Annotated in this window: 52 protein-coding genes, 1 tRNA gene and 1 pseudogene (1 of these 54 running past the window's edge); 14 read left to right on the top strand and 40 right to left on the bottom strand. The window is 68.2% G+C overall.

The features are described 5' to 3' along the window. The 13 genes from KVT44_RS39370 to KVT44_RS39310 all read right to left on the bottom strand — a co-directional run. Positions 1 to 1,028, bottom strand: the 5' portion of a protein-coding gene (locus KVT44_RS39370; RefSeq protein ID WP_217572517.1) for a hypothetical protein. Its footprint begins 85 nt before the window's first position; only the first 1,028 of its 1,113 coding nucleotides appear in the window; the start codon lies at positions 1,026 to 1,028; the stop codon falls past the left edge of the window. A 1-nt stretch (position 1,029) separates the two neighbouring features. After that, the gene (gene fxlM, locus KVT44_RS39365; RefSeq protein WP_217572516.1) at positions 1,030 to 3,144 is read right to left on the bottom strand and encodes a methyltransferase, FxLD system; all 2,115 of its coding nucleotides are present in this window, start codon (positions 3,142 to 3,144) and stop codon (positions 1,030 to 1,032) included. Between the two features lie 30 nt (positions 3,145 to 3,174). Further along, the gene (locus tag KVT44_RS39360) at positions 3,175 to 4,437 is read right to left on the bottom strand and encodes a lanthionine synthetase C family protein (RefSeq protein WP_217572662.1); all 1,263 of its coding nucleotides are present in this window, start codon (positions 4,435 to 4,437) and stop codon (positions 3,175 to 3,177) included. Positions 4,438 to 4,439: 2 nt separating this feature from the next. After that, positions 4,440 to 7,541, bottom strand: coding sequence for a lantibiotic dehydratase (locus KVT44_RS39355; protein ID WP_217572515.1), 3,102 nt, complete (start codon positions 7,539 to 7,541; stop codon positions 4,440 to 4,442). A 93-nt stretch (positions 7,542 to 7,634) separates the two neighbouring features. Further along, positions 7,635 to 7,766, bottom strand: a complete 132-nt coding sequence (locus tag KVT44_RS39350; protein WP_217572510.1) for an FxLD family lanthipeptide — start codon at positions 7,764 to 7,766, stop codon at positions 7,635 to 7,637. Between the two features lie 123 nt (positions 7,767 to 7,889). Then, complete coding sequence (locus KVT44_RS39345; RefSeq protein WP_217572508.1) at positions 7,890 to 8,060, bottom strand: FxLD family lanthipeptide; 171 nt, start codon at positions 8,058 to 8,060, stop codon at positions 7,890 to 7,892. 428 nt (positions 8,061 to 8,488) lie between these two features. Then, positions 8,489 to 9,739: an acyl-CoA dehydrogenase family protein gene (locus tag KVT44_RS39340; RefSeq protein ID WP_217572506.1), complete on the bottom strand. Its 1,251-nt coding sequence runs from the start codon at positions 9,737 to 9,739 to the stop codon at positions 8,489 to 8,491. Positions 9,740 to 9,824: 85 nt separating this feature from the next. After that, complete coding sequence (locus KVT44_RS39335) at positions 9,825 to 10,481, bottom strand: GAF domain-containing protein (RefSeq protein ID WP_217572504.1); 657 nt, start codon at positions 10,479 to 10,481, stop codon at positions 9,825 to 9,827. Next, a complete protein-coding gene (locus KVT44_RS39330; protein WP_217572501.1) occupies positions 10,481 to 11,137 on the bottom strand; it encodes an ATP/GTP-binding protein in 657 nt (218 codons plus the stop codon). Before KVT44_RS39330 ends, KVT44_RS39335 begins: the two co-directional genes overlap by 1 nt. Then, the gene (locus KVT44_RS39325; protein ID WP_217572499.1) at positions 11,109 to 11,528 is read right to left on the bottom strand and encodes a DUF742 domain-containing protein; all 420 of its coding nucleotides are present in this window, start codon (positions 11,526 to 11,528) and stop codon (positions 11,109 to 11,111) included. The genes KVT44_RS39330 and KVT44_RS39325 overlap by 29 nt, the downstream gene beginning before the upstream one ends. Further along, complete coding sequence (locus KVT44_RS39320; protein WP_217572497.1) at positions 11,528 to 12,034, bottom strand: roadblock/LC7 domain-containing protein; 507 nt, start codon at positions 12,032 to 12,034, stop codon at positions 11,528 to 11,530. The genes KVT44_RS39325 and KVT44_RS39320 overlap by 1 nt, the downstream gene beginning before the upstream one ends. A gap of 75 nt (positions 12,035 to 12,109) precedes the next feature. Then, positions 12,110 to 13,537: a sensor histidine kinase KdpD gene (locus tag KVT44_RS39315; protein WP_217572495.1), complete on the bottom strand. Its 1,428-nt coding sequence runs from the start codon at positions 13,535 to 13,537 to the stop codon at positions 12,110 to 12,112. Between the two features lie 185 nt (positions 13,538 to 13,722). After that, on the bottom strand, positions 13,723 to 14,145 hold the full coding sequence (locus KVT44_RS39310; protein WP_254650537.1) for a hypothetical protein: 423 nt from the start codon (positions 14,143 to 14,145) through the stop codon (positions 13,723 to 13,725). A gap of 577 nt (positions 14,146 to 14,722) precedes the next feature. On the opposite strand from KVT44_RS39310, the gene KVT44_RS39305 reads away from it, so the two are divergent. From KVT44_RS39305 to KVT44_RS39290, 4 genes and pseudogenes are all read left to right on the top strand, one after another. Further along, the gene (locus KVT44_RS39305) at positions 14,723 to 16,195 is read left to right on the top strand and encodes an XRE family transcriptional regulator (RefSeq protein ID WP_254650536.1); all 1,473 of its coding nucleotides are present in this window, start codon (positions 14,723 to 14,725) and stop codon (positions 16,193 to 16,195) included. Between the two features lie 14 nt (positions 16,196 to 16,209). Then, positions 16,210 to 16,833, top strand: coding sequence for a 2'-5' RNA ligase family protein (locus tag KVT44_RS39300; protein ID WP_254650535.1), 624 nt, complete (start codon positions 16,210 to 16,212; stop codon positions 16,831 to 16,833). Positions 16,834 to 17,094: 261 nt separating this feature from the next. Next, positions 17,095 to 17,367: pseudogene (locus KVT44_RS39295) on the top strand (hypothetical protein); the annotation flags it as partial. 78 nt (positions 17,368 to 17,445) lie between these two features. After that, positions 17,446 to 17,997 carry a hypothetical protein gene (locus KVT44_RS39290; RefSeq protein ID WP_217572491.1) on the top strand — a complete coding sequence of 184 codons (552 nt, stop codon included), beginning with the start codon at positions 17,446 to 17,448 and terminating at the stop codon, positions 17,995 to 17,997. Between the two features lie 33 nt (positions 17,998 to 18,030). Here KVT44_RS39290 and KVT44_RS39285 read toward each other — a convergent pair whose 3' ends face one another. The 8 genes from KVT44_RS39285 to KVT44_RS39250 all read right to left on the bottom strand — a co-directional run bounded on the left by KVT44_RS39285 (position 18,031) and on the right by KVT44_RS39250 (position 25,002). Then, positions 18,031 to 18,849, bottom strand: coding sequence for a hypothetical protein (locus tag KVT44_RS39285; protein WP_217572489.1), 819 nt, complete (start codon positions 18,847 to 18,849; stop codon positions 18,031 to 18,033). Then, positions 18,849 to 19,181 carry a hypothetical protein gene (locus KVT44_RS39280; protein ID WP_217572487.1) on the bottom strand — a complete coding sequence of 111 codons (333 nt, stop codon included), beginning with the start codon at positions 19,179 to 19,181 and terminating at the stop codon, positions 18,849 to 18,851. Before KVT44_RS39280 ends, KVT44_RS39285 begins: the two co-directional genes overlap by 1 nt. Before the next feature lie 72 nt (positions 19,182 to 19,253). Continuing rightward, on the bottom strand, positions 19,254 to 19,538 hold the full coding sequence (locus KVT44_RS39275; protein WP_217572485.1) for a hypothetical protein: 285 nt from the start codon (positions 19,536 to 19,538) through the stop codon (positions 19,254 to 19,256). Between the two features lie 12 nt (positions 19,539 to 19,550). After that, on the bottom strand, positions 19,551 to 20,594 hold the full coding sequence (locus KVT44_RS39270) for a major capsid protein (protein WP_217572483.1): 1,044 nt from the start codon (positions 20,592 to 20,594) through the stop codon (positions 19,551 to 19,553). Between the two features lie 15 nt (positions 20,595 to 20,609). Beyond that, positions 20,610 to 21,023: a head decoration protein gene (locus KVT44_RS39265; RefSeq protein ID WP_308314230.1), complete on the bottom strand. Its 414-nt coding sequence runs from the start codon at positions 21,021 to 21,023 to the stop codon at positions 20,610 to 20,612. 187 nt (positions 21,024 to 21,210) lie between these two features. Continuing rightward, positions 21,211 to 21,966 (bottom strand): hypothetical protein, encoded by a 756-nt coding sequence (locus tag KVT44_RS39260; protein WP_217572481.1) that lies wholly within the window; start codon positions 21,964 to 21,966, stop codon positions 21,211 to 21,213. Between the two features lie 37 nt (positions 21,967 to 22,003). Continuing rightward, positions 22,004 to 22,822: a hypothetical protein gene (locus KVT44_RS39255; protein WP_217572479.1), complete on the bottom strand. Its 819-nt coding sequence runs from the start codon at positions 22,820 to 22,822 to the stop codon at positions 22,004 to 22,006. Between the two features lie 350 nt (positions 22,823 to 23,172). Next, the gene (locus KVT44_RS39250; protein WP_217572477.1) at positions 23,173 to 25,002 is read right to left on the bottom strand and encodes a hypothetical protein; all 1,830 of its coding nucleotides are present in this window, start codon (positions 25,000 to 25,002) and stop codon (positions 23,173 to 23,175) included. A gap of 155 nt (positions 25,003 to 25,157) precedes the next feature. Here KVT44_RS39250 and KVT44_RS39245 point away from each other — a divergent pair, with 155 nt between their 5' ends. Beyond that, positions 25,158 to 26,186, top strand: coding sequence for a hypothetical protein (locus KVT44_RS39245; protein ID WP_217572475.1), 1,029 nt, complete (start codon positions 25,158 to 25,160; stop codon positions 26,184 to 26,186). 264 nt (positions 26,187 to 26,450) lie between these two features. Here the strand turns inward: KVT44_RS39245 and KVT44_RS39240 are convergent, their stop codons facing one another. The 9 genes from KVT44_RS39240 to KVT44_RS39200 all read right to left on the bottom strand — a co-directional run bounded on the left by KVT44_RS39240 (position 26,451) and on the right by KVT44_RS39200 (position 34,042). Beyond that, entirely contained in the window at positions 26,451 to 26,618 is a 168-nt protein-coding gene (locus tag KVT44_RS39240; protein ID WP_217572473.1) for a hypothetical protein, read from the bottom strand. Next, complete coding sequence (locus tag KVT44_RS39235) at positions 26,618 to 27,208, bottom strand: hypothetical protein (protein ID WP_217572471.1); 591 nt, start codon at positions 27,206 to 27,208, stop codon at positions 26,618 to 26,620. Before KVT44_RS39235 ends, KVT44_RS39240 begins: the two co-directional genes overlap by 1 nt. Positions 27,209 to 27,269: 61 nt before the next feature. Further along, positions 27,270 to 27,410, bottom strand: a complete 141-nt coding sequence (locus tag KVT44_RS39230; protein ID WP_217572469.1) for a hypothetical protein — start codon at positions 27,408 to 27,410, stop codon at positions 27,270 to 27,272. Between the two features lie 45 nt (positions 27,411 to 27,455). Further along, positions 27,456 to 28,649 (bottom strand): TIGR02391 family protein, encoded by a 1,194-nt coding sequence (locus tag KVT44_RS60710; RefSeq protein ID WP_308314229.1) that lies wholly within the window; start codon positions 28,647 to 28,649, stop codon positions 27,456 to 27,458. Positions 28,650 to 29,088: 439 nt separating this feature from the next. Beyond that, the gene (locus KVT44_RS39220) at positions 29,089 to 30,642 is read right to left on the bottom strand and encodes a terminase family protein (protein ID WP_217572467.1); all 1,554 of its coding nucleotides are present in this window, start codon (positions 30,640 to 30,642) and stop codon (positions 29,089 to 29,091) included. After that, complete coding sequence (locus KVT44_RS39215) at positions 30,626 to 31,174, bottom strand: hypothetical protein (RefSeq protein WP_217572465.1); 549 nt, start codon at positions 31,172 to 31,174, stop codon at positions 30,626 to 30,628. Before KVT44_RS39215 ends, KVT44_RS39220 begins: the two co-directional genes overlap by 17 nt. 94 nt (positions 31,175 to 31,268) lie before the next feature. Continuing rightward, positions 31,269 to 31,787 (bottom strand): hypothetical protein, encoded by a 519-nt coding sequence (locus KVT44_RS39210; RefSeq protein WP_217572463.1) that lies wholly within the window; start codon positions 31,785 to 31,787, stop codon positions 31,269 to 31,271. 33 nt (positions 31,788 to 31,820) lie between these two features. Further along, complete coding sequence (locus KVT44_RS39205) at positions 31,821 to 33,299, bottom strand: ParB N-terminal domain-containing protein (RefSeq protein ID WP_217572461.1); 1,479 nt, start codon at positions 33,297 to 33,299, stop codon at positions 31,821 to 31,823. After that, positions 33,296 to 34,042, bottom strand: a complete 747-nt coding sequence (locus KVT44_RS39200) for a ParB N-terminal domain-containing protein (RefSeq protein WP_217572459.1) — start codon at positions 34,040 to 34,042, stop codon at positions 33,296 to 33,298. The genes KVT44_RS39205 and KVT44_RS39200 overlap by 4 nt, the downstream gene beginning before the upstream one ends. Positions 34,043 to 35,117: 1,075 nt before the next feature. Here KVT44_RS39200 and KVT44_RS61170 point away from each other — a divergent pair. The 6 genes from KVT44_RS61170 (at position 35,118) to KVT44_RS39170 (ending at position 41,732) form a co-directional block, all read left to right on the top strand. Continuing rightward, complete coding sequence (locus KVT44_RS61170; RefSeq protein WP_368857601.1) at positions 35,118 to 35,372, top strand: hypothetical protein; 255 nt, start codon at positions 35,118 to 35,120, stop codon at positions 35,370 to 35,372. 35 nt (positions 35,373 to 35,407) lie between these two features. After that, complete coding sequence (locus KVT44_RS39190; protein ID WP_217572455.1) at positions 35,408 to 36,022, top strand: tellurium resistance protein; 615 nt, start codon at positions 35,408 to 35,410, stop codon at positions 36,020 to 36,022. Between the two features lie 19 nt (positions 36,023 to 36,041). Beyond that, the gene (locus tag KVT44_RS39185) at positions 36,042 to 36,722 is read left to right on the top strand and encodes a VWA domain-containing protein (protein ID WP_217572453.1); all 681 of its coding nucleotides are present in this window, start codon (positions 36,042 to 36,044) and stop codon (positions 36,720 to 36,722) included. Beyond that, complete coding sequence (locus tag KVT44_RS39180; protein WP_217572451.1) at positions 36,694 to 37,710, top strand: protein phosphatase 2C domain-containing protein; 1,017 nt, start codon at positions 36,694 to 36,696, stop codon at positions 37,708 to 37,710. The genes KVT44_RS39185 and KVT44_RS39180 overlap by 29 nt, the downstream gene beginning before the upstream one ends. A 22-nt stretch (positions 37,711 to 37,732) precedes the next feature. Continuing rightward, positions 37,733 to 39,061 carry a protein kinase gene (locus tag KVT44_RS39175; RefSeq protein WP_217572449.1) on the top strand — a complete coding sequence of 443 codons (1,329 nt, stop codon included), beginning with the start codon at positions 37,733 to 37,735 and terminating at the stop codon, positions 39,059 to 39,061. 112 nt (positions 39,062 to 39,173) lie between these two features. Further along, positions 39,174 to 41,732 (top strand): right-handed parallel beta-helix repeat-containing protein, encoded by a 2,559-nt coding sequence (locus KVT44_RS39170; protein ID WP_217572447.1) that lies wholly within the window; start codon positions 39,174 to 39,176, stop codon positions 41,730 to 41,732. Positions 41,733 to 42,538: 806 nt separating this feature from the next. Here KVT44_RS39170 and KVT44_RS39165 read toward each other — a convergent pair. The 4 genes from KVT44_RS39165 to KVT44_RS39150 form a co-directional block, all read right to left on the bottom strand. Beyond that, on the bottom strand, positions 42,539 to 42,883 hold the full coding sequence (locus KVT44_RS39165; RefSeq protein WP_217572445.1) for a hypothetical protein: 345 nt from the start codon (positions 42,881 to 42,883) through the stop codon (positions 42,539 to 42,541). A 259-nt stretch (positions 42,884 to 43,142) separates the two neighbouring features. Beyond that, positions 43,143 to 43,514, bottom strand: a complete 372-nt coding sequence (locus KVT44_RS39160; RefSeq protein WP_217572443.1) for a hypothetical protein — start codon at positions 43,512 to 43,514, stop codon at positions 43,143 to 43,145. A gap of 65 nt (positions 43,515 to 43,579) precedes the next feature. Continuing rightward, positions 43,580 to 44,671: a ParB/RepB/Spo0J family partition protein gene (locus tag KVT44_RS39155; RefSeq protein ID WP_217572441.1), complete on the bottom strand. Its 1,092-nt coding sequence runs from the start codon at positions 44,669 to 44,671 to the stop codon at positions 43,580 to 43,582. A 522-nt stretch (positions 44,672 to 45,193) separates the two neighbouring features. After that, complete coding sequence (locus KVT44_RS39150; protein WP_217572439.1) at positions 45,194 to 45,391, bottom strand: hypothetical protein; 198 nt, start codon at positions 45,389 to 45,391, stop codon at positions 45,194 to 45,196. Positions 45,392 to 45,581: 190 nt separating this feature from the next. Here KVT44_RS39150 and KVT44_RS39145 point away from each other — a divergent pair, with 190 nt between their 5' ends. Next, positions 45,582 to 46,553: a hypothetical protein gene (locus tag KVT44_RS39145; protein WP_217572437.1), complete on the top strand. Its 972-nt coding sequence runs from the start codon at positions 45,582 to 45,584 to the stop codon at positions 46,551 to 46,553. 25 nt (positions 46,554 to 46,578) lie between these two features. Here the strand turns inward: KVT44_RS39145 and KVT44_RS39140 are convergent, their stop codons facing one another. Then, entirely contained in the window at positions 46,579 to 47,529 is a 951-nt protein-coding gene (locus KVT44_RS39140) for a recombinase family protein (protein WP_217572435.1), read from the bottom strand. A 15-nt stretch (positions 47,530 to 47,544) separates the two neighbouring features. Beyond that, positions 47,545 to 47,808, bottom strand: a complete 264-nt coding sequence (locus KVT44_RS39135) for a helix-turn-helix domain-containing protein (RefSeq protein ID WP_254650534.1) — start codon at positions 47,806 to 47,808, stop codon at positions 47,545 to 47,547. 134 nt (positions 47,809 to 47,942) lie between these two features. Between KVT44_RS39135 and KVT44_RS39130 the strand changes: the two genes are divergently transcribed. Then, positions 47,943 to 49,508, top strand: coding sequence for a site-specific integrase (locus KVT44_RS39130; RefSeq protein ID WP_217572433.1), 1,566 nt, complete (start codon positions 47,943 to 47,945; stop codon positions 49,506 to 49,508). A 97-nt stretch (positions 49,509 to 49,605) separates the two neighbouring features. Here KVT44_RS39130 and KVT44_RS39125 read toward each other — a convergent pair. Together KVT44_RS39125 and KVT44_RS39120 are read right to left on the bottom strand one after the other, a co-directional pair. Next, positions 49,606 to 49,678, bottom strand: a tRNA-Arg gene (locus tag KVT44_RS39125). A gap of 68 nt (positions 49,679 to 49,746) precedes the next feature. Further along, on the bottom strand, positions 49,747 to 50,496 hold the full coding sequence (locus tag KVT44_RS39120; RefSeq protein ID WP_217572431.1) for a TetR/AcrR family transcriptional regulator: 750 nt from the start codon (positions 50,494 to 50,496) through the stop codon (positions 49,747 to 49,749). Positions 50,497 to 50,670: 174 nt separating this feature from the next. Here KVT44_RS39120 and KVT44_RS39115 point away from each other — a divergent pair, with 174 nt between their 5' ends. Next, positions 50,671 to 52,266 (top strand): MFS transporter, encoded by a 1,596-nt coding sequence (locus KVT44_RS39115; protein WP_217572429.1) that lies wholly within the window; start codon positions 50,671 to 50,673, stop codon positions 52,264 to 52,266. A 116-nt stretch (positions 52,267 to 52,382) separates the two neighbouring features. On the opposite strand, the gene KVT44_RS39110 is transcribed toward KVT44_RS39115, so the two are convergent. Beyond that, complete coding sequence (locus KVT44_RS39110) at positions 52,383 to 54,275, bottom strand: IclR family transcriptional regulator C-terminal domain-containing protein (protein WP_217572427.1); 1,893 nt, start codon at positions 54,273 to 54,275, stop codon at positions 52,383 to 52,385. 150 nt (positions 54,276 to 54,425) lie between these two features. Then, positions 54,426 to 55,709 (bottom strand): M6 family metalloprotease domain-containing protein, encoded by a 1,284-nt coding sequence (locus KVT44_RS39105; RefSeq protein WP_099922176.1) that lies wholly within the window; start codon positions 55,707 to 55,709, stop codon positions 54,426 to 54,428. Positions 55,710 to 56,780 lie beyond the last annotated feature (1,071 nt).

Raw genomic sequence — 56,780 nt, 5'->3', positions numbered from 1 at the left:
TCTGCGGGAATGCCACCCCGGCCGAGCGCGCAGGCCTCCACCGCGTGACCGAGTTGTTGGGCTTGGCGACCTGTCAGGCGTGTGAAGCAGCCCGGGTGTGCTAGCACATCGCGTGCCGCGTATCCGTCTCCACTCGTCACTGTCTGATGAATGAGGTCCGCTGCGACGCGATGCGCAACCGACTGAACCACATCGTCGGCGACGTCGATGACGGAGAGCCCCAAACGGGTGTGGAAGAGGGCCAACTCTGCGGTGCGGTTGAGTTGCTGATAGGAGTCCAGCATCGCGTCGAGATTCCGATCGACCGGCAGGGCCGCCTGTCGTCGGGACATCACGGTCAGGCAGGCCGTCACGGCGTTCTCCCAGGGCTCACCGGGGGCGGTCTCATCCAGCAGGGGCGCGGCTTCGCCGATGTCACCTGCCATGATCTTGGCGATCACGGCGACTTGGCGGCCGTCGAGCATCCGCTTGCCGATTCCTTTGTGCCGCTGGAGCTGGGCGAACGCGTCCGTCCACCTGCCGGCGCTGGCTAGGGCGCGGGCGCCGTCGGCCAGCAGTACAGCCCAAAGCCACCGGTACAGCTCACGGTGGTCGTCGTCTGACCCGGTGATGTGCTGGAAGGACACGGTTCGCCCGTCGATCACGGTGTCCGACCGGGTCTTCACCGCTTGATACATCGAGTCGAGGAGGATGTATGCGGCTTCGCCATCGCCGGATCGGATCAGCAGCCGAGCGAGATTGACGAGGGGTTCCAGCCCGTACCGGGCGATCTGCGCACCCAGTGGCTGGATGCGCAGATACAGCTCGGAGTGTTGCCAGCACAGGGCGCGGGCCAGCTCGGGCAGGTCGCAGTCGCTGGCGAGCAGCGCGGCCTTGTTGAACGCCGCGGCAGCTGGCGCCAGGCGGCCGTCGCGTTCGGCGTTTCGCGCCAGGGCAGCGATCTCCCGGACCCGCTCGGCAAGGGGCGGGCACGCGGGGCGAGGGCGTGCGACCAGGGGGAACCGCCGAACTATCTGGCTGGCGTCCATCTCACTGCCACTCGATGACGATCCGGTTGATCGGGTTATCGAAGGCGAAGCGGCCCGGCTTGGGGTGGAGCGGGGCGGCGTCGAGGGGCTGGATCTCGAGGGCCACATCTCGGCTTCGGAAGCCGCGGTCCCAGATGCTCATCTCTTCGGCCACCCGGTCGGCAAGCTCCTTGCTCGCTGGGCCGTGGCCGACGGCTCCCGCCTCGTAGAGTTGGTTGCCGTCCTGGTCCAGGTCGGCTTTGCGCAGGTTCAGGTAGGCGACACTGTCCTGTTCCGCGGCCGCCATGGGACGGAACCCGTCCATGAGCTGGCTGGCTCCGAGGGCCTTGCGGTCGACTTCCATCCGGCTGAGGGCGTTGTCCAGGGTGCAGGACAGCCACAGCCACATGTACTCCGGAGACTCCTGTCCCCGGAACTTCACGCCCGACCACGCTTCAGTGCCGGGCTGTTCGAGCACTCCGCGCAGCGCCGCCTCGTCCGCCTGCTGCTCCTCGTTGAACTGGAGCACGACGGCGCCGTCGTCGGTCAGCGAGACGAGGCGGCGCGGATCGTCGGCCACTCCGGCTCGCAGCGGCATGAACGTGCACATCTCGCTGCGGACGCTTCGCCACCGGCCATCGTCGTCCCGCTCGAAGGCGACGGCTCGCGAGACGCTGCCGCGCAGGCGCATCGGCACGACGAGGCGGCCGTCGGGAGTGAGCTGGTCAAGCCACGCTTGGGGAATTCCGTGGGCACCGACGGTCGCCACGATCCGGTCGTACGGGCCACCGTCCGGGTGGCCGACCGCACCATCCCCGAGGATCACGGTCACGTTGCCGAAACCAGCCTCCTCGACGGCCGCTTGGGCGTTGTCGACGAGGTCTTGGTCTACGTCGAGTGTGAAGACGTGCCCCTCGTCCCCGACCAGATGACCGAGGGTCGACGCGAACAGGCCGCTACCGGCGCCGCCCTCCAGAATCCGCATGCCGCGCTTGGCCTGGGCGAGTTCGAGCATCAGCGCGTTGACGGAAGGCTGGGACACGGCGCTGATCGAAGTGCCCGAGCTGTCGAACTTGGTGTGGACTGGCGTGTCGGCGTAGGCCTCTTCGAGGGTGGCGGAGGGCTTCGACTGGCGGACGAACACGTGGCGGGGCACGGCTCGCAGCGCGGCTTCGATGTCCTCGCTGTGCACTCGTCCGTCAGTTTTGAGCTGGTCAACCAGCTTGTTGCGCAGGCTCTCGGCGGCACTGTTCTCGTTGATCGTGTCGGTATCCACCTTGGTGAGGCTAGCGTCGCCGCTGGCCTTGCCAGGCTCAGACGCGGTCGTTTCGCTCGTTCCCATTACTACCTCTTTCGCCAGTGTTGACAGGGCGCTTTGGTCCTCGCTGGGGAGGCCCAAGCGGTTCCAGTGGAAGATCAGATGGTGGGCGAGCACAGCGCGCAGGCCTCGCTCCAGCCGTCCACGACGGTTGAGGTCTGCGATCTGCTGCCCGGCCCACTCAAACGTGGCAATCCAGTCGGCCAGAGGGGTCAGCGGACCACCGTCGACAAGCCTGCTGGCCGAGCTGACATCGACCGTCATGAGCCGGTGCACGGCTTCCTTGAGCCGCCCCGGGCCAGGTACAGCGCCGCCGCTCGGACGCTGAGCAGCGACCTTCGCCCAGACGTCTCCCTGCTCGTACCAGTCCAGGCCGGCCGAGCGCATCAGCACGCTGGAGAGGAGGATCGCCAGCTCACGCCGTCCAAGGCCACGCGTTCCGGGTATGCCGCGCCCTTGGGCCAGGTGTTCCAGGATGCTGCGGCTGTCGTGGTGGAACAGCGCGTGTGCGATCTCCATGCCCGCGGCGCCGCCGAACACGACCGTCTCCGGCTCGTAGATGCCCACCGCCCACTCGCTGAGCACACCGTCGGTGAGCAAGCGTTCCAGCTGACTGTCCAGGCGCTTGGAGGCTCGGTGGTCTGTGGGCAGGTATCGGAATCGCCAGCAGGGGAACTTGCGCAGGAACGACCACTGGGCAAGTTCGCCCTCCGCTTCAGCAGCCTCCAGCACGGGAAGCAGGTGCTCGGCGGCAAGATGCTCGGACTCCGGCCAGGCAGCGAACTGGACGACTCGCTGAGGCCACTCGTCGGGTGCCATATGTGGTGTTCCATCTCCTTCGTGGCGCGGTCAGTTGATCAGGAAGCAGGAGTTCCAGCCGGATATCGGGGGCGTGCCGGTCTGGGTCGCATGCAGGGCGAGCCCAACGCCGGCGGCGCCTTCGAGAAGCCCGATGTCGCCGCCACCGCTCGGCGGCTGCAGCAGTGAGCTGACCAGAGCACCGGGCTCGGCCTGTGTGATCGGGGCGAGCAGTCGAGGCAGGCAGTCGGACAGGTCGGGGGTGAGCGCGTCCGCCGCGATGCTCTGCGCGATGTGGGCCAGCCCGGCGAATCCGTGGCACAGCGACAGGTCCCCGGTGGCCTGGAGTTGACCTGGATCTGCCATGGCGCAGGCGAAGGCGCTCTCAGCCATCCGTTGCCGCTCGGCATCACCAGTGGCGATCCCGGCAAGTTGCTGGGCACGGGCGAGACCAGCAGTTCCGTAGCACCAGCTCGGGCGCGGGGGGCCTTCCCCGCCGTGGCCGGAGCGAAGTTGGTCGCGGGTGACCCAGTAGGGCCACCAGGGTCCGGCCGGCCCGTCCTGGCGCCACAGATCCAGCCAGGCGCAGATCCGTTCGATTGCCTCGGTCTGGCCATCCACGGTGATGCCGCGCCGTGCGGCGAGCGATAGGAGGGCCAGGGGGCCGGCGATGCCATGCGCGAGACCGGTGTTGGCGTGCCCCTCCGGGAAGGCCGGTGATGGCTTGCCTGAAGGCGCCAGGCCGCTCCACCAGCCGGGCAGGACCTCGCCCGCGCGGCTGATCGGCTCCGTAAGCCGCACCAGGTAGGACAGGATCGCACCGTTCAGCTCGGCGTGGGCGTCACGCCGCAGCAAGAGCGCGCCGAGGCCGGTCAGACCCCGGATGGTGTCGAATTCGGACAGCGGGGGCAGCCCCCCGTGATCGATGCGGGCGTGGGCTCGCTCCAAGCGGTGACGCGTCATGCTCTCGACGTGCCCGTCGAGTATGTCCAGCGCCCGGGCGTATCGGCCGGGCCGGTCCGCTGCGGCGTTCAGGGCAAAGGCGAGTGCCGGAGCGCCGTAGTAGAGGTGGCCGGCGTCTCCGCTGATAGCCGGGCCGTCTGCGGCGCAGGCAAGCCAGTCGTGTACGCGCTGCCAGGACGCGAGGCCGGAACGGGCCCGTTCGATGTGCAGCAGAGCGACGCCCACGGCGCCATACGCAAGGGACTGGGGGAACCAGCCTTCCTTCAGTTCAAGGTCGCGTACGTCGGCGGGTGAGGCGAGGCGGTCGGCGATGGCGTCGGCCGCAGCTCGCACGGTCTCCTCATGCGTCATGGTCACCCGCGGCGCTCCTTCCAGGCGAGGGCAGCGGCACGGGCCAGCCTCACGCACGTGCGCTCGTCGTCCTTGTCGATGCCGACGGCCCGGATGTGGTGAGCGTGCAGCAGCGAGTCGAGGACCGTGTCCAGGTCGTTGCCCTCAGCCGTGTGCAGGCAGTCCCGGTAGTGGTTCAGGGCATGGTGGCGGGGCTTCCACGTGTCGTAGATTGCCGCTCCGCCGGGTGCCGCCCGCAACGCAGCCCAGTCGTCAGTGGGGTCGGCCAGACATACCGCTGCGTCCAGCACGTCTCGATCCAGCGGTCGGGGAGCGTCGATCCTCCCGTATCTGACCAACCAGTCCATGCCGTCGTGCGGGCTACCGGTGAAGGCGATGGTGATCGCTACGAAGTTCGCTGCTGCGAGGGCCTGCGCGTGGGGACGGGCTGGCTGGGTGAACTGCGCGGCCAAGCTGCGCGAGTCCGCGCCGAAGACGGCTTCTGCCGCCTCCATGGCCGCTCCAGTTCCCCACCGTCCGGTCTCTGGGTAGGAGGTGGCGAACTGGACGTCGCTCAACAGACCTGCCCGTCGAAGGCGGCTTGCCCATGTACTGACCCGGCCGGCGGCCGGCCCGAACGCCGTGGTGTCGGGGAGCGCGATCCGAAGGCGAAGATGCGACTGCGGGTCGCGGTAACGCATGTACCACCACCCTGGCCTCTCCTCCCACTGGGCGAACAGGTCGGGAAGGTGCTGGCCCAGGATCTCGGCCTGCCGTTCGGCGTGCCCGTACAGCTTCGCCAGGAGCCACCGGGAGGCGCCCGGTAAATGTCCGTGATCACGGCCAATCAGGCGGGTGGCGGTAACGGTTGGCGCGACAGGCCACTCCGGGACGGTGGCGGCCGTCATGGGGACGGTGATCTCGTGAGCGTGCCCGTCGAACCAGGCGTCAGCGCCCGTGGGCGCTTCAGTCAGCACGGCGTGCTCGGAGGACTCCAGGTGGGCGCGCAGAAGCGCGAGGTGCGCGCTCTGCCCGAGGTCCAGTCGCAAGAGCCGATCTCCCTCCGTGAGGGACAGGGAGTTCGGCAGGCTGCGCCGGGCAGCCCACTGACTCAGTGCCTTCCGCCACTCCTCCCACGGGGCGTCGCGGGCAGGTAGTTCTGAGCGCAGCAAGCGCCATCGGGCAGGTGAAAGTACTGTCCGGCCGTAGCGAAGGCGTGGCAGGAACGGCAGCCGCTCGGCGGCACCCCAACTGAAGCCAGTCACGACAGCGGCCTGAGCCTTGCTGATCTCGGTGAGGAACCTGGCCAAGGGCGGGGTGTGCGCCCGCAGTTCGAGCGCGTGCAGCGCCGCGGCGTCCAGCCGACACCCGCGGGAGATCGAGGCGAGGTAGAGGCGACGCCGGTCACAGCCCACCGCCAGGTCGTCCAGAGGGATGACGTCGGGACCGGGCGGACGGTGTTCGGCCACGCTGATCACGGCTGGCAGCAACTGGGGCGCACGGCTCACATGCGCGTCGCCAGGGTCGAGTGGGGCGAACGAGAGCTGCACTGGCCGCGTGCCAGGGTCACTCGTCGGCAGACGCTCGAACACGGCGGCGATCTGCGCCTGGTCGGCTTCCTCCAGCAGACCGATGAATCGGCCGGATGTCGTGCCCACACCGCGCGAGGCACTGACAACAGACAGTCTGAAGTCCCCGCGGGTGAGCGCAGTCGTCGACTCAGACTGGAGATGGAAGCGCAGTTCGAAGTGGGGCGGAACCTGCATCCCGGCCTGTCCTGCGACCTGCAGTTCGGTGACCGCATGGTCGTCGAGCACGACCTCGCCACGGCGGTCCAGCGCCGCCGTCTGCGCCAGGGTGAGAAGCCTCTGTTCCCGTACAGTCACCAGTTCACGTGGCTCGGGCTCCGCATCCAGGTATCCGGCGGGAAGGCCAAGCCCCACGTCGGGATCGATGACATCCAGGAGCGGAACGAGGGAACCGATCCCATACCGCTCGAAGAACCTGTTGTGGTAGTCCTTCCATGCGGTGGTGCCGAAGGGAAACGCCGTCAGTCGCGTCAGCGCCGACGCCGCTGCCTCGGCTTCACGGGCGACCGGGAACGGAAGGGTGAGCGAGCAGTCCAGCCGCAGATCCACGGCCAACGGCTGGACCGCAGCGGTGCTCACTGCCGTCATCTCCTTCCGCAGCGCGGTACGCAGACCCCTTCCGGCGGGGGTGGTTTTGGTGTCGGCCCGGTTGTGCTCTGCCATCCGGGCACGGATGTCGCGCAGTTGTCCGACAAGTGGAACGGCCTGTGGCACGTCCCCGACCCCGGCCGCTTCTACCTGCTCCATCAGGTGAGCGAAGGCATCGAACGCCGTAGACGGCGCATGCAAGCTGCTGATGAGGGCGCCCTGTTCCACCAAGCTGTCGATAAGAGGCCCTACCTTGGGCGCCGCTACGGCAGGGAACTCGGCCGCCACCCTTTCCGCTAGAGAGTCGTAGCGAATCGGCGCTCGGGCCGTCTCCACTGCGATCCGGACTGGGGCGGTGTAGCGCAGGCGCACTTCCGCCGCTCCGGCGCGTCCCGCATCGCGTGGCCGGGGCGGATAGGGAACGATCAACCGAGTTCCCCGGACGAACGCTGCGCTGTTCGCCATGAGCGGTAGACGGCTCAACACGTCCGGCAGGGCTTCCAGCCGGGCGATGACCTCGCTGATCCAGGTCGCATCCGCCCGCACGATCGCACGGTGCTCCTCGCCCCAGCCGACGACTGAGTCAGAACCGAAGACAGCCGGAGCCACACCGGCGAACAGTCCGAAAGGTGTCGCCCGAGTGGTCATCCGAAGCACGTACCGGATCACGGATATCACTGTCCGCCGCACTTGCCGAGCATCGGGGTCGGCTGCCGAGCACACCGCTTGCACCTGCTGGGCGAGCGACGGGCTGGCCAGTTCGATGGCCTCGGCGACCGCGGGCAGCCTCCAGACCTCCTCCAGCCATCCACACCACCGCTCAACATGCCCCGGTGAGTCGTCAGCCAGGTCCGGCCCGGCCGGAAGCTCCAGATTGGAGTGTCGGGACGCCCGAACGAGCGCGGTTTCAGTACTCCGGTACAACAACCGGCCGCTCCTGGAAGCCATATGTCCCTCTCTCGTCGGAAAGCTCCTGCCAGACGCCGGTCCGCACTGCGGAAAAGCCGCTGCGCGAACCGGCACCAGCTGGCATCGGTACGGTCAGGCCACGTTGGTGGCACACGCGCTGGGGCACGAGCTGCCGCAGCCGTCGTCCGTGAGCACGATCAGCGAGGCAGGGCCGTCATCGGACTCCAGAACGCTGATGTCCAGGTCAAATTCGTCGGTCTCCATGGGCTTGCCTTTCCAGAAGGTGAGGTCGATCAGAAGGTCTCGGCTCGGGGTGAGGCCGATATCGCCATTGCTGGCGTTACCCGGACGCGAGCGGGCGCCCGTCCCCGGAGTGCGAAGGCAACGTCAGGCGCCATTGCTGACGCACGAGGTACCGCACGTGCTTCCGCAACCACCGTCGGAGGTCGCGAGTCCGACGGCTCCGTCACCGAATTCCAGAACGGTGATGTCCAGGTCGAACGGGTCCAGCGGAGCAGTCCGTACGGCCCGTGGACCTTCCTGCGTGCTGAGCTTCATGGCGAGTCCTCCATTGACTAGTCGAGTTGGCGTTCTTCCGGTGCTGCCGATGGTCGGGGCCGCCGCGCGGAGCATAGTGAGACAGTCGCGCCGCTCAGGTGGTTCCGAGCCACCCGGCCCGAGGAGCCATGCCCCACGAGTAGGAGTTCGCAAGGCCGCTTATCCCCGGACCGGGTACTTGCGCCGCCGCAATGCACCGGGGTCGAAGCGACCCGTTCGCCGAGGCGGCCGTCTGTCCGATCTCAATCGGTAGTGGGCACGAAGCACGCACTCTGTTTTTCGGCCCTCCGTTCCCCGAGCCACCGTCTGGTCCCAGGGAACGAAGGGTGTTTGCGCCCCGTCGCCGAGCGGGGAGTCAGGACTTTGTGCTCGACGACGGGGGACCCGCGCGCGGCAGTAGACAACGATGGGGCTGCCGCGCGCGGGGGTCAGGTGGCGGTGAGGTCCTCCGGCCGGGCCCATGAGTCTTCGGCGCCTGGTCGCTCGGACCACTGGATGGTGTCTTCGTGAAGGGCGGTCTCGGCAAGGCGTATGCGCTGGACCTCGCCCGTTCCGGCGGGCGGATAGGTGTGCTGGACGTCCCGCCAGAGGCGCTGAAGTGGGTAGGTGGTGTCCAGGGCGCGGGCGCCATGCAACTCCATGGCGTCCTGGCCTGACTGGAGGGCCCACTGGTGGCCGAGGTACTTGGAGTTGACGAGGTCAGCGTCGCAGGACAGGCCGCGGTCGAAGAGGTAGACGGCCTGGTAGGCGAGGATGCGGGCGGCCCGCAGCCGGGCTTCCATGTCCCCCAGGCGGTGCCGGAGGACCGGGAGGTCGGACAGGGTGCCTTGGTATCGGGGGCGGTTCTTCAGGTAGCAGACGGTCGTTTCCACGATGGCCTCGTGGAGACCGAGGCTGACGGCGGCCAGGTTGGGCCTGCCGTACAGGATGCTGCTGCTCTGGCCGACGTTCAGGCCCTGGCCGACGTCGCCGAGCACGTTGTCTGCGGGTATTCGTACTCGGTCCAGGTCGAGGCGGCCAAGGGAGAAACCGTGCAGTCCGAGGCCCGGCCGGTGGGGCTCAACGGTCAGCCCTTTGCGGTCGTGTTCGATCAGGAAAGCGGTCAGGGCCTGCGACGCGGTCGTGCCGGGCGGTGCGGTGCGGGCGAGGACGATGTGCAGACGCGCGATGTGGCTGTTGCCGATGTAGATCTTACTGCCGCCGTTGATCACCCACTGGTTGCCGTGCCGCTCGGCCAGGGTCTCGATGCCTCCGATGTGCCCACCCATCTCCGGTTCGGTTGCGGCGATCGAGAACAGCGTTGTCCCGTCGGCGGCCTGCGGGAGCCAGTACGCCTTCTGCTCGTCCGTGCCGAAGCGCAGCAGCGCCGCCACGGGGATCAGGCTGGCCTGGAGGATCGCGGCGGCGGCTGCGGACACCGTGGCAATGCGGTGGATCAAGATCGTCTTGGCAACGTGACCGGCGCCCATGCCTCCGTAGACCCGGGGGATCGTCACCGCAAACCAGCCCTGCGCCGCCAGAAGTTGCGGCAGCTCGCGCTCCACCTTGTGGGACAAGGCTTCCATCCGATTCACGCGAGGGGCGACGTGCTCGGCAGCGAAGGCGTCGACCTCCTGCCACAACAGCTCATGGACAGGGGTGAGATACGGGCTGAGTGCGGTGGGCGGCATGGTGGGCATGGTCGGTCCCTCTCCCTGTATGAAGGTCGCAAGGCGGGGTGCGGCCGGATCCGCGGGCTGCGGCTCCCGGGTGGGGGCGCAGGAGTCAGTGCGTCGGCACGCCGGCGGCAATGGACCGCATGGCCGTGTCACTGCCGCTCAGAACGACGTCTCTGAGGCGGCGGGCGTCGCTGAGGGGGCGCCTATCGGGGTCGATGACACACACCGTGCCCAGGACGATGCCGCTCTCCTGATGGAGCAAGGGCGCGCCGAAGTACGCCTCGATGCCGACGGCGTCGACGACGTGGTTGCCGCTGAAACGTGGGGACGCATGGACGTTGGGCAGCGGCAGGGCCTTCTTGCGTTTGACGACCTCGGGGCACCAGCCGTGTTCGCGGCTCATGGTGCGGCCGACGATGAGGTGGCCGCTGTCCGCCGGCGGGTTGTGCAGACCGACGAAGGTCTGCTCGGCCAGGAAGAGGTTGACCATTCCGTAGAGGAAGCCCGTCTGCGTGGCCATCTCGGTGGCCAGGTCGTCGAAGAAGGTGTCCGCGGTAATGGGGATGCCCAGTCGGCGGATCAGGTCGTCGCGGGTGGCCTGTTCGGCAGCCTGGCGGGCCTGGTCGCCACTGAGGGTGTCGCTGCCCAGGCGGACCGAGCCGGGCTGCGGGACGATCACATCGCGCTCGAGCCGCGCGGGCAGTAAGAGGGGGGTGGAGTCGGTGAACGGAGTCGGCACAGGGGTGTGGGTGTAGTGGGGCATCAGGCATCCAGGAGAGTGGGGTTAATCGGGTGGGCGGGGTGGGCCGGGCTGCGGGACAGGGCGTGGTCGACCAGGGTGAGCAGGACCCCGGCGACCGAGTCGGGCACCCGGGCGTCACAGCGCACGAGGGGGATCTCAGGGGCGAGGTCGATGGCCGCGCGCACTTCCTCGGCGTCGTAGCAGTAGGCGCGATCGAACTGGTTGACTGCGACGATGAACGGCAGGCCGATCTGCTCGAAGAAACTGACCGCGGTGAAGCTGCTGGCCAGGCGGCGGGTGTCGGCCAGGACGACGGCGCCGACCGCCCCGCTGGATAGGTCGTACCAGAGGTTCACGAACCGGTCCTGGCCCGGCGTGCCGAACAGGAACAGTTCGAGCGGCACGGGCACGTCGAGGGAGAGGCGGCCGAAGTCGAAGGCCACCGTGGTGGTGTCCTTGTTCTCCACGCCCTCCAGGCTGTCGGTGGGAACGCTGGCCTGCGTCAGGTACTCCTCGGTGGTCAACGGCTCGATCTCGCTGACGGCGCGCACGCACGTGGTCTTGCCGACCCCGAACCCGCCGGCGATCACGATCTTCAGGACCGCCGGACCACCGACCTCCTTCGTCCCGACGCCGACGGGCGCCGCCTCATCCGGCCTTGGGGTACGCGTCTGCATCGGGCCACCGGGCCTTGAGACCAGCACTGAGCGCCTCCAGCAACTGTCGGGTCGGAGAATCGGACGAGTCGTAGGCATCGGTGACCGGCACCACCAGGGCGCGCACGTCCAACAGATCGGAGATCAAGATCTTGACGGGAGTCACTGGGCGGCCGATGGTGCCGGCGAGCTCGGCGACCGAGAGCCGCCGCTGCCGACACAGGGCCAGAATCTGCCCGCACTCCTCGGGCAGCCCCGGACCCGCTCTGCCGGGCCCGGGCTCCAGTACCGTCTCCAGGCTCAGCATGTGACGGGGACGAGTACGCCCCCCGGTCAGCGTGTATGTCCGCACGAACACGGTTGTCTCAGCGGCCGCGGCCGCTGCCGGTGTCTGCCGACTCTGTGGGCTCATCAGGCATCGTCGCTCGGCATGGCGCCGTGGCGGACCGGGGTGACCATGTACGGGGCAAACTGGTCCACCAGGCGGCTCATCTCGTATCCGACGGTGCCGACCTCCGCGTCGACCCGGGTGATGACGCCCAGCACGGTGTCGACCATGCCCCTGGTATTGCCGGGGTGGTCCTCGAAGGCGGCGCTGGTGCCCGAGCTCGTGATGAAGAAGAGGGCGTCCTCCCGCTCGATCATGATCTGCTGCGGCGCCATCCTCTTCTCGGTCGGGCCGGTGATGTTCTGGGCCAGCGAGGCCAGACCACTGAAGGTGGCGGCCAGCCCGTCCGCCCAGTCCTTCGGGATGTCGCTGTGCACGAGCTTCAGTCCGTCGCGCGACAGCAGCAGAGCGTCGGTGACGCCCGGGACCGAAGAGGCGAACTGCTTTAGCAGCCAAGCCACCTGCTGCCGCGGCTCACCGATGTCTTCCGGAGGTGCAGCCGCACTGTCGACACCGCGTGCACTGGTCATGTCATAAGGGGTCATAGTGGATTCGCTCCATGCGGAATGAGTGGTCGCCCCTGCCGGGGCCCACGGGGTGGGGGATCACGGATGTGAGGCCGGTGGTTCGCCAGGGCTGGTGGCCTGCGGGAACGCGGCGGGGGCTACGGTCTCCTGGGTGCACGCGGAGTGGATGCCGCCTCGGAACGCCGCAGCCAAGCCCGGCCTGGCCGCAGTCGCCGGTGCCTGGGGCCTCTGAGCGGCATCCGGGATGCGTACCTGTCCGCGCCGCTGCGGCAGCGGCGGTGCGCTGGCGGGCCGTCCCGTCCTGTCGGAGGCGGGTGTCGTCTCCTGCCAACTGGTCTGGGCTGGCTGCGCGTACCCGGTCGCTGTCGCCTGCGGATGCGCGGGGGCGCCGGGCAGAGGCCGGCTCGGAGCCGTGGAGGGTGCCGTGGTGGGGAAAGCACCCGACCGGATCGCCACCAGGTGCTTGGACGGTACGACCACGAGGGCTGTGGTGCCGCCCGCCGGGTTCAGCTGCAAGATGATCGACAAACCGTGCCGTTGGGCAATCTTCGCGGCCGTGAGCAGGCCGATCTTCCCATCGCGGACCTGGGCACTCACGTCGACCTCGTCCGGCCTGGCCAGCAGGCCGTTCATCTTCGCCCGGACGTGCGAGCTCATCGGCAAGGCGCGGTCTTCGACCTCGATCTCCAGCCCGGTCGCCACGAGCTGAGCCCTCACCTTCACCTTCGTGCTCGGGTTGGAGAAGTCGCACGCGTTCTCGATCAGCTCTGCCAGCACGTGCGACACCTCCGGGCCCACGTGTCCGGGAAGTGCCAGCTCGACGCCGACCGTGCCCGCCGACACAGCGACCCGCGGATACTGAACCACCTCAGACACCGCCCCGCGTAGCACCGTCGCCACGTTCACGGGACGACGGTCGCCGCGCAGGGAATCGCCTCCCAGCACCGCCTTGCTCTCCACCAGGCGCCGCATCCGCGTTACCAGGTGATCGATCTTGTAGATCTTGTCCAGCTGATCCGGATCGTCGGTCAGCTCCTGGAGCTCGGTAAGCGCCTCCAGTGCCCGGCCAACCAGGGCGTGTTCACGCCGCGACAGCTGGCGAAGCATCTCCAGCAGAACCGCAGACTGCGACTCGTCGTGTACACGGATCAAAGAGGCCAGAGCCTGGAGTTGCAGCTCCCCCAGCAGAACCTCGATCTCTGCCGCCGGGCCCGCGCCTTCTACCCGCGCCATGCTGTCGGGAACCGGCGGCCTGCCGCCCCGGCACAGCTCGTCGGCGCTCCACAGCAGAGACTTCTCCACGGCGTTCGTCGCATCCGTGATCTTCCGAAACTCCGCCGCTCTCGCCCGCTGCACAGCCATCGTGACGGCCTGGGCCCGGTGCACGCCGACAAACACGGCCACGGCCGCGCCGCACGCCAGCCCGCCCAGGAGCTGCCTCGTCGAGATATGTCCGACCTGCCATGCGACGACAGCCGCGCCCAAGAACGCGACGACGATCGTCAAGGGGACGGATACCACCGAGCGAACCTGCACGAGCACGTACCGATCCGCCTGGGACCGACGCCGATGGCTGCCACGGTGCGTGACCGGAATCGTGGGGGACGCGCGGTCAGACATTGGATTCCTCAACAGTCAGGTTCTGACAAGGGGCAGGCAAGACGAGCAGGGGCCTTGACTTCTCTGTGCGGTCACCGCTGTAGTCCCTCGGCAATCCGGTGCTGACCAGCTGCGATCAACCTGGCGACGGCGAGCGGCGCACACAGCGTGGCGGCCGACGACATGGGCACCGCCCAATACGAGACGCACCCCTGCGGCGCGACCCCCACGGCGTCTCTCCGTGGCACTCCCAGGTATGTCCCACGGCCGAGGACATCCACGTCCAGCGCCGCCCGCCATTCCTCCGCTGCCTGGTGCCACGTCACGGGCATGCCGGCGGGTACCAGCGCGTAGTACCGATGTCCGTGCGGGTCGCAGATAACCGGACCGCCCTCAAGGACCTGGCCGAGGAAGGCGTCAACCGCCCGCGGCTCATCGCTGCCGATCAGCGCGAACACCAGGCGCCCGGGGATCCGTACGGCCGAGAAGAGCGTCCCCAAGGGCAGTAGCGCCACCCCGCACCTATCCCACTCCGCACGGGCACTACTCGGTGCTGGGTGTGTCGACAGCAGCCAGTGTTCAGCGGCCAATTGTCTGTCGGCGCGGGTGTGTACGAGCATGCCGGGCTCCGGTTCGACGGGCCTCAGCGCCGCGGTTTCCGCTCGGGCTGTGCGTTGCACCCTGTCGGCCCTCCTCAGCAGCGATAGCCGCGCCCTGGGGCCGTCGTGAGCGGTCGCCGAGGTCCGTTCCGCCCCGTCTGCATCCATCACCACCTGGGCCGAGGACGCAGACCCCAGGCCTCCTCCCTCCAGCGTCGCGGCGATGAACCGTTCGCCCTTGGCCTGACCTGCTGTCATCTGTTCCCCCGGGGGGTGGTGGTTGCGGTGCTCCTACCGTTCCAAGCTGGGCTGTTGGAGTCACGGGCGTCCGTGACCAACCTTTCTGGACTCGCACCACCGCGTTGACCAGGACCAATCCCCTTTTGTGGACGACTAGTTGGGCGGCGCAGCCCTGCTCCTTTGGGTCACGCTCACCCAAGAGAGCGCCGCCGCCGCTACCGTGAGTCCACAACACTGCACAGGGAGCACGCCGATGAACGCCCCCTCGAAGCCAGGTTCCAAGGCAGACCGGGATCTCCTCCGCCAGGACATGACTGCCACCGGATGTACGCTCGCGGACATCGCAATCGAAATGCGCAGCCGCTTCCGGATGCGCCCCAGGGAAGCGTGGCGGCATGCCCACGGCTGGACGCTTCAACAGGCAGCAGACCGCATCACCCATGCAAGCACCACACGCCCCGGCGAGGCTGTCGCCGCCGACGCGTCCCTTGTCGGCAAGTGGGAGAAGTGGCCAGGCCCTTCCTCACGTCGTCCTAGCCTTCCGGTCCTATTCGCCATGGCGGAGGCCTTCACATGTGGCGTGGCAGATCTGTTGGACCTGGACGATCGACGTGGGCTGCCCGAGGCAGACCTGCACCTGCTCATCCATCGTCCGCCAACGGCCGAGCCGCCGACCGCAGCGTCGTTCATCGTCTCTCCGCCAGAGCCGACCGGAACCGATCTCGTGCGCTTCGCCGCCGACGAGTCCGCGACGTGGGCTCAATGGGCGGAGGCCTCGAACGTCGGTGACATCGCCCTCGAGCAACTGATGGCTGAGACACGCACGCTCGCATCGGACTACCTCACTTCCGATCCTGTCCCGCTCTTCGTCCGTACCCGGGCACTACGCGACCGCGTCTTCGCTCTCCTCGAAGGCCACCAGTACCCTCGCCAGTCGGCCGACTTGTACGTCGCGGCTGGCTACCTGTGCGGGCTCCTGGCATGGATGTCCTCCGACTTGGGGCAGCTGCGCGACGCGGACACCCAGGGCCGGACTGCGTGGCTATGTGCCGAGCTGGCAGGGCACAACGACCTGCGTGCCTGGGTGCTTTCGACTCGCTCCAAGGTGGCCTTCTGGGACGGACGTCTTCGAGAAGCGATCAACTTCGCCCGGCACGGCGCCACGTACCAAACAAAGGGCTCTGTTGCAGTGCTCCTCTCCTGTCAGGAAGCCGATGCCTGGTCCGAACTGGGAGCTCAAGACGAGGCATTGGCGGCGCTTGCCCGCGTCGAAGAGGCGCGCGCCGCAATGACTGGCGAAGACGAGATCGGGGGCATCTTCTCCTGTCAGCCCGCGCGGCAGGAGAACTACGCGGCAGCCGCCCAGCTGCGTGTCGGTCGCCCCGCCGAAGCCTTGCGATCCGCAGACAAGGCCCTCACACTCCTAGCTGCGCAGCCGGTCAGGGCGTACGGCACTGAGGCACAGATCCACATCAGCCAGGCCGCGGCACATCTAGCCACCGGCGAAGCAGAGGGCGCCATCGAAGCCCTCGCACCCGTCCTCGCCCTTCCACCGGACCATCGTCTGGCGCCCGTCACCCGCCGACTCGGCGAACTATGCGCCGGCATCGGCCGACCCTTCACCAGCGGCACCTCAGCCGTTGGGCTACGGCAGGCCATCGAAGAGTTCTGCGTGGACTCCGCTCCGCGGCATCTTGCACTCTCGCCGGGGGAAGGCTCAGCCTGATTTGATCCCTGGCTATGACGACACAACCCGAGACCATGCGGAACCACTGGTGGTGGCGGCCGGGCTGGAGCGTGGGCCGCCGCTTCTACACCTGGCACCTGACGTTCGAGAACCAGAACGATGTGCGTCGGCTCGCTGCCGAGTACCGGGCCGCACTCGCACCTCTCGGAGACATCCTCACCCCAATCCCCGACCAGTGGCTGCACCTGACCATGCAGGGCATCGGCTTCGTAGGCGAAACCAAGGAGCAGGACGTCCACGCCATCGTGGATGCAGCCCGCCCGCGACTGGCGGCCATCCAAGCCTTCGACCTCCAAATCGGACCGGAGGTGCTCGACCCGGAGGCGGTACTCCTTCATGGCCACCCCGGCGGCCCTGTTCGAGCCGTCCGGAACGCTATCCGAGATGCCATCGGGGACGTTCTCGGTGAGGTCCCGGAGAAGGCCGAGGGCTTCACCCCGCACGTCTCCGTGGCCTACAGCGCCGGGGACGGTCCCGCAGAGCCGATCGCACAGGTCCTCGCAGGCCTCAACCTCACTCCGGCGCAAGCCCACATTTCCAGCGCGGAACTCATCGTGATCCACCGGGATAACCAGATGTACGAGTGGGAGCCCTTCGCGAAGGTCCCTCTCGGCTGACGGTCCTCCGCCAAGCGGGGTCTTGCCGCCGGTGGCCGTAAGACCCCGTGCCACCTCACCCGTGACGTCGTACGTCCGGCGCAGAGTCCGGCTCAGGCCGCCTCCCCGAGGTCGGGTCGCGGCCCGAACGCCCTCCGGAAGCGTGGATGGCAGATCGGCCACGCCGCTGCCTCCTCAACCGTCCGCAGTGTTCCGTCAAGGTGTTCGGCTTGTCGGTGTCCTTGTCAGCCGCACGGGGCCGTCGAACACCTCCATCCACTGCACAGGGCCGGTGTTGCCGAACGGCTCACCCCCGACTACGACGGGCTCACCACCCGCGCCTCCGACGTCCACCACACGGGGATGCTCGAGTCCAACTCGCAGGCCCACCAGTCAGGCAGCGAGATCGTCGTGGGCCTGTCGGACCAGATGATCGCCGTGTGGGACGGGCAACCGGCCCGCGGCTACGGCGGCACCGCCGACGTCGTTGCGTACGCGGACCGTGTCGGCGTACCCGTGCGGAGCGTGTGGCCCGAAGGCGCCACCCGCGACTGATCCGAACCATTGCAACGGCCCCGCCTCCTGCTGCGTCTCCATCGCTGTCGGCAGTAGCCGAGGCCAGGGGGAAGAGGAATGAAGATCGCACAGGGAATCGACTGGGGCACCGTCCCCGCATGGTTCAGCGCCCTACTATCCGGCGGCTCGGTGCTGTTGGCGCTCTACATCATCTGGCGTGACCGCAAGAAGGCCGAGCGCGAAGACGCCACGAAGGTGATCTGCTGGAGCGAGGACAGCCACGATGGGCGCACGACGTACGTCCATAACGCCTCTAGCCGCGCGGTCCATGCAGCCGCGGCAGTCATCTGGCTAAAGGGTGAAAAGGGCGCTCGCGGCGGCGACGTATTCCAAGATGCTTACCTGGGGCACATCATCCGCCCTGGAGAAGAGGCATCGGTCGAGACCCCACGCTGGCTGGACGACGGCGCAGGACCAAAGTGCGTCCCCTGGGCCGTGCAGTTCCAAGATTCGGACGGCCAACGGTGGGTGCGTGACCTAACCAGTGCCGGACGGCTCCACAAGGGCAACACTGCCCCGCGTCTGCGCTGGCGCGTCACCACCCAGTACTGGCGCAACGTACGACACAAGCGTAGGAAGATCAGACAGATCACGCAGCGAGGCGGGTAAGGAACGGGCGGTCGCGGATCGCTCGACCAACTCTCAGCTCTTGTGGACAGCATCCGGGCGCGGCCCGAACGCCCGCCCGCACCGCGGGTGTGAGATCGGCCAAGCCGCCGCGTCCTCGACCGTGCGCAGCGTCCCGCCCGCCTTGTCGGGGTCCTTGTGGCTGGTCCAGCCGCAGCCCGCGCCGTCGAAGACCTGCATCCACTGCACACCGGCCTCCCGCGCCCGGTTCAGGGTGCCCGCGTTGTAGGCCACTGCGCTTTTGGCGAGCGCCGCCGACTCCGCCCACGCCTGCACCGGGTATCGGGCGCCGTTGCGGTAGATCACGTGGGTCAGCTGGTGGTCGGTGACGAGCCGGTCGGCGAGGGCCTTCGCAGCCTGCAAGACCGTGGTGTTCCCTGCGGCCAGCAGCGGCACCTCCCGGCGTGCGGCCTCCCGTACGGCCCGGTAGAACTGCGCTGCCATGCGCTGCTCCTCCTCGGAGCGGCGCAGGAAGTCGGCGTAGGAGTCGGCGGCCAGCGACTGCAGGGCCTCGGTGTGGATGAGCGTCCACGAGAAGTGCCCGCCGACCGCCTCGGCTGCGGCCCGGGCGCCCTGCTCGTACAGGTGGGGCAGCTGCCGGGCCACGAACGCACGGGCTTCGGTGTCGACGCGCCGTTGGAAGTCGACGATGGCGGCCTGGAATTGGGCGAGGCGGTCGGCAACCATCCGGGAGCGGGCGTTGTCACCGATCGCGGCGAGCACGGCGGCCTGCTCTGCGGCCAGGCGCTGCCAGGCGTCCTCCAGCACCGCGGCGACCCGTGCCGCCACGGTGGCCGCATCCCCGGGCGTCAGCGGCGGGAAATCGTAGGCCACTACCGCCGCCAGTGGTGGCACCGGCGGTGAGCGGACTGCAGCGGGGCAATAACCAGAGCGTCCCAGCCAGTTGGATCGTCAGGCGCAGGCGCGTCCTCCATGGAGGCGATCTGCCTCTCCAAGCCGGTCAGGTTGTTGGACTGGTCGAAGGTGGCGACACCGTTGACGGTCATCTGCAGCGGCTCGGCCAGCAGCTTCGCGCGCCGCTCGGCCAAGACCTCGTTCGCGACAGCGCGAGCGGAGGTCAGCCGCGCGTAGCGTGCGTCCAGGTCGGACGTGTCAGTGGTGGGGCCGAGCTGAGCCAGCAGCCAGGCGCGTACAGCGACGTCCACGAGATGCTCCTGTCGTACGAGGCGAGCTCGGCACCGCAGCGGTGCCGAGCCTCACTGGTGATGTACCGCTACCTACGCATCTGCGCCTGCCGCCTTCGCGGCGCGTCGCCTCGGGGTCTTGGTCGGCTCCGGCTCCGGCTCCGAGACAGGATCCGCCACGGCTGGCGTCTCTCCCACCTCACCTTCCACGCCAAGCGAGTTCGGCGTGCCCTCCTCCGCAGAGGGAGCCTCCCCTGACCACGCGACCGGGTTCGGGATGAGCAGGGCGAGCCGCTCGGAAACCTCTGCCCCCGCATCCAACCGGATCGGGCCCTGCTCGGGGTCTCGCAGGAATACCGTGCGCGCCAACTTCGCCATGGACAGCTCCCTTTAGAAGACCGTCGCGGCGATGTGGATGTCCGGCACGTACAGCACGGGCATCGCAGCAGCGGCGGAGATCGTGGACAGCTGGACTGGAGTGCGCGTCTGCACGTGGGTGGTGATCACGATGCCGGGAGCCTCCTCAGCAGTGATGACTCCCTTGCCGCGCAGCTCGATCGCCTCGGCAGTCAAGCCGTATTGGGTCTCGCCCCACTGTTCGCGGCGCGGCGGGATCATCGCCCACAGCGACTCCGGGGTCGTACGCACCAGGTTGTCGCTGCTGTCGTACACCTGCACGTCGTAGGCGGTGACGGGCGGCAGATTGTACTTGGCACGGACCCGGTCGACCTCCTCCGGAGCGAGCATCCCAGTCGGGATCTGGTCCTTGGACGGCGAGTTGTGGAACGCGGCCCGGTACTCCGCTGTGGACCCGAGCAGGGACAGCGCCTTCTCCGAGCTGATGACCCGCTCCGGACGCGGGGCGCCGATGCTCTTCAGGTACTGGATCCACGCCAGCTCGTCCGTGACCGGGGTGGCCGCATCCGATTGGGACCACGGCACCGCCACCGTCGGCCGGTTGGCAGCTGGCACCCGCCAGTCCACGTCCAGGGCCACACCGGGCAGCGACACCACGCCAGTGGACAGCATCTGACCGGCGGCGATCTCCATGGCGGCCTTCGTAGCCTCCACGTGCTGTTCGAGGTCGTCGTACAGCAGGTCGAGGAACTCGCTGGTGTCCTGGCCTCGGGCGACGGCGGACAGGATGATCTGGAGCTCGGAGAACGGCAGCTCCTGGCCGACCCAAGGAAGCATGCCCTCGTTGATGACCTGCTCGGCCCGCCGCTTCGCGAGCGTCGGAGCGGCTTCCCACGCGCGGAACCGCGCCGCGTTCACGCGCCGCTTGCTGCTCTTCGTACGGAACTTGACGTTGTCGATGCTTCGCTCGGCGAACACCTCGCGCGTGAGGAGGTAGTCCTCCGGCGTGGTGATCGCTCGGATGAAGGCCTGGATGTCCTCGGGGACGATCGCCTCGAGAAGCTTCTCAAGAGCCATAGGGGGCCTACCTCCTTACCGGTAGTGGATGAACGCCGTCGTGTTCGCGACGGCCGAGGCTGTGAAGGCGACGGGAAGCTTGGGCGCGTACACCTCGCCGCGCCACAGCAAGGCACCCGCGGTCCTCGGCGAGCCGGGGGTGAAGGCGGTTTCGGCGACGAGGAACCCAGCCAGGATCTGGGTGCCGTCGCTCGCCGAGGAGTTGTAGGGGGCATACAGGCCCGACGTAGTGATCTTGCCGAGCGGAAGCCCCGACTTGATGATGTTGAGGGGCTGCTTGAGCGTGCCCGCCGTGTAGTGGGTGCCCGACGTGAGCTTGCTGGTGTCGATGGGGATCGTCTGGGCTTCATGGACGCCGTCCAGCGAAGCCAGCCATGTCCGGTCGTCGGTGACCGTCGTGGTGGTGGTGAGGACCTGGTAGTCGCTCACGATGTCTCCCTCGTGGGTGCGGATCGGATTCCTCCCGCACCCGGCGCAGGTCGGCGCGGGGCGGTGTCCACGAAGTGACGGCGGCCGAGCCGCTCCAGGGCGTGGTCCCTGATCACCCCGACCGACTTCCGGAAGGGCGTCCACGGTTTGAGGGGCGTGGTCCCAGGGCCACGTCTTGCTGACGGGGTCAGTCGCTGATGAGCCCTCGTCGCCGGGCCATTTCGAGACCCGCCGCTCCGCGTCTGGGTGGAATGCCTCCGCGCTTCGGCGGGCCGCCGGCGGGAGATCCACCCGGAGCGGGCGGCGCGGTCTCCCGGGCCCGGCCGAACAACTCGGGCCGCCGCTCCTTCAGTTGCTCAGCGGCAGCGGCGACAGTCTCCTCGTCGGCGTCGGGCTGGTCCTGAAGGGCACGGTCGATCAGGAGCACCGCGTCATCAAGGTCGTCCCCGGCCGCGCCAAGTCCTCCGAGGGCGGCACGTCGGATGGCGGCGTGCTCCCTGGCCAAGGCCTGCGCCTCACGCGTCTCAGCTGACCTCAGCTTCTCTTCGGCGGCCTGCTCACGGCGTTCGATCTCCGACAGCTGCGCAGCCTGCGTGTCACGCTGCTGCTGCACGAACGTCGTCAGGTCGTCTGTCTTGGTGAACCCCAGCTGCTCGACGAGCTTGCGGATCGCGGCCCGTTCGCCCTGCTGCTTCTCGCGGGCCAGCAGCCGGTTCAGCGCCTCCTGGTCCGGCACCTGCGCCGGTGGCACGGCCGGGTCGGTGTTCGGGCCAGGCGGCAGCTGCTGGTTGGACGGGTCGGTGGGGTCGGCGCCCAGGATCGGGTAGATGGGGCGGCCGTCACGCCGGTATCCGACGGGCGTACGGGGGTGGGGCAGCAGCCTGTCCATGCGGATCCAGTCCTCCAGCAGCAGCGCCCCCGCGCCGTCGATCAGTGTAGCCACAGCCGCGGCCACCTGCCCGTGTGCTGGTGGCGGGTCGCTAACTCTGCTGCGTGGGGATGGCGGCCTCGGCTGTAGCCGTACGCCTCTGCCGACGTGGCTTCGGCGCGGTGGTCTGGGGCGAGGTCCCGGTTGTGACGTTCCGGTGCATCTCCTTGCCGCTCTCCAGGATGTCACCCACGATCATCTCCATGACCACCGCCCTGCGGTCGTCCCTGAGCGTTGAGGCAATGCGTTCGGCGGTGAGGAAGTAGCCGTTCAGGACTGGCTGGTTGAAGTACTGGTTGAGCTGCTGCAGAGCCCGCTCGTACGTCTGCATGTACGTACGGCTCAGGTAAGCGGTGAAGGCGGTGCCGACCGCAGCGAACGACCCGACAAACAGCCGATCGCCTTGAGCATTGAGCTGCCAGCCCGCGAAGAACGCCACGACCAGGATGGCCAGCCCGATTCCCATGGCGACGCGGCTAGCGTTGTACGCCTTCGTCGCCTGATCAGTTGCGATGCCGTGGTACCTGTCCAGTAGGACCCGGTTGAAGTCGACGAGGCTAGGCAGTTCCATCTTCTCTCGCAGCCGGTCGGCCGCCGATTCAAGGATCTTGCGCTCACGCTCCGCCTCCTTGAGCCGCGCCTTGGACACGAGCCAGTACACACTGATGCCAGCGACGGCCAAGGCCATGACACCGAACAGCACTGCTGGCCCGACCCACGAAGGGATGGGGTCGGCAACTGGCTGACCCTTTCCCTGCTTAAGGGCGTCAGCCGATGCTTGGGCTGATACCCATGTCGCGTACCCGGTAGCAACCAAGCCAGCGACGCTAGCTATCCCCACCATGACGGTGCCCAGCGTCACAAAGGACACGCGCGACCACACCGATGTCGGTTCCGCTACCACGCGTGGGGCCCGAACTCGGTCGGGACGGGGCCGGGAACGGGCGAGACGCTGCTGGAGCAGGCGGTGTTGGTGTGACTGGACGGACATGTGCCTCCTCCGACACCGCTGTGCAACACATGACGCGCCGACAGCCCTCGCGGCTTCATCGCGTCAGGGAGTGTAGCCACAACCCCAGTGCACCGAAGGGACTTGCGCGCAGGAAGGGTCAGCGGGGGCTGGGCCCGCCTCCACCCACCGCGCCGGTCGCTCCGGACGTAGGCAGCTGGGCGGGCGGGGGGCTGCGGCTACACCGAGCGCGGGCTGGCAGGCAGGCCACCCTACGCGGCAGGCTGACCGGTCTGCCCCGGCTGGACGAGCGGCACCTGCTGCACGGGGTCGGCTTCGGGCAGGCCCAGGTATTCGCGTACGGCCCCGTTGTCGCCGGTCGCGTCGGCGAGGCGGGCGGCCTGGTCGAAGGCCCGCTTCTGGATCCGTTCGATCTCCTCGGCGACGTCCTCGATCGGGTACCCGGCTTCCTGCAGCATCCGCACACCGGTCTCCAGGGAGAACACGCCCGCCTCGTAGCCTGCCGTGACGTCGTTGAGGACGGTGGTGCGGTCGGTGGGGGTGTGCGCACCCCACGCCAGGCGTGCGGGTAGCGACTCGCCGGCGGGCCACACCTGTCCGGCCTGGTGCAGGCGCTGCACCATGCGCAGCAGCAGCTGGTACTTGTGGTTGCGGGCCAGGCGCATCGCGCTGACGAGGGAGTCCAGCGGCCCCAGCGCCAGCTGCAGCGCGTACCCGGACGGCACCTTGGCCACGTCGAGGGTGCCGAGGCCGGCCGTGGTCAGGCGGGTGTTCGAGGCGAGCCGGTCCAGCAGGTGGTCGATGCGCTGACGCAGTTCGGCGAGCTGCGCCGAGGTGTCGAGGGTGTCCATGCGCCCGGAGTCGGACAGCTGCCACACCGTCCCCGCCTCCACACGCACCGGCAGAGGCTGCCCGGTGGAACGGTCGATGGGCAGCCGCGCCCCGGCGAGCGCGACGATCGGTGTGCCGGTGGTGGAGGAGGCGGAGGCGCTGTCGGTGTCGGTGGCGGCCAGCTCGTCCAGCAGCTGCAGCACCGTCGCCAACGTCGACTTGCCCCAGTGCTCGCCGACGTCGGGGATGGTGTTCGGGATGTGCACCACCGGAATGAAGTCGTGCATCAGGTCGAGCCGGTTAAGGACCTGGCCGTCGGAGCGCACCCGGTAGGCGGCCTTGTCCGGCGGCAGGGAGAACACGTCGTGGGCGCGGCCCAGGTCCTCCAGCAGCCATTCAGCGTCGGTGAGGTAGCACGTCGTCGACGACGGCTTGCCCGGCGCCCACGGGTAGATGCGGGTCACGGTGCCGGTGAGCGGGTCGCGAGTGTCGCCGACCGTCAGCACCGGGTCTCCGTCAGCGCCGGCCACCTGCTCACGCACCGCGCGCCCATCATCGGTGCGCCCGGGCGCGGTCGCGGGACCGATCGGGCCGAGCTCGTAGGTGATGCGCCGTACACGCGCTTTCAGGCCGCGCACCGGGTCGGCGGCCAGCTCCCACGCGAAGTGCACCCGCTGCGGGTACTCCTGGGCGTCCTGCTCGCCCTCGTCCCACTCCGGGAAGTAGAACCCGGGGTCGTAGGTCCGCAGGAGCGCCCGCCGCTTGGCCGGTTCCCACGCCAGCGTGTACACGCCGTCGCCGCAGCGCACCGCGCTCCGCTCGGCCTGCTGGATACGCAGCGGCAGCAGCTCCTTGTCCGCCCAGGTACGCAGCTTGTCCTGCAGGTCGGCGGCGGCCTGGTCTTTCGGGGTCGGCTTGCCCTGCTCGGCGTGGTCGGCGCCGGGCACCACGATGGTCTGCTCCGCGCCCAGCAGATAGCCGAGGGTGGTGTCGATCAGCTTGGACGGATCGCCCAACTCGCGGCGCTCCACGCCGTGGTGGTCGCCGGTGACGGCGGCGAGCTGCCCGGCCTGGTTGGAGTCGTAGGCGGCAAGGAACTTGTAGGCGGCCAGGCGGCGCAGCTCCTCGGCTGGCACCCACGAGGAGTTCAGCTCGGGGAAGGCGTGATGACCCGGCCGGTTCGGGTCGGCCATCGCCTGCTTGTAGTTGAGCCACGACCAGGCGTCGATGAGCAGTTCGCGCAGCCTCACGGGTGCCCCTCCAGACGTGCAAGCCCCCGCGCCCGCGCCGACCAGGATACGCATGCAGGGGAGTGCGGCCATTGGTGTCGCGGCGTCCGGAGAGGGGTGGGAGAGTACAGCCCCAACACACCTGCTTCACAAGAAAGTCGCGAGGAGAACACTCGATGAGAACAGGCGTCGTCGCTGCGGTCGTGGCCGGCTGTGGCGCGTTGCTCGCGGCCTGCACATCCTCACCCACACCCGCTGCCGCGCCGGGCCTCAGGCCGCTCTCCTCACCGACTTCGGTCACGAGCAGCACAGCAGCCGCGGCGGCGGGGGGCGCCTGCACGATCTACCTGTACGGGCATGCCGCCCGTGCCGAGGTGCGCGGCAGCGGGGAGTCCGATGCGGCGGGCGAGTGCCGCACCCTGGCCTCTTCTTTGTCCCAAGGCGGCGACTTCTGGACGACGCAGGCCGTCGCCGTACAGGGACTCGTGCCCGAGGTGTGCGCCGTGCAAAAGAGTGGCGTCGTCGTCGTGGTCCGCGACACCAACGCCCAGATATTCGGGCAGGGCCTGTGCAGCGCCCTGCTGCAAGGCGGCTGGGCTGAAGATGCGGAGGCCGAGGGGACTGCGCAGCAGCAGGACCAGCAGACGGTGCATGCGAGTGCCCAGGCCAGTGCGCGGGCGGCAGACCAGCGCACCGCCAATGACGCGCTCGCCACGCTCCAGGACTCCAACAGTTCCTTCACCAACGCCAAGTCGGTGCGGGGCGACCTCACGACGGCCGACAACGACCTCGCCCAGTTGCGTAAGGACGCCAAGGGCGGCAACGGCGAGGACTGCTACAACGTGGAGAGCGTCGTCGGGTACGACGCGGAGAGCGTCGTCGGCTACGACGTCACGAGCTCGGCCAGCTATGACGTCGACCAGGAGCAGCAGGGCATCGAGCAACTACGCTCCAGGATCACCGACCTGAAGGACGCACAGGCGGCCCTCACTGCTGACGGGCTGCCCACGCTTCCCGGCGCCAGCACAGCCATCGCCACGGCCGAGGCCAACCTCACCGCGGCGATCACCACGACGAACAAGACCATCGACGATCTCAACGCCGACTTGAAGACCGCCTACAGCATCGCCAACACGCTCGGCACTGGCGTCTGCGCCGACAGCGGCCCGGGCGAGGTACCAGAGGGGCTGTCGCACGTCTCGTGAATCAAGGCGGCCAGCAACGACCCGGCGGCCGCCATGCGTTACACCGAGTGCAAGATGGCGCCGCTGCACGCCGTTCGGCGGGCGCGTCCTCCGGCGCCGACGCCGCCCCCAGCCCGGAGGGTATTCGCATCAAGAGCTGTGGATCGCGTGGCCTGATCAGGTAGCTGGAGTCTTCAGCCGCGATGCCTGCGGTGAAGACGACCAGGGCCACTGTTGCTGCTGCCGCGCCACTGCATCCGCTGCGATCACTCGCCGGCCCTGTCGTCACCGTATGCCCGGCTGCTCGATGGTGAAGGCTCTGCCGGTGTGGGTGAGCGGCAGCAGCCGGGCCAGGGGGTGCGGGACCGCGTGCAGCCGCAGCTCGCTCCCGCTGGCCTTGGCTTCGCGGGCGACGGCTTCTTTCCCATGGTCTGCGTCAACTGCTCGGCGCATTACGCGGCGACGTGCTTCTCGCCGCCCGCGGCCTCGACGAGCCGCTGCCAGGCCGTCGCGTCCAGCGCCTTGCCCCGGCCCTTGACCTTCTCGTAGGCGCGGCAGCGGGCCTCGGTGTCCCGGGCGCTGGCCGGGTGGTCCGGCGTCGCGGAGGCACCGGGGGTGCGGGAGGCGGCCGGAGACGGCCCCGCGCCGGCCCGGCGGGAGGTGCTGGCCGACGGCTGCGCAGGCCGCCGGACCGCGTGGCCGTCCTCCGACGAGCGGACGACACCGATGGCGGCCACCGCGACGCCGCTCAGGGTGAGGCCGGCCAGGGACAGCGCCACGGCGGCCCGCACCGAGTGCCAGGCCCGCCGCTGCACGCGTGGCCGCCAGTCGTCCCGCCGCCGCGTTAGCGCCCGGTGGGGCCCGGCGTCCCGGGCGGCCCGGAACGCGGCCACGGCCCGCTGCTCACCCTCGGTCTCGGCGCCAGCCTCGGGCAGCGCGGCGAGCAGCGCCTCCAGTGCGGCGCCCTCCGGGCCGGACACGGCATCGCCGGGGTGCACGCGCCGACGGCCAAGGGCACCGCCGTCACTGTGCCGCTCACCCATGCCCACGTCCATCCCGTTCCCTGATACGAAAATTAGGTGGTGGCAAATACCGCGGGGCGGGTCAGGCGGCTTCGACGGGTTGGAGCCGGCCCTGATAGCCGAGTTGGTTGAACTGGCTGACGAGTCGGCGGGTGGCCCGGGACTTGCCGGTGCGCTGGAGGACACCAGGAAGAATCCTCCGCCGACCCGGCAGCGTGATCAACCTCCGAAGGATTTCCGAACTCGACCACTTTGAGGCAGCGTGCGTTCACGGACTTGAAGCGGCGGCCTTGCGCTTGTCGTCCTCGATGTCGAGACGCCGCATGAGGAAGCTGGCGAACACCAGCATCTCCTCGGCCTCGTCGCGGTCGAACTTCTCATCCGGACCGTGACTCAGCGGGTTGCGCACTGCGTGCATCGCGCCTTTGAACAGGAACTGCATGCCAGTCTGCTCGCTATCGAGCGAGGCTCCCGTGAACCGAGTGACCTTGATCTTCGGTGGGTCTGGCTTGGTACCGAAGGCCATGCCCATCAGCGGCGCGCCGACCAGGTTGCCGCCGACCAGCGTCGCGACGCGGTGCTCCACCTCCTGGAATGCACTCCTCACCGCATCGTTGTACGCGCCACGCCTGTACCGCTCTTCAGCAACCGTCGCGATCAGAGGGTGAAGGGTGCAGGTGACAGACATGGGTTCTGAGGACTCTGCAGCGACAGAGGGGGCCTTCTGCGACAGCCCCGCGAGCAACGGGACAACGGGCGCCTGGGGCGGCGGGGGAAGGAGGTTGGACGCCGGGCCCTTGTGAAAGGGTCGGTTCTCGGCTTCGACCCTGTCTGGCTCCGCGACGCGCTCGCGGACGCGCCAGTAGTCGTCCAGGCGCTGCACGCTGGCGTACGGTCGGATGCCCCGGTCGAAGACCAACGACCATGTCAGATCTGCCACGTTGGTGGCGCCCCCACGGAAGCAGGGCTCGTGCAGGCCCAGTGCAGCTGCTTTGAACGCCTGCAGCTTCATCAAGTCCCAGAGCTTGATCTTCAGTCGGGCCTTGGGACTCTGTATCGGCAGGTCCAGGTCCTTGGGGAGTAGCCGCGGCTGCTCGCCGGGCTCCGTAGACCGGAAGTGGGGTTCGATGGAGGCCGCCGTCCGCACCATGCGAAGGAACTCATCGAGAACGGAATCGGCATCGGCGCAGTTCGCCGCGCCAGCGATGGTCAGCGAAAGCGGGTCCGAGCCCTGCGGCATCCGCAAGATGTCCGAACTGATCCCGCGTAGCAGCGCAGGGCATAGCTGTTGGACGGCCTCTTCGTAGTTCCGGCCGGCCGCGTAGAGCTTCCGGTCAATGTCGTCGAACGTGGGCCAGCTCTGGTGGGTCTTGAAGTGCGCCCAGATCTCATCGAGAAGGGCTTGGCCTTCTGCTCCTGCAGCCCGAGGCATTCCCTCCGGCGCGATGGATCGAACGATCACGTGCTGTCCCCCCAGCGTCCGAGCCTGAACGATGCCCGCAGATTACAACCGCTGTCGCCTACGGGGTGGCGGGCTCTGAGCAGCCGATCATCCACATCGTGCGCCGCAGCTCCTTCTGCTCCGAGTCGAGCAGGTTGTCCCACGCGGCCTGGCACTGCGTCTCGTCGGGCGTCTTGCCGGTGGCCTTGAGGTTCGCCCGGGCTACGCGCGCCGCATCGCGGGAGGCGTCGAGGCGCGCCTGTGCGGACGCCTTGATCTGTCCGATGTGGGCTCTGCGGGCGCCGACGAACTGCAGCCAGCCAACAGCAGGATCACGCCGGCGGTGGCGGTCGCGGCCGCCACTTTCCCCCTGATCGACATGGCCCGGAAGGCTAGCAGCCGGGCCCGGTTTCGGGACCCCGCTGTGCCGTTGGCCTTTATGGGGCCGTTTCCGGGGGGGTTATCGGCGTCCGCCGAGGCGGTCGTCGTGGATGTGTCCGGCCACGGCGGCGAGCTGGTCGGGGTCGGCGAGTTCTGTCAGTCCGTGCACTGCGGCGTCCATGCGGTCGGGGCTGTCCATGCCGACGACCCAGGTGACCATCTGGTCCTCCAGGGCGACGTGCGCGCCGACGTGGTGGACCAGGCCCTGCTCGTACAGCTGGGCGATGGGTTCGGCGCGCAGGCGTTTGCCGACCTTGGCGGTGACTTCGAGGACGCGGGGCATGAGAGCGCGGTTGGTGGTGCCTTCGCGGCGCAGCTGCTCCCACGCCTGGGAGAGGACTTGGCGGGCCATGTCGCCGCCGTAGTTGGACTCGACGACGATCGCGTCGGCCTTGAGGGCGAGGGCGAGATGGCAGGCGGCGCGGCCCCAGTCGTTGGCGCCCATGCTCCCGGAGTGATCCTCGAGCACGTACAGGTGGCCGTCGTAGCCGCGGGCGGCGCCGATGATGCCTGTCTCGTCGCCGATGGCGGACTCTCCGCCGGCGGGGTCGACGGCGACGATGACGCGGGCCATGTCCAGGCCGCCGAACTCGACGGTGGTGAGGCGGTGGTTGGTGATCCAGGCCCGCTGCCACACGCCGCCCTCCGGCGGGCGGGGCTTTTGCTGGTAGAGCGCGGCCCACACGCGTTCGCCGACGCGGCGGCGGGTGGTGGCGTGGTGCTCGGCGTCGAAGCGGTCGGGCCACAGCGGCTCGCCGGGCTGCCGGCCGAGGGGGTCATCGTCGCTGTCGGCGAGCGCGGGCAGGTCGATGATCTTCCACTCGTTGGCCTGCGCGTCGGCGAGGATGCGGCCTGCGAGGTCGTCTTCGTTCCACCGGGTCTGGATGACGCAGATCGCTCCGTCGGGTTCGAGACGGGTCTGCAGGACGGATTGCCACCACTCCCACGTCTTGCGACGCATGCTGGGCGAGTCGGCGGACGCCATGTCCTGCACGGGGTCGTCGACGAGGGCGATGGTGGCGCCCTTGCCGGTGAGGCTGCCGCCGATGCCCGCTGCGACGAGGCCGCCTTGGTGGCCGGCGATGTCGAAGCGCATCGCGGCCCGGCTGGAGGGATTGAGATGGATGCCGAGCTCGTCGCCCCACGTTTCGATGGCGTCGCGGATCCATCGGGAGTGTTCCTCGGCGAGGTCACCGGAGTAGGAGGCGATCATGATGCGGCGGTCGGGATGCTGGCGCAAGTACCACAGGGGCGCCCAGCGGGAGGCCCGGCGGGACTTGCCGTGACGCGGCGGCATCGTGATCATCACGCGGTCGGCGCGGCCCTCGGCCATGTCGATCCACGCCTGGTCGATCAAGTGGAGGTGGCGGGCCTGCATCTCGCGGCGTTCGGTGAGGACCGCGGCCATCGCGCCCGGGGAGGCGTCCATGGCTATGTGGCGTTCGATGCCTGCCAGTTGGGTGCGCAGCTCGGGGGAGGCCTTCGCGGCCATGGCGCGGCGCACCGCGGGCGGCTTGGTGCGGTAGGCGGCCAGCAGCTGGGCTCCGCGTTCGCTGCTACTCGTCGGAGCCATGTGCCGCCTCCTCACTGATACCGATGAGGGCTTCGAGTTCGTCGAGCGCGACGGCGGTCAGCTCGCCGTCTGCCGTCTCCGGGGTGAGGACCTTGGAGGGGGCTTCCTTGTCGAGGCGGTTGAGGCGGGCGCGGCGTTCGAGGATGCGCAGCGCGCGGTCGATGGCGTTGAGGTTGCCGTCCTTGACGGCCTGCCGGTATGCGACGAAGAACAGGCGGTCCAAGCGCAGGTTGTCGACCGCGCGCAGCTCCTCGACCTTCCCCTCCAGGTCGGTGGTGCGCTCCTGCAGGGCCAGGCGCACGTCCTTGCACGCGGCGTGGATGAGCTGCTTGTCGTCTGGGGGTTCCTGGCCCTTGGTGTACCGCTCGATGCCGTAGCCCTGCGGGTAGGCGATGCGGTCGGAGTTGACGGCGGGGTCCGCGGCGAGCTTGCGGCCTACGGTGAGCCAGTCCACGCCGGCCAAGTGCAGGTCGATGGCGTCGGCTCGCCGCCGTGCGATGGCGGCGCGCGCGGCCTTGTCGGGGCGTCCCACCGGCAGGATTCCTTCCGCTGCTGCGCGCCCCCACGCTGAGAAACATGATCGCACCACGGCCCGGCGACCTGACCTGGTTGCCGGGCCGCCTGCCCTACAGGAAGGTCAGCTGCTCGGGAGTGTCAGGATCGTTGGGCGGCTGCCAGCTGGGGGGCGGGGTGTCGGGTGCGTTCCGGTTGGTTCGAAGCCACCACGCGAACTGCCAGTTGCGGCAGGTGCGGTACCTCCACTGGGCCCGGCGGGTGGCGGTGGCGGGTATCGAATGCTCGCCCCATCCGGTGATGGGGCGAGCGTTTTCGAGGGTCACCTGCAGGCCGCGCACCATGGCGGGGCCTTCCCACCGGTGGTCTTCGGCGTACTCGAAGGCCAGGTGGGCGTTCTTCGACCATTCCCAGGGATGAGGCAGGGCGCACAAGTACCAGGCCAGCGGCGGGTTCTCCGCCGGCAGGGTGACATTTTGGCGGGGTGCCCTCGGGTTGACGGGGTGGCGGTCAGACCAGCCGAACGTTTCCAGGCAGTGGCGGTCGAGGTTCACGTTGCGAACCCCGGCCAGCCACATGATCAGGTACGGTGCGGCGGCGTTGATACCGACCCTGACGGGCGGCTGTGACATGCGTGCATTTCCCCTTCGAATTAGGGCCCAGAATTAAGGCCCGGCGACATTCCTTTCTTTAACCAATTTTATCAAAATTTCCACGAGTTTCTTATGGCGCCCGTGTTGGAAGTCGTTGGGGTAAGGCATATTGAATTCCTCGTCGAGGGCTTTCTCGTAATCGAGGTCAGAAAGCGGCAGGGGGTCTTTGCACACGGCCCTGAGTGTGGCGTTGGAACGGCCGGCGACCTTCACCTGCCCGAAGTACGCCCCCAGCAGTTCGGTCAGCGACTCGGGGGTGTGGTAGCGGATCCGCATCCACTTGCCCTGCATGAACCGCATGTCCACGTTCTGGGCGTCCAAGAACGACAGCCGGGTGGAGTCGTTGGCGCTGGTGCTGTGCTGCTTGGCCTCGAACGCCTGCTCCACCAGCAGGTTGCGGGTGCCGATGCACACCGTGCCGTCGCTGGCGCACAGCGCGTTGACGGCCGTCAGCACCCAGTGCTGGTAGTCCAGCGACGTGGTGGCGTTGATGACAGAGTCCAGGACCACCATCTCGTACAGGCCGTGCTCGGCCAGCCGCCGCTCGATCGTGCGGATCATCGAGACGACGCCCTTGACGTCCACGGCGTACTTGCCGGGGGTCGTACGGTACGGCTCGTAGTCGTCGATGTTGTAGCCCTCAGGGCGCAGCTTCTTCGCGTAGTCGCCGTGCCCAGCGCCGAAGTCCACCACCCGCGTCTCGGGGCGCTCGCGCAGCCGCGGCAGCGCCAGCTTCTCCCACACTTCCGACTTGTAGGCCAGCTTCCCCTGCTTGCGCAGCGAGGTGTACTGGCGCAGCCGCTTGGGCTGCACGATGTGCTGGTTGTAGACGGGGGCCTGGTCCTCCAGGCCGGACCAGTCGTACACGCCGTACTCGCCGGTGAGGTCGGCGACCAGCTGCGCCGCGTCCAGGGACGGGCAGGTCCAAGCGAGGACGTCGAAGTGGTTCGCGGCGGCGACCACCGCGTACTCGGCGTTCAGTGCGATCTGCCCCTGGTCGTCGATGACGACGCTGCCCCACGCGCCGTGGCCGCCGGTCATGTGGGAAATGGCTTGCTGGAACGGCTTGTTGCGGGAGACGGCCACATCAATGCTCTGCCACGGGATCCATGACCACTGGCCGATGGGGCCGGGCTGCGCGTACACAACGCTCGCCTCGGTCTCGACACGGTTGTGTAGGAGGTTGAACTGGATCTCGTCGGTCAGGCGCACGACCTGGCCGAGCATCACCGCAGGGGTGTGCATCATTCCCATGGCGGTCATGGCCTTGGTTCTCTGGTGGCCTGCGACCAGGGTTCCGTTGGCGTTGAGGATGACCGGCTTGACGACGCCGTGACGGGCGATGGACGCCTGCAGCCGCTCGAAGGCCTCTTCGGACAGATGTCGCGGGTTGTACTCGGCCGGGCGCAGATCCTTCAGCGGATACGCGTCGTAGAAGGTGGTGGTGGGGCCGCTGCTGTTGGGGGCGCTGATACCGGGCTCGCTGCTCATTCGTCCTCGTCCTCGGTGTCGGCGTCGGTGTCGTCGCCAGCGGGCTCGACCTGGTCGTCGGGGGCGTCCTCGCTGTCGCCGGGCACCTCGGCGGTATCGGCGTGGGCCTCCTGCAGCAGGTGCCAGCCGAAACCGAGGTCGGTGCGGGACTGGGAGAGGTACCGCTCGTAGATCGAGTTGAGGGTCTCTACCTCCGCCGCGGTGATCTGCACGCGGGTGGTGGACCACTGCAGGTAACCCCACTGCAGGTACTCCAGTTTGGCCATGGCCCCGGTGCCCTGCCCGTCGGAGGGCAGGTCGATCGTGTCGGGCAGAGCCCGGCTGTCGAGGAGCTTGTCCAGGGCGGTCTGGTCGTAGCCGGTGCCGTCGAGGTCGGGCAGGTCCTCCAGGATGTCGGCCAGCAGCTCACTGTCGTACCCGGCGAGGTCGGAGGTGCGGTTGTCGACGACGACGATGCGGGCCGCGTCCTCCTCGGAGACGTCGACCCACGTCGCGGCGATCTGCTCCCAGCCGAGCTCCTTGGCGGCGGCCCAGGTGTGGTTACCGGCCAGGATCTCGTTGGGGCGGCCGGTGTGGGTGCCGCGGTTGACGACGATGGCCTTGTACTGGCCGTTGACGCGCAGGGATTCGGCGATGGCGTCGACGTCGCCGGTGCGCGGGTTGCGGTGGTAGCCGGTCAGTTCGTCGACCGGCACCGCCAGCGACAGCAGCGACTCGGGAATGCGGGCGGGCGCAGCACTCACAGCAGGAGCCCTTCGTGTAGGAGCGTGCCCCCGCGCCCTACGCTCGCCAACCTTAGAGGATCATGCGCTCAGCAGCTCCAGCTGCGCGTCGGCGGCAGGCTTGCGAACCGCGCGCAGCAGGTCCCGAGCCCGCGTCTCGCCCTTGCCGATGTCGACCCGCGCGCTGGGATGCTGTCAGCTCGGGCCGGTCGGGCAGCGCATCGCAGGTCAGGGCGATCCACTGCTCCTCGGTGGCCATAGCCGGCGGACCGTGGTCATCAGGCGGATACAGGTCGCGCTGCTCGGGCTCGTTGTCCTGTTGGGCGGACTCCGTGTCTGGCAGCGCGAGCACAGCGGGGGTTCGAGCTCCATCGTGTTGGGTCTGATGGCCGCTTCAGCACTGTCCGTCGGAGTGTTGGAACGCTATCGGGCAAACGTCGCCGGCCGATCTCGGTGACTCATCCTTCGGCCGGGTCAGGCCGTCACTGACAGAGGCGAACGAGCGCGGACGGCAGCCTGATCAATCGCACGGCCCAGCCGAGCTGAAAGGCGGCTCTCTGGGGTATCTGGGCGCCTGCAGCAAGCCATCTCCTGGACGGCAACCACACGGGGCGGGTCTGGGGCCCGACTGGCATTCCGGGCGTGGTGTCGGCTCGTAAGCTGGGTTGTAACGTCGGTGCCGGTGGCACCTGACACGGTGCTGGCCTGCGGCGTTCCGACTGCCTCATGAGCGATGCCACGGTGTTGTATCTCAGGTTCGTGGCACATCCTCGGCCGGGGCCGCAGCCGTATTCAAGGACTCGCAGATGTCCTGGTTCACCGGCCCTTGGCCGATCTCGCTGAACCTTGACCGGTCCTATTGCAGGCCAGCGGACCGCGTAGTGTGCCGGGCGAGTTAGGTCGGCATCTCTGGCCTTCGGGGGACCTGCCCGCGCGGCGCAGGTTGATCGCGGTCGCCGACGGACACGGCGCCGACTCGCCCTCCGCGCCAGAAATGGCGACCGGTGGACAGCGCGCCAGGCACATGCCAGCCTGGAAATGTAGGTGTCCGTCCTGGACACCCGGGAGCGCGGATGGGTGACGAACGGCACCGGCCATTACGTGCAGGAGCTCGTACAACGCAGAATTCCGCCTCTGGTGGTCGCAAGACGACGTCGAGTGGCGGCCCGTCGAGTACAAGGAGCTCAGCCATCCCCGCGTCAGTCGGCTGGTGCTGGAGCAGACCGCGCTGCTGATGGACGATTGCTCGAATACCCCGCTACCCGGCACCGGGGCCAAGCACGAGCAGGCTGAGCTGTCTCGTCTCGACCGTCCGCTGGTGCAGAACGAGCAGCCGGAACCGGGTGCCTGAGCAACCAAGGGCCCACGCCGTTGGGGAGCCAAGGTATGCAGAGGGATCCGCTCGATATTCCAGTCAGCTTTAGGCCGCTGCACTTCTTCTGGATTGTGGACACCTCCGGGTCGATGACTCAAAAATCGAAGATCCAGCAGCTCAACACTGCGGTCAAAGAGGCGCTTCCTCACATGCGTGACGCGGCCCGTGAGCACGTGGAAGCCCAGGTGTGGGTTCGGGTCTTAAAGTTCGACAACACATCCCAGTGGGTCGGCAAGTCGACGGATCTCAACGACTTCGAGTGGAAAGACCTCGCCGCCACGGAGCAGGCACTGACCAGCATGGGAAGTGCCTTGACCAAGCTCGGGGAACAGTGCCATATACCGCCGATGCCCCACAGGGGATTTCCGCCGGTGCTGGTGCTACTGTCCGGAAGTCACTGTACTGATGACTTTACAGCCGGACTTGCAAAGCTCAACAGCGCACCATGGGGGATGAAGGCGGTCCGCATTGCCATCGCCATCGGCGACAACGCCGATAAAGAGGCGCTGCGCAGGTTCGCAGGACCGGAATATTCTGTGCTCGACGCGAACAACCCCGACCAGCTGACGGCCCATATCCGCTGGGTTTCGGAAGGGCCGTATCCAGACCTCCAACGCCCCAGTTGAACGAAGGGAGCCAAGGTCTATGCCGAGGGATCCGCTCGATATTCCAGTCAGCTTTAGGCCGCTGCACTTCTTCTGGATTGTGGACACCTCCGGGTCGATGACTCAAAAATCGAAGATCCAGCAGCTCAACACTGCGGTCAAAGAGGCGCTTCCTCACATGCGTGACGCGGCCCGTGAGCACGTGGAAGCCCAGGTGTGGGTTCGGGTCTTGAAGTTCGACGATGTTCCGTCATGGATTACCGAACCGACTCTCGTCGATAAATTCGCCTGGACGACTCTCGACGCCACGTACGGGGCGAGGACGGCGATGGGGGGCGCGCTGTCAGAGATCGCGGATCAGCTCAAGATGCCGCCGATGGTGGAGCGCGGGCTTCCGCCGGTGCTCGCGCTGGTAACCGACGGCCAGCCCACCGACGACTTCTCCAGCGGGCTGGAGAAGCTGAACAGCGAACTGTGGGCCAAGAAGGCGGTCCGCGTCGCCATCGCCATCGGCGATGACGCGGACAGGGACGTCCTGCGGGAGTTCACCGGACCGGAGTACCCGGTGCTCGACGCGAACAACCCAGAGCAGTTGACTGACCACATCCGCTGGGCTTCAACCAAGGTGGTCGGGGCCGCCGCCGCCGACAGGCAGCATCATGGCAAGAACGTGGTGGTGCTGCCTCCAGCGGATGACCCCGGAGGCGACGTTGTCTTCTGATCAGGCGCCGGGCGAGGGCCCTGTCTCCGGCCCGCTGTGGTACGCCACAGGCTGTTCCGTGCGCGGTGCGGCCCACCGACGGAAAGGACGCCGCAACCAGGACGCCCTCGCGATCTGGCCGACGAGGGGCCTGCCCTCGCGGCGCCGGCTCATCGCGGTCGCCGACGGACACGGCGCTGACCCCTATGTGCGAAGTGAGATGGGAGCACTACTGGCGTGCGAGGTGGCCGAGCAGGCGGCCCGGGCCATGGTTTCCCACCTCGACAGGTTGGAGCGGCACCGCAATGCCGTGCGGGAGTTCACTCGTTGGCTCGACGAAGATCTGGCGCGATTCGTCGTCCGCCGCTGGAATGAGCTGGTCACCGCCGATCTGCGAGTAGATCCGCTGCGCGGCGGCCAAGAGACCGGCATCCAGGCCGCGAGGGGCGGCTCTGAGCCCCCCAAGGCTGGCGACGTCAGGCCGGGGCCTGGCATGTCGACCTCACAGGCCGCGCCCGCGACTGGCGGGGCTTCGGCACCGCCCGTTCCCCTCGAGGAGGCCATCGACGTCTACGGGTCGACGCTGATATTCGCCCTACTGACCGAGTACTGCTGCGTGTTCTTCCAGCTCGGCGACGGTACTCTGCACGTCGCCACCGAGAGCGGCGAGATACTCGCACCGCTGCCTGCCGAGCCGTTGAACCTTGGCACGGACGCAACATCGCTCGTCATGCCGGACGCGTGGCGGTATGTCCGCATCGCCGTCGTGCCCACCGAGGTCCTGCATCCCAGGCTGGTGCTCGCAGCCACCGATGGTCTCGCCACCTCCTTTCCCGAAGCCACCGGAATGACCCAGTTCATCGACGGCGTCGGCCAACTTGCCAGCAAAACACCGTCCGGCGAGCTGGATGAACGGCTAGAGACCGCCCTAACCCGCTACACCAGCGAAGGATCAGGCGACGACATCACCGTCGCCGTCACCTGGCGAAGCGACCAGCGCATCGAGTGACACTCGATGAAACGGAGGAGCGATGACCTTTAAGCGTCTCGCTACCGGAACTGTCCTGCGAACTCTCTCCTCGACCGAGTGCAGGATCGACGAGCACATTGCCGGTGGAGGAGAAGGCGAGGTGTACGCGGGCGACCTGAACGGCAATGCCGTGGCCGTCAAGTGGTACAACCCCGCCAGCGCCACCCTCCGGCAATGGCACTCCCTGGAGCAGCTCCTGGAGAAGGGGGCACCTAACGCCCGGTTCGTGTGGCCGCTCGCACTGGTGAGCCGAAGCGGTTCCCCTCCGCCGGACGGGGAACCCTTCGGGTACATCATGCCCCTGATCGATCGGACGCGCTTCCGTAGCCTTGCCGATCTCCTCGCCCGCAGGATCAAGCCGAGACTTTCTGTCCTGGCCACCGCGGGGTTCCAACTCGCGGACAGTTATCGGCAGCTCCACAGCTGCGGCCTCGCCTACCGCGACGTCTCCCGGAACAATGTCATGTTCGATCCCGCGACCGGCGACATCGTCGTCTGCGACAACGACCACGTGTCCACGGACGGACACCCCTCGGACATCTGGGGAACACCCGCCTACGTGGCACCAGAAATCATCCTGGAGACCGCGAGCCCCAGCCGGGAGACCGACCTGTGGTCACTGGCCGTCCTGCTGTTCCACCTGTACATCAACGACCACCCACTGCGCGGCAGGGCCGAGATGGACATCCACTGTCTGGATCCCGCCGCCCTCCGGCGGCTGTGCGGCGAACGGCCGGTGTTCATCTACGACCCCCACGACGACTCCAACCGGCCAGTCCCCGGGGAACACGATGCCGCGATCGCCCTATGGCCCCTCTATCCCCGATTCCTACGCGACCTGTTCACCCAGGCATTCACCACGGGGATCCGCGACCCCCACGCGCGGGTCGGCGAAAGCCAGTGGCAGCAGGCCCTCGCCCAACTGCGCGACTGCGTGCTGCCCTGCCCCAACTGCGGGCGCGAGAACTTCTACGACGTCCATTCAACCCCACCATCGGGGACTTGCCTGGCCTGCGGCCTCAGCATGAGCGCCCCCGGCCGGCTGCGGCTCGGCCCCGGCGCACCCATCGTCGTCCTAACCCCGGACACCAAGCTCTACCCCCACCACCTCGACCCCAGCCGCCGCTACGACTTCTCCACCGTCCTCGCCGAACTGTACGAAAATCCAGCCCGCAAAGGACAGTGGGGCCTGAAGAACCTCGGCGACCAGCTCTGGACGTTCACCGGATCCGATGGAATCCAACGGGACGTCGCCCCGGGCCGGACTGTACCGCTCGAGGACGGCCGGAAGATCAACTTCGGTCGCGTAGCGGGCGACCTCCGGACATAGCCCGGAAGCCGCCCGCAGCCCAAGACCGGACCGGGGGACCAGTGCGGCCCCGAGCACACGGCGCACCGGCCGACGACACCCCACCTGCTCGGCCCGAGAAAGTGAGACCTCCATGCATGAGCAAATCCGGGAGATCTTGCGCGACATCGTGGCACGGGACGGGAGTTCCGTGACCGAGGACCCTCGCCGGTTGAAGGCGCTCCTGATGGACCTGGCAGGAGACCATTCTCCAGAAGTATTCCTACTGCTGGCCGCTGCGGAAGCGCGGGTGCCTCAGAAACTTCTTGACTCACAGAGCGGCCCGTTCGCATCGCTCCAGCCAGCAAGTCTCACCCAATACCTTGAGGACCAGCGCCACCTCACGAGGCATGCGGCGCAGTGGGCCGTGGAGACATGGATCTTCGCCCTGGGCGTGACGCCTGCTCCGGCAGTCCCCGCTGGTCCGCCGCCTCCCCAGGAGGCGATCTGGTCAACAGCCGCAGGGATGGGGTCAGAGGCGCCCCCGCCCCCGACCCTGGTGGTTGCCCCCACCGGGCCGGCACACCATCGCAGCATCTCTGCCGCTATCACCGCAGCTAATCCCGGCACCCGGATCCTGGTCCGGCCGGGGGTCTACCAGGAGGGCCTGGTCCTGGAAAAATCCCTGGAGATCGTGGGCGACGGTCCGCTTGAGGAGATTGTCGTGGAGACCACGGACGCGGACTGTGTCCGCTTGCGAACCGACTACGGACGCATCCGCGGGCTGACGCTCCGCGGCCGGGCCGCGACAGTGCAGCGCGCCTTCTTCGGCGTCGAAGCGTCGCAGGGTCACATGCTCCTTGAAAACTGCGACATCACGTCCGACTCCCTGGCCTGTGTAGCCATTAGCGGGTCCGAAACCAGCGCCCTACTACGAGGCTGCCGCATCCACAACGGAAAGCGCACTGGCGTCTACGCCTTCCAGCAGGGGCGTGGCGCTATCGAGGACTGTGACATCTATGCCAATGCCTATGACGGGATCGCCATCAGGTCCCGCGGTGATCTTGTTGTTCGGGGTTGCCGCATCCATGAAAACGAGGGGGGCGTGTGGGTGTATGAGCAGGGGCGCGGCAGCATCGAGAACTGCGACATATTCGCCAACACGCAAGGAGGAATATGTATCAGCAGGGCGGGAGACGCTACCGTCCAGGGGTGCCGAATTCATGACGCTCCAGGACGTGGCGTCTGGATATTGAAGCAGGGCCGGGGCACCATCGCCGACTGCGACATATTCGCCAACGTGAATATCGGCCTCGCGATCGAGTCGGGCGGTGACCCGACCGTCCGGGACTGCCGCATCCACAACTGCAAGAGCGGCATCGTCGTATACGAGCAGGGTCGTGGGACCATCACCGACTGCGATATCCACAGCAACATCCTCGCAGGCATCGCAATCACGACCGGCGGCGCCCCCACCGTGCGATCCTGTCGCATTCACGACGGATCAGATGCAGGTATCTACATATACGATGAGCAAAGCCGTGGCGCAGTTGACGACTGTGAAATTTACCGCAATGCCAAGGCCGGCATCGTCGTCTCCGGCGCTGCTCTCACCGTACGCACATGCCGTATCCACAACGGTAAGTCATCCGGCGTATGGGTGCTCAAAAAGGGGCGGGGCACGTTCGAAGGATGCGACATCCACAGCAACGACGGCGCAGGCATCTCAATCGAGACCGGCGGCGACCTCACCGTCCGGACGTGCCAAGTACATGATGGCAAAGGGACCGGAATCTGGGTGCGCGAGCAAGGCCGCGGCACCATCGAAGATTGCGAAATCTGCGGCAATACCGGGGCAGGGATAGGAATCTCAAGCGGCGGCGACCCAACCGTGCGATCCTGCCGCATTCACGACGGATCAGATGCTGGCATCTACGTACTCGACGAGCGAAGCCGAGGCGCAATCAAAGACTGTGATATTTATGGCAACAATAAGACCGGCATCGTCATCTCCTCCGCTAGATATCTCACTGTATGGACGTGCCGCATCCACAACGGTAAGTCATCCGGCATATGGGTGCTGGAGAAGGGTGGGGGCACAATCAAGGAATGCGAAATCTTCGGCAACGCCCGGGCCGGTGTGGTTATCGATTCCGGTAGCGAACCCACTGTCGAAGGTTGCAAAATCTATCGCAATACCAGGGCAGGGATAGAAATATCAGAGGGCGGGAATCCCGTTATCAGAGCGTGCCAAGTACACGACGGCGAGGAGGCCGGAATCTGGGTGCGCGAGCAAGGCCGCGGCACCATCGAAGACTGCGAAATCTACGGCAATACCAAGGCAGGGATAGGAATCTCGAATGGAGGGGATCCCGTTATCAGGGCGTGCCAGGTACACGACGGCAAGGAAGTCGGAATCTGGGTGTACGGTCAGGGGCGGGGCACCATCGAAAGCTGCGAGATATTCGCGAATGGAATGTCGTGTGTAGGTATAGCGTCCGGTGGCGATCCAACCCTCCGAAATTGCCGCATACACGACGGGAAAAGCTGGGGAGTCACTGTCTTCGACCAGGGGAATGGCGTGATCGAAAATTGCACCACGTACGGAAACGCTCGCGCAGGGGTCAAAATCGAGCGTGGCGGGAACCCACTAATACGTCGCTGCAACCTTCACGATGGCAGGCAAGGACGTACTCAGAGAAAGTTTCGGTAAGAGCTCGTAACACGATATTGTTGAGTGTCGCTGGCTGGGCGTGACTAGCGCAGGCGAACCGGACGACAAAACGAGGCGGAGGGAATTCAGCAATTCGGGCTGACCCCAGAATGTGCTGCCGCCGCACCTGGCGAGGCGAGCCCCACGAATTGATGCCGAGCTCCGACAAGAGAGCCTCACGACGGCGGCATAACCGCCAGGGGCCGTCGCGTTGTTGGGTTGTACCGCCTACCGTAGCGGTGCTGTTGGAGGCCTGCAGCAGCACCACCGGCCGCTGTTGGCACAGGTCGCGGCGCTGGTGCTGGTCTCGCCGGGCATGCACAGCACTGCTGTGTGGGTACGGGCACGCAGGTACTTCTGGGCGATGGTGTGCCCGTCCCAGCGGGCGCGGGCGTCGTCGGCGGGGACACGCTTGACGTGGTCGAACAGCAGCAGGTCGGCGGGCTGGACGGGCCAGGTGACCTGCCAACCCCCGGCGCACAGGAAACAGCCGGTGCCAGCCGTCGCCGACGTCGGGCGCGGGCGTGAGGACGCTGGCGTGGAGGGCGGCGAGGTGGTTGCGTTCCCGGTAGACGGCGTTCAGGGCTGCGGTGTGGTCGTCGATCAGGCGCTGCACCGTCGGCTCGGCCGCGTCGAGGACCTCGCGCGGTCCAGGTGTCCGTGTCGGCGCGCAACTCGTCGATGGGGGAGGCGCTCATGTGCGGTTCCTGTCGTTGGTGGGGAGGGCGGCGGCCGCCGTACCAGCGATGAGGTCACCGGGCTTGAGCCCGGTGACGCCACCGTGGAAGTAGCGCAACGGTCCTCGCCTACCGGTCGTTGCAGCCGCAGATGCCCTGTGGCGTGCACCAGCCGTCGCACGCGTAGCACCACGTCATGCCGGGGGCTGGCGGGGTGCGCTGCTCTACGGGCACAGCGGGGCCGGGTTGGCCGACAGGGCCTTGCGCGATCGCCTCTTTGAGCTCGGCGAGGTGCGCCGCAGCGGCAGGGCCGGGGGTGGCCCGGTCGGCGCGGTCCATCAGGGGTCTCCGGGCAGGTGAGCGGGGTCCGCTTCGTTCGGCCATGACCTTGTCCAGCGGTCCGTAGCGTTCACGCATGAGCCGCTCGTACAGCTCGGGGTCGGCGGCATGGTCGGAGCGGTAGGTCGCGGTCACGAGGTTTCTCCTGGGTACGCGGGGACCCGCCCGGCCTGGTGGCGTGGGCGGGTCCACTCGCGGGTGCGTGGAGCGGCGTCCCCGTGCGGCTCCGCATGGACGGTGCCGGTGTCTGGCGGGTAGGGCGCGGGGGGTTGCCACCCGCCAGACACCGTTGGGGGATGCCGCATGCCACGGCAGTGCTGACGGGCCGGTTCCGCGGCTGCAGCCGTTCCCGATCAGCGAGCAGAACGTACCACGATCGAATGTTGTGGCACATCTATCGATTGCAGTTTCGACAGGTGACTTTGCGGTCGCTGCCGTGCTCCAGCCGGTCGACGACCGGAGCCGGGTATTCGGCGCACTTCGTGGTGAAGTGATTGCGGTCCTCGGCGTACCGGGCCGCGTGGACGGTTCCGTCGGACTCGACTGCACGCCGCGGGTACTCAGCGAGGGCGTCTGCGCCGGCCGGGGAGGTGGCGGGTTTTCCGGCCCACAGGACGGCGCCGAAGCCATAGCCGTCCAGCGCGTCGGTGCCGCTGGCGTCGGGCTCGTCGACGAGGAACAGCGCGTCCTGATTGGCCTTGGCGCGGGCGCCGAAGTGTTGGGGCGTCATGCGCTGCCAGTCGGGGCGGCTGGGGGCGTCGCTCACAGGGTTTCCCTTCAGTGGTTGGCACAAGGCATGGCCCGCCCCCGGGCGGGGCGGGCCGGTTCGGGTCAGACGGCAGCGGAGGAGGCGCGCTTGGCCGGGGCCTTGCGCTTGGCCGGTACCTGCGGCTTGGCCGGGGCCTTCGGCTTGGGCGCGGCGGCCTCGACCTTGGTGGCGGGCTCGGCCGGGGTCTTGGGCTTGGCTTGGGCGGCGAGGCTTTCGTGTTCGGCGTCGGGGTTCAGGCGGGCGATCTCGCGGGCCTCGGCGTGCGCCTTGGCCTGCCGCATGTTGAACCGCGCCTTGGTGACCGCGTCGGCGACGCGGTCCATCTGGTCCAGGCGCTTGCCGACCTCGCCCTCAAGGGCCAGCGCCAGCTTCATCGGGTCCGCCTTGGCCAACTCCTCCAGCAGGCCCAGTACCTGCTCGATCCGGTCGATGCTTGAGCGGGTTTTGGTGCGGTCGCGCTGCCGCTCCTCACGCTCCTCGGGGGTCATCTCCTCCATGATCATGGCGACCACCTGGCCCTGCTGCTGCTTGAGCGCGTACGCGAAGTGCACCAGATCGTTGTCGCCAGCGAAGGCGCCCTTCGCCCACTTCTTCATGACCGCCGCCTGGTTGCCGGGCGTCAGAGCCGCGATCTGCACGGCCGCCTGGGTGCCGATAGCGCCCGAGTTGACGTGCTGCTGGACTTCCTCGGTCAGGTTGAGCAGCGCCAGGCGCAGGTTCACGTACTGCGTGGACTTTCCGAACTCCTTGGCGACGGCGCCGACCTCGGCGCCGTCCTCCTCGTCGAGGATCCGACGGAACGCCTTGGCTTCCTCCATCGGAGTCATGTCGGCGCGGTTGATGTTCTCAGCGACCGACCGCTTGAAACGCTCCAGGACGGTCAGGTCGTCTTCGGTGACGATGCACTTGATCTCTGCGAGTTCGGCGATCTGGTGGGCGCGCCAGCGGCGCACGCCCGCGACGATCTCATAGGCGTGGACCTCGCCGTCCACGCTGGCCTCGACGGGCTGCATGCGGCGGACCTCGATCGGCTGCATGAGGCCGAACCGCTTGATGGACTCGGCCAGTTCCTTCAGGTCACCCTCGTCAAAGTGCTCTCGCGGCTGCTGCGGGTTGCGATGGATCTCGGTGATCTGTATTTCGCGGATCGTCATGGCTCGCTCCAAGAGGCCGGGTCGGGCGGAGGCGATTCCTCGCCTCTGTGCTCTTATTCTAGCTGCATTTGGGTGGGGGGCAAGGAATTTTCCAGACGATTTCCGCAGGTCAGAACGTGCATAGAGGCGGGCGCTGTGGGACGCGCCCGCCTCTGCATGCATGGGGGTTCAGGTCAACTTGCCTGCTCCAGCGCCACCCCCGCATGGCCTGGCTCCTCGTGTGCCCCCCCATCCAAGACCACGGCCAGCGCCCGCAGCGCCACCCGTGCTTCTCGTACCTCCAGGCTGCGGCGGTTCGATCCCTCGGCCTCCTGCATGCGCCGACGGATGCGCGCCGGATCGACAGCCACGTCCTTCCTCCCCAACTGGGCGGCGAGCGCCCTTCTTGTCGCCGCGCGCGAACGGTTCGCGCGCGCCACCCCTCGCCGTTTTCCCCGCACTTCCCCCAAAAGCGTCCGAGGCCCACGTACCGGAGGCCTGGGCCCGTCTTCCCAGGTATCCGGCAGGCCTACCCTCGGCTTGTTACCAGGAGCTGTCGTCGAGCGGGGTCAGGGCGCCGCTCCCACCCTGGGCTTGGTCCGTCACCGACGAAAGATCGGCCGGATCTTCGGCGACCACTCGCGCCTGTGCGGGCGCCTCAACTACCGAGACCACGCCCAGGCCGGCAATCGCCACGAGCGCACCAGAAGCCACGAGCCGCAAAGCACGACGAATGACCATGCAAGGTTCCCCTTCTTGTCCGAGTCAGGAGGCAGGCGCACGACAGCAGCCTTCAGATCACCCGCCCCGAAGAGGCGTCACATGTTGAATTAAGTGCGCCTTTTGTAAACACCCTGTAGTGATGTTGTGCGATCATCAAGCGTTCCTTACCCATGGTTTCGCCCACTGGACATTGTCAGGGGTACGAAAGGTGCCACAAGTACCGAAGCTGCCTGATTTATCTCCTCAGGCCATAGACACTTACTTACGCATCCTCGCGGGAGACAAACTGGATCCAACGACCGCTGGCTTGAAAGAACTTGTTGATGTGGGCCTGGCGGTCTCGCACCCGTATGAGGCGGATGTCTACGCCGCCGTCGAGCCACGCCACACCTACGCGCACATGGTCAACCTGGCGCACCAGCAGCTGACTTCACTGACCACCTACGTCGGCGCCTTACCCGACTTCTTAATGCAGCTTCGCAATCACTACGACGCGGCGCGCGCGACCGGCTCGGTGGAGCTTCTAACCGGCAAGAAGCTCATCAACACACGCATCGCCGAGCAGAATTCCGCCGCACGCCAGGTGGTCCGTACCGCCCAGCCCGGCCAGCGCACGGCCGAAGACCTCACCCGTTCCAGGACCCGCGACCCGCAAGCCCTTGCGCGCGGCCTGGCACTGCGCACGCTGTACCACAGCTCCGTCCGCCGAGTCGCCAACGTCGGTGAGTGGGCGCACGAGATGGCCGCCGCCGGCGGACAGATCCGCACCCTCAACACGCCGTTTCCACGCATCGTCATGTATGACACCCAGGCCGCGTTCATACCTGTTCACAACACCGACGTCGACTCCTCGGAAGAGGCAGTCCTGGTCCGCGACCCTCTGGTGTGTGGTTTCATCGCCGCCGTGTTCGACCTCTTCTGGGAGGGCGCAGACCCCTGGCTCGGCGGTCGGGGCGGCAGCAACCCCGATGGAACACTGAACACGAATCCCACCCAGCGGGCCATCCTGCGCCAGCTGTGCCTCGGCAAGAACCAGAAGCAGGCTGCGAAGGCGTGCGGGATCAGCACAAGTTGGGCCAACGAGCAGATGAGCGACCTGCGCAAGACTCTCGACGTGGAGACGATGAACGAGGTCATCTACTGGTGGCCGACCTCGCCTGATCACGACGTGAAGCCGTGACATCCGGCGCGCTGCCGCCTCAAACTCAAGCGGCCTCGGCAGCGCGCCAGTTCAGCTCAACCCGATCGTCGACATCGCGCACTCCTCGGGCACGCGCCGGACGGACGACGATCTCTTCCAGGAGCAGCAGCACCAGCGCCCGCTTGGAGCTGTACGGCGCGTGCTCCCACCAGCGGGCCAGGTCCTCCACCGCGCCCAAGGGCACGTCGGCGGCCTGCTCCACAAAGCGCAGCCGGGATCGCGCCGCCTTCAGATCCTCGGTGATGCGCTTGTCTGCCGCTACGAATGCGTCCCGTGAGAGCTGGCCGGCCGCATACGGTGCGGCCAGTTCGACGCGGGATTCCTCCAGCGTGACAAGTCGCCCGCGCAGTTGTTGCGCCTCAGCCTCGGCCTCCTCGCGGGCCTGCTCCAGGACGGCGCGCGAATCGGGGCGGGCCAACTCGCCCAAGACGTGCTCGGCCACGTGATCTTCCAACAGGGACGCGGTGATGCGGACTTTGCCGCATCCTCCGCGACTGGTCTGGCAGCGGTAGGAGGGTGTACCGGCGCTGGTACGCCCCCCCGTCATAGGTGTGGAGCACTGGCCGCACACCGTGGCCCCGCCTGCCAGCAGGTACTCGTAGTCAGGCTCGCGGCTCTCGCCTGAGCGGACGCTGCCGCGCCTGCCAGGGCGCTGCTGCATCTCCCGGAACTCCTCGGGGGTGATCAACGCCTCACGGCCGGTCTCGACAAGTTCACCGCCCTCGGGGGCACGCTCCAGGCCCGCGATCGCCGGGTTGTCCAGGAGACGGCCCAGCGACATGCTGGTCCACTCGCCGCCCATGGTGCCGCGGTGCCCCTCGGCGTTCATCCACGCCGCAACCTCAGACTGCGACTGCCCGGCCCGGATACGGCTCACAGCCTCACGTACGACCTGGCGCTCCTCTGCGCGAACACGCGTCAGAGACTGGTTGTCGAAGCCGTACAAACGCGGCATGCCACCGTTCCCCACTCATCCAGCCGCCCGCACAGGTCCCTGACGCAGCGAAGCGATCCCGAGCGCCTCCCACAGGGCGGCCGTCGGGATACGGATCGTGCTCCCCATCGTCAGCGTCCGCACAGGGAACTGACCGGCCTTGATCAAGTCGTACGCCTTGTTGTGCCCGATGCCCAGCGCGCGGGCCGCGGTCACGACGTTGACCGTCGCGGGCAGTGCCAAGACCTCATCCAGGCTCATTCCGCGCTGATCGGCAGCCAGAGTGCTCGTCGTCGCCATCTCATTGTCGCGATCTCCCCCGCGCCAACATGTGCCACACCATACACGCGGGACCTCATTACAGGCAGCCAAGCCAAGCAACGCTAGGGAAGAATGTGCGCTCACAGTGACAACTCGGTGTAGGGGTGGGGGAGATGTTCGAGGACAAGACGTATAAACGGTGCTCCTGCAAGGGGCCGCTGGTCGACAAGGACAGCCGGCCGGTCCTCGACAGCGACGGAAAGCAGAAGATCGGCTACCTGGAGAAGACCTGCCCCAAGCTCAAGCAGCGAGACCACGGCTCTTGGTACTACTCCATAGAGCTGCCGCCCGGCCCTAACGGCAAGCGCCTCCCCCGGGCGAAGAAGGGCGGCTTCCACACGAAGACGAAAGCGACCGCCGAGGCCGAGAAGATATGGAAACTCGCACAGGACGGCGTGGACGTCCTCAGTGAGGAGACCGTGGCCGACTACCTCCGTCGCTGGTTCGCAAAGCGCGTCGACCTGAAGAAGTCCACCCGCAAGGGATACGAGGACTACATCGAGCGAGTCTTCATCCCCTACCTCGGCGCCATCAAGCTGCTGTCACTGCGCACCCGCCACATCCAGTCGATGTTCGAAAAGCTGTGGGCCGACAACGAGGTCCACGCAGAGAACCACGTGAAGGCGCACCAGGCCCTCGCCGCCGAGCGCACCGCCCGCACCGCGTGGAAGGACTGCGTGGAGCGGCCTCGGCCCAAGGAACTGCGCCAGGCGTGGGAAGACGCCAAGACCGCCCTGAAAGAAGCCCGCGCCCTGCCCTGGCACGTGACCGGCCCCGGCACGCAGGTGAAGATGCTCAACACCCTCTCCGGCGCCCTGGAGGATGCCGTGAAAGAGAAGCTGATCGCCGAGAACTGGACCAAGCAGGTCGTCCTGCCGAAGTACGTCCGACCCAAGCCGCTCGTGTGGACGCCGGCCCGGATCGAGGCATGGCGCCAGACCGGCGAGAAGCCGGGCAAGGTCATGGTGTGGATGCCGGAACAGACAGGGGAGTTCCTGGACGCCGTCGCCGAGCACCGCCTCTACCCGATGTTCCACCTCATGGTCTTCAGGGGGCTACGCCGCGGCGAGGCGGTCGGCCTTCCGTGGGCGGAGACCGACCTGGCGCAGGGGACCGTGCACATCAGCGAGCAGCTCGTGGCCTCCTCGTACGACGTGTGGGAGGACACCCCCAAGAGCGAAAGCGGCGAGCGGACGATCAAGCTGGACTCCGAGACGCGGAAGCTGCTGGAACTGTGGCGCGAGCGGCAGAACAGGGAACGCGCCGACTGGGAGGCCCACGCCAAGGCCTGGAAGCGCACCGGCCTGGTGTTCACCTGGGAGGACGGAGGCGCCTACCACCCGGAGTACCTGTCCCAGGTGTTCATGCGCCTGATGAAGAAGCTCAACCTGCCGCCAGTGCGGCTGCACGACCTGCGGCACTGCGCCGCGACCCTGTCTCTGGCCGCCGGCCTGCACATGAAGGCCATCCAGACTCTGCTGGGCCACTCCTCTTACTCGCTGACCGCCGACACGTACACCTCGGTACTACCGCAGTTCGAGGAAGCTCAGGCCGAGGCCCCGCTTGCTCTGGTTCCGCGCAGGTCCGCGGCGCGGCGCAACGACCCCCAGGAGAAGGGGGAGACGCCCGCCGTTCCCGCGGAAGAGGGCGGTGAGGTTCCCACAGAGGACGCTGCCTAACGGCGCGTTCCCATGGCGTTCCCATGGAAGGTCAAAAGGCCCCTCGGAGATCAACTCCGAGGGGCCTTTTTGATGCTCCATGCCTGGTCAGGCACTGTGCCCCCGGCAGGATTCGAACCTGCGACACCCGCTTTAGGAGAGCGGTGCTCTATCCCCTGAGCTACGAAGGCGGGGGGATCTCGGTGAGACCCGGCGACTAGCGTAGCGGATTCGGTGGGGTGGGGGTTCTGGCGTTCGGTCAGTGGGTGATTCGGGTTTCCAGGCCGTCCAGGACGCGGTCGAGGCCGTACTGGAAATTCTCGTCGCGGGCGGTGCGGGGATCCTTGCCGCGTTGTTCGGCGTAGCCCTCGCGGAGGTGGGGGTAGGACTCGGCGGCCTGTTCGGCGGTGGGCCAGAGGCTTTCCACGTACTGCTGTTCGGTGTGGCCGCTGCGGGCGAGGACGTTGAGGTAGGCGGCCTCGCTGGTGGCCATGCCGGTGACGTAGGCGACGAGGGTCGAGGCGGCCTGGTCGGCCTCGGTGGTGGGCAGGCCCGCGCGGGTGAAGAGGGCGAGCAGGAACTCGGCCAGGCGCATCGCGTTCGGGCCGAGGTACGACATGCCCATCTCGCCGAGGACCGAGGCGATCCACGGGTGGCGGAGCATCGTCGCGCGCAGGCTCTGGGCGCAGTGGGTCGCGTCCGTGCGCCAGGTCGCGGGGTCGGTGGACCGGGGGATCTCGATTTCGCCGTAGATCTCGTCGATGGCCAGCTCGATGAGCTCGTCCTTGTTGGCCACGTGCCGGTAGAGCGAGGTGGCTCCGGCGCCGAGGCGGGTGCCGAGCTTGCGCATGCTCAGGGCGTCGATGCCGTCGGAGTCGAGCAGGCGTAGCGCCTCGGCGACGATCTGGTCCCGGCTCAGCGCCGGCTGTTCGCGGCCGGCTCGGGGGCGGGTCCACACCGACTGGACGGGCGTCGGCGGCCCCGCTTCGGCCTGCTCCTGGGGGGACATACGGCTTCCTCTCTCCCGGTCCGGCCACCGTAGCGCACAGCATGCGCAGGATGCGTACGGGTGACCATGGGTCCGTACGGTGTTCCCTCTTGCATACAGTGTGCGCATCGCCGTACGGTGTTCCACGGAGCGCACGGTGTGTGCGGCTCAGCCCGCCGTTCGAGAGGTAATGAGATGGACCGTCATCCGCGTCGCTGGCTCATCCTGATCGTGTTGTGCCTCAGCACCCTGGTGCTGGTCGTCGACAACATGGTTCTCACCGTGGCGATCCCGACGATCGCCGAGGACCTGAAGGCCAGTGCCCAGGACCTCCAGTGGATCCTCGACTCGTACATGCTGGTCTTCGCCGGGCTGCTGCTGACCGCGGGCAGCCTCTCCGACAAGTTCGGGCGGCGGAAGGTGATGGTCATCGGGCTCGCGCTCTTCGGGGCGGCCTCGGTGGTGGCCATGGAGGCCGCCACGCCCGGGGCGCTGATCCTGGGGCGGGTGCTGATGGGCGTCGGGGGCGCGCTGATCATGCCCAGCACGCTGTCGATCCTGGTCACCGTCTTCGACGACGCCGAACGGCCCAAGGCCATCGCCGCCTGGAGCGCCGTCGCCATGGTCGGGCTCGTCGGTGGTCCCGTCGTCGGTGGCGCGCTGCTGGCCCACTTCTGGTGGGGGGTCGTCTTCCTCCTCAACATCCCCATCGCCGGTCTCGCGATCATCGCCGCGCTGGTCCTCATGCCCGAGTCCAAGGGACCCTGGCGCAAGGCCGACCCGATCGGCATGGTGCTGTCGATGGTCGGCATGACCGCGCTCATCTGGACGATCATCGAGTTTCCCAAGGGCGGGCTGGGTCAGCAGGGCACGCAGCTCTCGCTCGGCGTCGCCGTGCTCGGGCTGGTCGGGTTCGGGGTGTGGGAGAGCCGTTGCTCCTCGCCGATGATCCCGGTCTCGATCTACCGCAACCGTGTCTTCACCGGCGCCAGCTTCTCCCTCGTGCTGCTGACCCTGGCCCAGGGCGGCCTGATGCTGGTGCTGACCCAGTACCTGCAGTTCGTCCTCGGCTACTCCGCCACCCAGACCGGTCTCGCCTTCACCCCGCTGGCCCTCGCGACCCTCGCCTTCAACAGCGTCGGCGCCGCCCTGCTGCCGAAGACCGGCAACCGCGCCATGGTGGTCTTCGGACTCCTCGTCATCGCCTCCGGGTTCGGGCTGCTGTCCACGCTGAACCCGGAGAGTGGGTGGGGCGTCCTCGCCGGTGCGATGTGCCTGATGGGCGCCGGTGGCGGGCTGACCATGCCCGCGGCGATGTCGGCCATGATGGGTGCGATCCCGGACGAGCACGCCGGTGTGGGCTCCGCGCTCAACGACACCGTTCAGCAGGCTGGCGCCGCGCTCGGTGTCGCCGTCCTCGGTGCGGTTCTCTCCAGCACCTTCACCGGCCACATGCCCGCCGCCGCCCCGGCCGCCGCCCGCCACTCGATCGGCGACGCCCTCGCCGTCGCCGCCCGCACCGGCGACAAGTCCCTGCTCGCCTCCGCCCACGACGCCTTCACCAGCGCGATGTCGGCGAGCTTCCTGGCGGGCGGGGCGGGAGTCCTGGTCGCGGCCGTACTCGCCGTCTTCCTGATGCGCGACGGCGGGCCCGCCGGAGCCTCGGACCAGGGTGCGACCGAGGTCGCGTCGGAGGAGGGTCTGTCGGAGGAGGGTGCGGCGGACGAGGGTGTGTTGGGCGAGGGGGTGGCGGAGGTCGTGTCGGCCGGGGGCGTGGAGGTCAGCCACTGACGCCCAGGGGCACCCCCCCACACCTGCTACCGCCCGTGTCCGGACCACGTTCCCGTGGCCCGGACACGGGCGTTCACGTGCTCAAACGGTCGTCACAAGGGGTGCGCGCCGACGCGTCACGTCCGCGCTACCCGACGGAACCGTCCCGCCACCCACAGGTCCTCCTCGATCCGCCCCACCGTGGCCCGCAACTCCGGCAGCACCTCGGCGACGCACTCCTCGGCCGTACGGCGGCTGCTGTGCATCGCGACATTGACGGCGGCCACGACCCGCCCACCGCGCTCGCGCACCGGCACCGCGACCGAGCGCAGCCCCACCTCCAACTCCTCGTCGACCAGGGCGTATCCCTCTTCCCGTACGCGGTCCAGGACGGCCCTCAGCCGAGCGGGGTCCGTGATCGTGCGGGGGGTCAACGGGAGCAGTTCGGTGAGCGGGGGCTCGGGCAGGTCCGCCAGCATCACCCGGCCCAGCGCGGTGGGGTACGCGGGCAGACGGGTGCCGATGGTGATGTGGACGCTCATGACGCGGCTGGTGGAGACGCGGCCCGTGTACTGGATCTCGTCGCCGGTCAGGACCGCCAGCGACACCGAGTCGTGCAGCCGCTGCGAGAGTTCGGTGAGGTGCGGGGCGGCGATCTCGGCGAGCGAGGTCCGTGACAGGGGAGGAAAGCCGAGGCCCAGCACGCGGGGGGTGAGGCGGAAGACGCGGTCGTGCGCGGTGACGTATCCGAGGTGCTCCAGGGTGATCAGGGCGCGGCGGGCGGTCGCCCGGGCGAGTCCGGTGGCCTGGGCGACCTCGGTGAGGTTCAGTTCGGCGCGGCCCTCGCCGAAGGCGGTGATGACGGTGAGGCCCCGGGCCAGCGACTCGATGAACTCCCGGCCCAGTTCCTGCTTGGAGGCGCCGGTCCAGACGGCGAGGCCGGAGGGGGTGGCGGCGGTGCGGGGCGTGGCGGATTCGGCGTGCTGCGCCTCGCGCAGTTCCCGTTCCATCGCGGCGACGGCCTCCCGTAGCCGGGGCAGCAGGGTGTCGCGCAGATCGGCCGCGGTGTGCCGGCTGGTGTGGCTGACCACGCTCACCACACAGGCGATGCGGCCCGCCTCCCGTACGGGCATGGAGAGGGCGACCAGGCCCGGTTCGATCAACTGGTCGTCCAGCGCCCAGCCGGCCTCCCGCGCCTCGGCCGTACGCTGCTCGAAGTCGTCGCCGAGGGCGGGAAGTCGACGTGCGCTTCGGCCGGCGCCCGGCTCCTCCGGCCTGTCCGCCGCGAGGCTTTTGCCGACGGTGAGGTCCTTGGCGACGGTGAGGTCTTTGGCGACGGTGAGGTCTTTGCCGTTTTTGCCGTTCGAGCGGTTCGTGCGGTTCGTGCCGATCCTGTCCTTCTCATCGTTTCGGTCGTCCTCGCCGTACTCGATCGGCCGGCTCCGCGCCGGGACCGCCGGAAACCCCCGGTCCTCCGGGTCGGCCGCGCGCCGCTCGCGCCACCGTGCCCACTCCCGATCGCCCCACTCGGTGGCGAACAGCGGGCCGGGCGCGGTGCGTTCGGCGGGCAGCAGGTCGCCGATGCGGAAGCTCAGCGACATGGCGCGGCGGCGAGTCGCCTGGTGGATGAAGCGGATGCCGTCCTGGTCGCCGACCGCGAGCGAGACGGACTCGTCGAGCTCGTCGGCGAGGGCGTCGGCGTGCGCGTCGAGGAGGCGGGGCAGGCGCAGGGCGGCCAGGTAGGCGTTGCCGAGTTCCATCAGACGGGGGGCCAGGACGGCGTCGCGGCCGTCGAGGCGTACGTACCCCCGGCGCGCCAGGGTCGCGGTGATCCGGTCGACGGTGGAGCGCGCGAGCCCGGTGGACCGCTCCAGACCGCTGAGGCTGGACACTCCGTCGGCGTCGGTCAGCCGCCGCAGTACGGCGATACCGCGGATGAGGGGGGTGACGGCCTCGGCGGGCACCGCGGCCTCGGCGCCTGCGGCGCTGCTGGTGCCGGTCCCGGGGGCCGGTGCGACGTTCGATGGCATGGGCTCTCCGATGCGGATCTCTGAAGAGACGCAGTCGCGGATCTCCGAAGAGACTCAGAACAGACACCGTAGTCCTTGCACGGCCAGGTCAGCAGGTCGGAGGCCGGGAGGGGTGGGGGAGCGGCCGGTCGGGGGAGGCGGAGCGGCCGGTCAGCGGCGGGTGACGGACACCCGGTAGTCACCGTTCGGATCCGACGCCGTGACCGCGATCGTGATGCCGGTCTTGGGGTCCTTGAAGGACTCGCCGGGGGTGAAGGGGGCGTCGGAGAGTTCCGCGTGGACGTTGGGGCTGCGGGTGCAGCCGCCGCTGTGGCGCTTGGAGTCGTAGACGGTGATGGGGCCGTTTCCGGTGTCCACGCCCGCGTCGACCTTGTAGATGAGGATGCCGGGGCGGCAGACGGCGGAGTCGTTGCCGTCGTGGGTGCGCAGTTCGAAGGCGTACCCCGTCTTGGTGCTGGTGGGTACGAAGACCAGTTTCTCGCCGCCGGGCCGGGACAGCGGGGTGAGGGTGTACTCCGTCGTCCCGGGCGACGCGGCGCATCTCACCTGCGACTCGTCGAGCCAGCCCAGCTTCCACTTGTGCCAGCCGAGGAGGTCGTTGTCGGCTCCCCAGTCCTCGCTCATGATGTCCCAGTGGCCGACCGCGCCTCCGCCCTCCGGGGTGTAGAGGTCGGGCAGGCCGAAGGTGTGGCCGTTCTCGTGGGGGAGTACCCGGTAGCCGGTCTCGGCGTAGGAGCCGGAGCCGTCGTCCTGGCGGCTGTAGACGAAGGACGCGTTGGAGACGGGGACGCCGTCGGCTATGGGTGCCTCGGTGTTGCCGGCGAAGGTGACGGACAGGACGGTGTCCAGGGCGGAGGGCCCGGCGTTCGGCGTCACCAGCACGTTCAGGAGGTCGTACGAGCGGAAGTCCACCTCGGGGTCGGCCGTGGCCACTATGTCCTGGACCAGATCGCGGTAGCCGGGGTCGAAGGGGGCGCCGCGTTCTATGCCGTACGCCTTGAAGGGCTTGGGCATGCGCAGCCAGTGGCGGATGGGGGTCTCGGGGCGGTAGTCGAGGCGGCCGTAGGAACTGGTGCGAAACCAGTTCTGGGTCTGCGGGAAGAACTCGGCGAGCCGGTCGAGTGCGCTGCCCGGGCCGGGCGCGTCGGAGAAGTCGACCATCAGAGTGAGGGCTCGGACGGTGCCGGTGGAGCGGGCGTATCCGGGTTGGGTCGGTATGCCCTCGCCCATCTGTACGCCCATCGCGCCGGTGATCATGCAGGGACCGAGCGCCGTGGAGCGGGCCAGCGCGATGGAGCCCGCCGTCGTGGAGCCCGCCGGGAGGTGACCGGTGCCGGCGGAGGTGCTGACCGTCAGCGTCAGAAGGGTCACCGTGGCGAGGGCGGCCACGCGGCGCGAGCGTATCCGGCGGGTGGTGGGCTGCATCGGCTGCATGCAGGGGCCCTTCGCTCACGGCAGCCGCCCGGTCACCGGCTGCACCCTGTGCGATCACCCTGTGACGGGGGATGCGGGGGCGCGCGCTGGAAGAGCCCGAACGTGGGTTTCTTGCCGGGGGAAGGGTGACGGGAGCCGCGTCAGAGGTTTGGCCATGGGGCGGGGTGGTGCGGGCGTGGGGGTGCGGGGTGGGGCGGATGTGCGGGCGTGGGGGTGGGGGCTGGGGCGAGTGTGCGGGCGTGGGCTGGGACGGATGCCGGGCCGTGGCTGGGGCGGATGCTGAGCTGGGGGCCGTGTCGGATGTTCGGCCGCGCGCCGTGCCGTGCCGCGCTGGGATGGGCTGCGCTGGGCTGGGCGCTTGGCCGGGAGCCGCGCTGGGCGCGTGGCCGCTTGCCGCGCGGGATGCCGATCGCGAGCCGCGCCGGGGGCTTGGCAGGGCGGCTGCGCAGGAAGTCTTGCTGGAAGTCTCGGTAGATGTTCTGCCGGGAGCCGCGTCGGGTGCTCAGCTGGAGGCGCGGCGGATGTTTGGTCGTGCGCTGCGTGGGATCCCCTGGCGGGAGCCGTGCCCGGTGCTCGGCCGGTGGTCGCGGCGGATGCCTGGCCGTGCGCTGCGCGCGATGCTCTGCTGGAAGTCTCGGTAGATGTTCTGCCGAGAGCCGCGTCGGGTGCTCTGCCGGAGGCACGGCGGATGTTTGGCCGTGCGCTGCGCGGGATGCTCTGCCGGGGGCCGCCCTGGAGGCACGCCGGATGCTACGCAGCGCGCCGCGCAGGATGCTGCGCCCGGAGTCTGGCCGGATGCTTGGCCTGGCGTCACGCCGGACGCCGACCGCGCATCGCGCCGGACGTCGGGCAGGGAGGCATGCCGGACGCCGGGTTGTATGCCGCGCCGGACGCCGGGCCACCCACCACGCCGGAAGCTGGGCCGCGCACCACCCCAGAGGCCAGGCTCGCCCGCCACGCCCGATGTCAGGCTCGCCCGCCACGCCCGACGCCAGCCCGCCCACCACGCCCGACGCCGCCCCCACCCCCGCCGCCAGACCGCCCCCACCCCCACCCCCGCCGCCAGGCCGT

The sequence above is a fragment of the Streptomyces sp. GbtcB7 genome (genome assembly GCF_019091445.1).
Lineage (GTDB): Bacteria > Actinomycetota > Actinomycetes > Streptomycetales > Streptomycetaceae > Streptomyces > Streptomyces mirabilis.
Note: the sequence above shows the minus strand (reverse complement) of the source record. Positions and strands in the feature narration are given on the sequence as shown.

What these genes read in the sequence shown, in the direction of transcription:
- KVT44_RS39120 (WP_217572431.1), bottom strand. Translation starts at nt 50,496, where the DNA reads ATGTCCCCCCAGGAGCAGGCCGAAGCGGGGCCGCCGACGCCCGTCCAG.
- KVT44_RS39300 (WP_254650535.1), top strand. Translation starts at nt 16,210, where the DNA reads ATGACGACACAACCCGAGACCATGCGGAACCACTGGTGGTGGCGGCCG.
- KVT44_RS39345 (WP_217572508.1), bottom strand. Translation starts at nt 8,060, where the DNA reads ATGAAGCTCAGCACGCAGGAAGGTCCACGGGCCGTACGGACTGCTCCG.
- KVT44_RS39185 (WP_217572453.1), top strand. Translation starts at nt 36,042, where the DNA reads ATGCCGAGGGATCCGCTCGATATTCCAGTCAGCTTTAGGCCGCTGCAC.
- KVT44_RS39245 (WP_217572475.1), top strand. Translation starts at nt 25,158, where the DNA reads ATGAGAACAGGCGTCGTCGCTGCGGTCGTGGCCGGCTGTGGCGCGTTG.
- KVT44_RS39205 (WP_217572461.1), bottom strand. Translation starts at nt 33,299, where the DNA reads ATGAGCAGCGAGCCCGGTATCAGCGCCCCCAACAGCAGCGGCCCCACC.
- KVT44_RS39340 (WP_217572506.1), bottom strand. Translation starts at nt 9,739, where the DNA reads ATGCCCACCATGCCGCCCACCGCACTCAGCCCGTATCTCACCCCTGTC.
- KVT44_RS39355 (WP_217572515.1), bottom strand. Translation starts at nt 7,541, where the DNA reads ATGGCTTCCAGGAGCGGCCGGTTGTTGTACCGGAGTACTGAAACCGCG.
- KVT44_RS39150 (WP_217572439.1), bottom strand. Translation starts at nt 45,391, where the DNA reads ATGGTCATTCGTCGTGCTTTGCGGCTCGTGGCTTCTGGTGCGCTCGTG.
- KVT44_RS39330 (WP_217572501.1), bottom strand. Translation starts at nt 11,137, where the DNA reads ATGCAGACGCGTACCCCAAGGCCGGATGAGGCGGCGCCCGTCGGCGTC.
- KVT44_RS39270 (WP_217572483.1), bottom strand. Translation starts at nt 20,594, where the DNA reads ATGGCTCTTGAGAAGCTTCTCGAGGCGATCGTCCCCGAGGACATCCAG.
- KVT44_RS39290 (WP_217572491.1), top strand. Translation starts at nt 17,446, where the DNA reads ATGAAGATCGCACAGGGAATCGACTGGGGCACCGTCCCCGCATGGTTC.
- KVT44_RS39130 (WP_217572433.1), top strand. Translation starts at nt 47,943, where the DNA reads ATGTTCGAGGACAAGACGTATAAACGGTGCTCCTGCAAGGGGCCGCTG.
- KVT44_RS39175 (WP_217572449.1), top strand. Translation starts at nt 37,733, where the DNA reads ATGACCTTTAAGCGTCTCGCTACCGGAACTGTCCTGCGAACTCTCTCC.
- KVT44_RS39235 (WP_217572471.1), bottom strand. Translation starts at nt 27,208, where the DNA reads ATGGGTGAGCGGCACAGTGACGGCGGTGCCCTTGGCCGTCGGCGCGTG.
- KVT44_RS39140 (WP_217572435.1), bottom strand. Translation starts at nt 47,529, where the DNA reads ATGCCGCGTTTGTACGGCTTCGACAACCAGTCTCTGACGCGTGTTCGC.
- KVT44_RS39350 (WP_217572510.1), bottom strand. Translation starts at nt 7,766, where the DNA reads ATGGAGACCGACGAATTTGACCTGGACATCAGCGTTCTGGAGTCCGAT.
- KVT44_RS39115 (WP_217572429.1), top strand. Translation starts at nt 50,671, where the DNA reads ATGGACCGTCATCCGCGTCGCTGGCTCATCCTGATCGTGTTGTGCCTC.
- KVT44_RS39325 (WP_217572499.1), bottom strand. Translation starts at nt 11,528, where the DNA reads ATGAGCCCACAGAGTCGGCAGACACCGGCAGCGGCCGCGGCCGCTGAG.
- KVT44_RS39275 (WP_217572485.1), bottom strand. Translation starts at nt 19,538, where the DNA reads ATGGCGAAGTTGGCGCGCACGGTATTCCTGCGAGACCCCGAGCAGGGC.
- KVT44_RS39320 (WP_217572497.1), bottom strand. Translation starts at nt 12,034, where the DNA reads ATGACCAGTGCACGCGGTGTCGACAGTGCGGCTGCACCTCCGGAAGAC.
- KVT44_RS39190 (WP_217572455.1), top strand. Translation starts at nt 35,408, where the DNA reads ATGCAGAGGGATCCGCTCGATATTCCAGTCAGCTTTAGGCCGCTGCAC.
- KVT44_RS39180 (WP_217572451.1), top strand. Translation starts at nt 36,694, where the DNA reads ATGACCCCGGAGGCGACGTTGTCTTCTGATCAGGCGCCGGGCGAGGGC.
- KVT44_RS39305 (WP_254650536.1), top strand. Translation starts at nt 14,723, where the DNA reads ATGAACGCCCCCTCGAAGCCAGGTTCCAAGGCAGACCGGGATCTCCTC.
- KVT44_RS39170 (WP_217572447.1), top strand. Translation starts at nt 39,174, where the DNA reads ATGCATGAGCAAATCCGGGAGATCTTGCGCGACATCGTGGCACGGGAC.
- KVT44_RS39135 (WP_254650534.1), bottom strand. Translation starts at nt 47,808, where the DNA reads ATGGCGACGACGAGCACTCTGGCTGCCGATCAGCGCGGAATGAGCCTG.
- KVT44_RS39110 (WP_217572427.1), bottom strand. Translation starts at nt 54,275, where the DNA reads ATGCCATCGAACGTCGCACCGGCCCCCGGGACCGGCACCAGCAGCGCC.
- KVT44_RS39105 (WP_099922176.1), bottom strand. Translation starts at nt 55,709, where the DNA reads ATGCAGCCGATGCAGCCCACCACCCGCCGGATACGCTCGCGCCGCGTG.
- fxlM (WP_217572516.1), bottom strand. Translation starts at nt 3,144, where the DNA reads ATGGCACCCGACGAGTGGCCTCAGCGAGTCGTCCAGTTCGCTGCCTGG.
- KVT44_RS39155 (WP_217572441.1), bottom strand. Translation starts at nt 44,671, where the DNA reads ATGACGATCCGCGAAATACAGATCACCGAGATCCATCGCAACCCGCAG.
- KVT44_RS39335 (WP_217572504.1), bottom strand. Translation starts at nt 10,481, where the DNA reads ATGCCCCACTACACCCACACCCCTGTGCCGACTCCGTTCACCGACTCC.
- KVT44_RS39210 (WP_217572463.1), bottom strand. Translation starts at nt 31,787, where the DNA reads ATGTCACAGCCGCCCGTCAGGGTCGGTATCAACGCCGCCGCACCGTAC.
- KVT44_RS39240 (WP_217572473.1), bottom strand. Translation starts at nt 26,618, where the DNA reads ATGCGCCGAGCAGTTGACGCAGACCATGGGAAAGAAGCCGTCGCCCGC.
- KVT44_RS39360 (WP_217572662.1), bottom strand. Translation starts at nt 4,437, where the DNA reads ATGACGCATGAGGAGACCGTGCGAGCTGCGGCCGACGCCATCGCCGAC.
- KVT44_RS39220 (WP_217572467.1), bottom strand. Translation starts at nt 30,642, where the DNA reads ATGGCTCCGACGAGTAGCAGCGAACGCGGAGCCCAGCTGCTGGCCGCC.